This is a genomic window from Marinococcus sp. LNSP9103-4, assembly GCF_056034345.1.
In genome coordinates this window covers 171,642-219,504 of the sequence record NZ_JBQLIA010000003.1, presented here as the reverse complement: position 1 = coordinate 219,504, position 47,863 = coordinate 171,642, and the positions used below count along the sequence as shown (strand labels likewise).

Below are 47,863 nucleotides of genomic sequence, written 5' to 3'. Positions count from 1 at the left end.
TTTTGGAGACGCCAAGGAACTCCATGCGTTTCGGTATGCCCGATGCCGAGGACACTCGTCTGTGCAGGAACAGGCATCTACCTGCCAGAATATGAAAAAAATGGCCCTCGTTCTCGCCAACCAGGCGACATAGAGGGCAACATTTTTGAGGCACCAGCCAAAAAAGAACGTGGATCGAACGATCCACGAACAAACATGACGCTTTTATTTTGTTTCTCAACAATCTGAGAAGCCGGCTGGTTTATCCAGCCGGCTTCCCTTTTATCAATCCGGAATACCTAAGGCGATTTTTGCGTAACGGGACATTTTGTCTTTACTCCAAGGTGGATTCCAAACGATGTCCACGTCCACTTCACTGATTTCTCCGTATTCCTTCAAATCATTCATGGCGAAATTAATATCGTTAACGATTGTGCCTGCAAGTGGACAGCCCATTGCGGTCAGAGTCATTTCGATATTCGCCTGTCTGTCGTCATCGACTGTTACTGTATACACAAGTCCCAGGTTTACGATATCAATACCGAGCTCCGGATCAATTACATTTTCCAGTTCCGCCCAAACTCGTTCTTCCAATTCTCTTTTTTCTTCTGTTTCTGGCATGGAAGCTTCACCTCCTACTTTCTGTATTAACCTTATCAAAAATTGCGTTCCCCTGAAACCAATATGCTTGAATTTCATAGGAAGAATTAATAGCATGAAGCTGTTATAGGCAATCATTAATAGGGTAAGTGTAAAAAGCGTAAGCAAAGTTCTTGAATCTGTTCGTAAAAAAATATAGAATATGAATCGCTATAAGAAAGGAATGAGGAGTGCGTTGATGCTTTTTTGGCTTATTATTACTATAGTTGTTATTGTTCTCGTTATGATACCGGCATTTAAACGCTGGATGCCTGTTTTACGCGTTCCTTGTTCTTCCCTTCCTCAAAGTCAGGAGACCACGGCCCACATTCTGGACGTCCGTGAATACCAGGAATCAGACCGTAACCCGATAAACGGTGCATTCGCCCTTCCGTATCCGTATTTAAAAAGACATTTACAGACCGTACCGAAAAAAGAAGTATTTCTCGTAGCTCCTGATAAGGTTTCACGAAATCTCAGCACCCGGCTGCTGTTGAAAAACGGCTTTACCGTGACCGGCTATGCTGTAGTGCGAAGAGGCGAACAGGGCTATCCGCCAGTGAAACTCCCATGCAGCGGTTCATAATATTTACATAAAGCAGGCAGCCGGATTAGCGGCTGCCTGCTTTATGCTTCAGTCTTTTAAACCTTTTTTTCTTATAATTAAAAAACAGTCCAAGCTGTAGAGCCTGGACCGTTATTTACTGATATTTATCATTCTGTCTTACGAAAAACCGTTTAACGGACCGGTTCCAACAAGCGTTACTACGTCTTCATTAGCCACACCTGCATTGTCAAGTGCTTCCACCGATACGAGGCCGTACATGCTTCCTTTATCGGTTTCGAATGTTAAATGCTTCTTTTCGTTATTTTTTAAAGCATCTGTGAAGAAACGCTGATTATCGACTCCGTAGAGCTTCACTTCCCAATCCTCTCCGTTATCATCACGAACCTCTAATTCACCGTCCGTATAATGGAGCTGTTCCTTGTCATCTGTAAAAACTTCGTCTACTTTTAATTTTTTCATTGTCTAGTCCTCCTTCATCCGATTACGTCTACCTATACGAATGCCCGAATCTTTTCTCCCTAAAACATCATATTTTAAATCTTTTATAGAAATTGATGATCTTCTTCTCCAGAATTTTTCATAATTTTTACAAAACATGTACCCAATTTATTATTTTTATAGTAAACTTTTCTAACAAACTGTTCACGTCTTTATAACATCTTATGTACAGTTACATTATGGAAAGGAGTTGTTACATATGTCAGGTTTTATGAACAGTGTTGAAGAATTACTAACCACCATCAGCGGTATTGTGTGGGGCCCGCCATTTTTAATTCTTATTTTGGGAACAGGTATCTTTTTAACAGTTCGTTTAGGATTTTTGCAATTTTCTACTCTTCCTTATGCCTTAAAGCTTGCCTTTTCCAAGCAGGACAAAAAATCAGAGGGGGATATTTCCCATTTCCAATCGCTCATGACCGCTCTGGCAGCCACGGTCGGAACCGGTAACATCGCCGGTGTTGCTACAGCAGTAGTAATTGGCGGCCCTGGCGCAGTCTTCTGGATGTGGATCAGTGCGCTCTTCGGGATGGCTACAAAATACGGAGAAGCTATTCTGGCTGTTAAGTACCGGGTTCAGGATGAACGGGGCCGCATGGCCGGAGGGCCGATGTATTACATAGAAAAAGGGCTCGGATGGAAATGGTTGGCCGTCCTGTTTGCCGTATTTGCTGCGATTGCTGCATTTGGGATCGGCAACACCGTTCAATCCAACTCCGTTGCCGATGTGCTGGACTCCAACTGGAACGTGCCTACCTGGATCACTGGTGTTGTGCTCAGTATTTTAACCGGGGTTGTTATACTTGGCGGCATCAAATCCATTGGCCGGGTAGTTTCATTTATTGTACCAATTATGGCTGTCTTCTATGTCGTCGGTGGCCTGATTGTTATTTTTGGCAACCTGGATCTCGTTCCAGCCGCGGTCGGTTCAATCGTTTCCGATGCATTTACCGGTCAGGCTGCAGCCGGTGGGGCTGTAGGGGTTGTAATTCAGTACGGGGTGGCCCGCGGGGTTTTCTCCAACGAAGCAGGCCTTGGGTCTGCACCAATTGCAGCCGCCGCAGCCCGTACCGACTATCCGGGCCGGCAGGCTCTTGTCTCCATGACCCAGGTTTTTATTGATACAATCATTATCTGTTCCATTACCGGTATTTCTCTTGTGATGGGCCAAAGCTTTGTAAGTGGTGACTTAGACGGGGCACCGCTGACTGCCGCCACATTTGAACACTTTTTAGGACCGGCTGGAAGCATTATTGTTTCTGTAGGGCTGATTTTCTTCGCCTATTCTACTATTTTGGGCTGGTCCTACTACGGAGAACGCTGTATTTATTACCTTTTCAAAACATATAAAGCTGTTTTTGCCTACCGCGTCATTTTCGTTATCGCTGTATTCTTTGGTGCTGTAGTCCAGTTCGGAATTGTCTGGTCGCTTGCAGACACGATGAACGGCTTGATGGCAGCTCCAAACCTGATCGCTCTTCTGGGGCTTTCCGGAGTCATCACCGCGGAAACGGTTCGCTTCCGCAAACGAATGAAGGAAGAAAAAAATGGCACAGCAACCTGGAACAAGTCATAATACAACTAAAGCATCTCGCGCGCCCGTTTCAGGCTCGCGAGATGCTTTTTATTTTACAGGCACTTCATGCGTTAACGGCAGTCCATGGAGGCCCTGTAAAATATGGTCTGCAGTCATATCCGCCATACGCCGGCGTGTTTTTTCACTGGCACTGCCGATATGCGGGAGTGCCACAACGTTGGACAGGCTGAGAAGCGGATGGTCTGCACTAATAGGTTCGTTCTCAAAGACATCCAGACCGGCGCTGAAAATTTCTCCCTCCCGAAGCGCATTCACCAGTGCCTCCTCATCCACAGTTGTCCCTCTCGAGGTGTTAATAAATACAGCTGTTTTTTTCATTTTACGAAAAGCTTCCGCGTTGATCAGCTTTTCTGTTTCGGGTGTGGCTGGAGCGAGCACGCATATAAAGTCAGCTTCTCCCAAAAGTTCATCCAGCTCAGCGTATAAAGCACCAGTTCGCTCTTCTGCTTCCCGCTTCCGCGAGCGATTATGATAAAGTATGTTCATATCAAAACCACCAGCCCGCTTAGCCACAGCTTCTCCAATACGTCCCATGCCGATAATCCCAAGGGTGGCACCGTAAATATCCTGTCCCGTAAATGCAAACGGCGCCCAGGACCCCCATTCATTTTTCCGGATAGTATCCATGGCTTCCGGCAGCCTCCGAGCTGCGGCCATCAATAAAGCAAAGGTGAGATCCGCGGTTGTTTCTGTCAGTACACCCGGAGTGTGGGCCACTTTAACTTTCTGTTCTTCTGCCGCTTCCAGATCAATGTTATTATATCCCACTGCCATCGTCGCTATTACTTTCAACCGCGGTGCCTGTTCAATAACGTTTCTTGTCACAGGCTCCGATACGGTACAGAATAAACCGTCTGCTTCCGCTGTTCTCCGGACTAATTCCTCTTCCGGCACCGATTCGTTTTTATTCCATACATCCAGCGTAGCTTCCTTTTCAAGCTTTTCCAACAGCCAGTTGGGCATTGGCCTCGTAATAAAAACATGTGGTTTTGTCATTCTCAGCCTCTCCTTTGAAATAATATAGTGTGCCATTCATTCGTCTGTTTGTACCAGGCATCCGTATAATTTTTAACCCAAAATGCTTTTTTCACCCGCTCCACTGACCAGTCCACCAGTCCGGATACTACAACCTGGTGAGGAAGAACCTCTATGGAACCAGCCCGTTCGAGCCAGTGCACCGCAATATCCGCCCCAATATTGATGATGGCTATATCGTATGCTTCGTATGGAAAGACTGGGCCAACTACGTCCTGTTCGTATACCTTAATTCGATTTTCTACTCTGTTTAACGCTGCCTGCTGTTCTATCTCCCGCGTTACCGGCTCCATATCATAGGCATCCACCTGCATGCCTTTTTTTGCAAGAGCAATCGACAGCACCCCGCTTCCCGCGCCAATGTCTGCAGCCCTCAACCCTTCCGTACAGGTGACAATACATTCGAGAGCGTCCCTTGTGGTTTCATGGATGCCTGTCCCAAACGCTCCCTGCGGATCAAGACGTAATTCCCGTTCTCCCTGCTTTTCCTGAAACGGGGGATACACAAGTTCCCATCCGTCTGCCAGTCTGACGTTTTCGTAGGAAGACTCTTTCCACTCCGGTGGCTCCCATTCGTGCAAATCATGTGTGTGTACTTCAAGCATCCGGCTTAACTCTTTTTTAGAAACATTTTCCGTGTAAACATATAGTCTGCTTTTTTCCCCACTGCTGAATTCGTATGTATAACCGTCTTCATCCTTCCTTGTCTCTATGGCTTCATCAATATAAAATGTATAAATATCATGCTCATAGAGCCTCAGGCTCCATGCTTCGTTATTCCCCGACGGGACTTCCAGTGAGTACCACATACCAGCTGCCTCCTTTTCGTAAAAATTATAGCAAAACTACTGTTTATACAACATCTATTTTTCCTGTCTCGTTTCTGTTTGTCTCCCGAGACGATGAAATTGGTATTTCTCCTTTGAAAAGCCTTTCTTTTTTTAAAAATGTTCTTTAATCTAGAGGAAGAGTGCTTACTCTATTACCTTATTGATACTAGTAGGAGGTCGACCTATCGATGGACTATCGCGTAGAAAAAGATACACTTGGAGACATGCACGTACCGAAAGACAAGCATTGGGGCGCGCAGACCCAGCGCAGCCTGGAAAACTTTAAAATCGGCCAGGAAACTATGCCGATCGACGTCGTATATGCGTTCGCCATTTTAAAACGTTCTGCGGCTCTTGCAAACAAACGCCTGGACAAGCTTGAAGCGGAAAAGGCCGACGCTATCGTCGAAGCGTGCGACGAGGTTCTTTCCGGGAAACTCGACGACCATTTTCCGCTCGTGGTCTGGCAGACCGGAAGCGGTACCCAGTCCAATATGAATATGAACGAAGTAGTGGCCCGCCGCGCTTCCCAGCTGCTTGAAGACAAAGGGTCTTCTCTGAGCGTGCATCCAAACGACGATGTCAACCGTTCCCAGAGCTCAAACGATACCTTTCCTACGGCGATGCACGTAGCTGCCGTGCAAAAGGTGGAGGATCAGCTTCTTCCTGCCGTGGAAGCGCTTCGTGCGACCCTGGAGAACAAAATGAATGCATTTGAAAATGTAATTAAAATTGGCCGCACGCATCTTCAGGATGCCACTCCGCTCACGCTCGGCCAGGAGGTCAGCGGCTGGCACCGGATGCTTGAGCGTTCAGCTGAAATGATTACAGAAAGCATTGATCACGTGAAAGACCTTGCAATCGGCGGAACAGCTGTCGGTACAGGCATTAATGCCCACCCAAAATTCGGTGAATATGTAGCCGAAGAAATTAGTGCCTATACCGGCAAATCCTTCCGCTCCGCTCCAAACAAGTTTCACGCCCTTACCAGCCACGATGAAATTTCATATGCGCACGGAGCATTAAAAGCCCTCGCAGCAGACGCCATGAAAATTGCAAACGACGTCCGCTGGCTTGCAAGCGGTCCCCGCTGTGGTATTGGCGAAATTTCCATACCTGCGAATGAACCGGGAAGCTCTATTATGCCTGGAAAGGTAAACCCAACCCAGAGTGAAGCATTGACTATGGTTTCAGCACAGGTAATGGGCAACGATGCTACGATCGGTTTTGCTGCCAGCCAAGGTAATTTTGAACTCAACGTGTTTAAGCCGGTTATTGTTTATAATTTCCTGCAGTCAAGCTACCTACTCGCTGATGCGCTCGTTTCCTTTAATGATAAATGTGCAGTCGGCATTGAAGAAAATCAGGAACGCATTGATGCGCATCTCCGTAATTCTCTGATGCTCGTCACAGCGCTTAACCCTCACATTGGGTACGAAAACGCGGCTAAAATTGCCAAGTCCGCTCATGCTAACGGACAGACACTGAAGGAAGCCGTGCTTGAAAGCGGCATGTTAAATGAAGAAGAGTTTGAATTGATCGTCGATCCAGCGAAAATGGTTTCCCCAAGTGAATAAACAATGATAAACCAATAGCCTCCCAGGCCAATCACAGCCTGGGAGGCTATTATTATTTATCCGTGCGTTTTCCTTCTTCGTAATGATACAACGGCAGCCGGTGACTGATATAGTAGGCAGTGTACACACCAAGCACAGCCATGACTAGCCATATCCACGCATGGAGGCTGAATGAGGCGATACCGCTAAAATATGCCCCAATGTTGGCACCGAACGAGATACTTGCCCCGTATCCCATCAGCCCTCCCCCAATCAGGGCGATTAAAGCAACCCGAAGAGGGATCCTCGAAAACCGGATTTGTCGGTTCATGGCCAGAGTTACTACAGTGCCCAGAATGACACCGAAATTAATAATGCTCATGGAATCCATCAGCACCGATTGATGAAGGGCAACAAACTGATCCTGTTCAAACCAGTATGTCCATTCGCTCACGTTCATTCCAAGAGCCTGCACTATCTTCGATCCCCATAAGGAAAAAGAAGCTGTCAGCTTCCAGGGCTCCCCCTGCACGAGAAAGATGAGAGCATTTAATACTGCAAGAATAACAGCACCCACCCACAGCGGCCAGGAGCCGAAAATAATCCGGCTCCAGCTTGCGGCGGAAGGCAGCGGCGGGAGTGCCGGAGGCCTAGTTCGTTTTTTGTGCACATACGAGCCAAAAGCAATCATTCCGAGAAAAACAATTTGAATCACCCACGCCCATATGTAACCGATTCCCGTATCCACCGCCAGCGAGACTGGATCAAACGAAGGAAGGGAAGTGTTCCAAAAACCAAAATGGGCTGCCCCTGCCACTGCCCCCGTCATAAAGCCGGCCAACGTGCAAATTAAAGCAGTCCTGCCGCCCTCTGCTTCGTAAAATGAAGATGGGGCAAGGCCGCTGCCTATTTCCATGCCAAAACCAAAAATGAACGCTCCTACTATCAATCCAACACTCACAGCGGAAAGCGCCGGTATCGGGACTGTCCCAAACAAAGCCGGACTGATAATAAAAATAGCAACTGAAAAAGTTGATACGAGAATAAGCATCAGCATGTGAGCCCGCAGCATTTCTGTATTGCCTTTTTCGATAATCTGCCGGTAGACTGCCGAAAAACCGAAGCGGGCGTGGAAAAGGGAAAATCCAAGAAAAAAACCAATCCAGAGCAGAATGACATACTGCCAGCCTGATATCTGGTAAGACACGAGGGAAAGCGCAAGAATGACCAATAAGCATACTATCGAAACGATATTTTGTGGATTATTTAAAACAGACGTTTCTGCCGCAGTGTTCATTTTTTTCATTAATTTCTCCTGACTGGACCTGTATTAGAACCCCATTCTTCTTTTCCCTTACCTTAATGATTCACACATCTTATAGAAAAAAACTCCCCGGCAGCGGCCGGAGAGTTCATGATTTACTTATAATAGAATTTAATACAGCTCGCTTAATGCGTCTTTGGTGAACGGCACCAGGTCTTCCGTTCGGCCCTCCTGCATCTTTTTGGCCCATGCCGGATCCGTTAACAGCGGACGCCCAACTGCGACTAGGTCAAATTCATCGTTTTCGAGCCGGTTGACTAATTCCTGAATATCATCGTTTTCTGCTTTATCAAAGCTTGTAAAAACGCCATTCAGCCCTACAGACCCTACCGTCACAGAAGGCTTACCGGTTAAATATTTCGTCCAGCCGGCAAGATTTAATGAAGAACCGTCAAATTCCGGCTCCCAGAAGCGGCGGGTTGAGCAGTGAAAGACGTCTACGCCTGCTTTAGACAGCGGCTCCAGGAACTGGGCCAGTTCGTCTGCCGTGTCTGCAAGCTTTGCTTCAAAGTCAGACATTTTCCACTGCGAAAACCGGAAGAAGATAGGGAAATCTTCACCTACAGCCCGGCGGCATGCTTCGATTACTTCAACGGCAAACCTTGTCCGTTCGACAAAATTCCCGCCGTACTGATCCGTACGCTTATTGGTCTGCTCCCAGAAAAACTGGTCAATCAGATATCCATGGGCGCCGTGGATTTCAATACCATCAAAGCCAATACGCTTCGCCGCTGCTGCAGCGTCTGCATAAGCCTGTACCAGTTCATCAATTTCTTCCACTGTCAGCGGCTTTGATACAGCTTCCCCGCTTAAAGCTAAACCGGAAGGTCCAATCGGCATAGCCTCAGAGTTCGGCTCTGCTCCTACCGGTCGTGTCATGCCTACGTGCCAGAGCTGGGGGATGATTTTTCCTCCTGCTTCATGCACTGCCTCTACCACCCTTTCCCATCCTTCGAGGGCTTTTTCACCGTAAAAGGCCGGTACACCCGGGTCTTCCACGCTCGCAGGGTGATTGATACCGGTTCCTTCTGTCACAATCAGTCCTACGTTATTTTCAGCCCGACGCCGGTAATAGGCTACCACGTCTTCGTTTGGTACGCCTCCCGGCGAAAATCCTCTTGTCATCGGTGCCATTACTGTTCTGTTTGCAAGATGCAGATCTTTTATTTGAAAGGGTTCAAATAAAGGAGCCGCCGCTTGCTGGTTAGATGTTTCCTCTGTCATTATTACGACTTCCTTTCTCCTGCCACAAATTATAAGTAGTATCCAAAAATCAGTATGCACGCATCGTTTTTCCAAACGCAACTTATCCGCTCAAGGACGATACTTTTTTGGTGTTAATTTCCACGAATCCGTTTGCAGTCTCCTGAAAAGTGGTATTCTGTACTAGAATACTTACATAGGCCCAAATACCTTAAGGAGGACATATCATGTCAGATAAAGCGACAAAAATCATTCAGGAATCGCTCGATGCACTGATGCAGGATGAGACCTTTCTGCCCGATTACGAAGGCCAGGCTCGTGAAACGGCCTTTTCCTCTCTTATTTCCATCCTTTCTACCCCCAACCATGTACACAAATCGTTTCTTCGTGTTCCTCTTCAAAACGGCGAAGTAGTACGTTTGGAGGCGTACCGTGTCCAACATAACGACACTATGGGGCCTTACAAAGGCGGTATCCGTTTTCACGAAAGCGTCGATGAAGACGAAGTATCCTCCCTTGCTTCTCTTATGACTATTAAAAATGCCCTCCATGACGTACCATTTGGCGGTGGCAAGGGCGGCATCAGTATTAATCCAAAGGAGTTCAGCAAAAAGGAATTAAACCTCGTTTGCAAAAAATACGTGCAGTACTTCAACGATGTAATTGGGCCGGATAAAGATATCCCCGCTCCCGACGCCGGCTCAGGCGCCAGGGAGATGGACTGGATGATGGCTGAATACAAAAATATTAACCCGGGCATTCCTTACCGTGGAAGCTTCACAGGAAAAAGTGTTAAAAACAGCGGTTCCCTTGGCAGAAGAGAAGCGACCGGAAAAGGAGTTTATTTCACTTTACGATACCTGCTGCATGACTTTCTGAAAAACCGGCGCGACGAATTCCAGACTTCGGAAAATAAATTTTTCAAAACTGCGCTTGAATTTTACGGGCGGCCGCTTTCCATCGCTGTACAGGGCTTCGGAAATGTAGGCTCGGTCACCGCGATGCAGGCATATAACTGCGACTATCTCGATACGAAAGTCGTATCTGTAAGTGACCAGAACGTCACTCTTTACAATGAAGACGGACTCGACGTACCGGCTCTGCTCGATTTTTCCAACGATCATGATGGCGATCTTCCCACCACTGATGAAGAAATCCATGAACTTGGCATTAGCGCTGATGTGCGGGACCGTGACGATGTTCTTTATCTCGAAGTAGATGCTTTATTTTTCGCCGCTCTCGGTGGTGTCATTCATAAAGACAATGTGCAGGACGTTAAAGCCTCTATTCTTATAGAAGGCGCCAACTCTCCTATTACCACCGAAGCCGATGCCATTTTAGCTGAACAGGGTGTCGTCATCATCCCTGACATCCTTGCCAACGCCGGCGGTGTTATCGTATCTTATTCCGAATGGCTGCAGGGACGGGAAACACTGTATTATTCTGAAGAACAGGTTACAAAGATTTTATATGACAAAATGAAAGAAACGATGGACCGCGTGCTGCCGGAATTTTTCGGCGACCCATTTGCTCTTCGCCAGAACTGCTATATTCATTCCATCATGTCACTCTGTACGATGCTTCATATTCGCGGAAAATTATATTAAAACCAGTCTTATATAAACAAAAAGCCCCGGCCTCCAACGCAGTTGGAAAGGCCGGGGCTCTTTTTTCAGTCAGCATTAGCTGCCCAGTTTTTGCACGAATTCTTTAGCTACAGCTTCTGTCGATTGCGGATTTTGGCCGGTAATCAGGAAGCCATCGGATTCCACGTGTTCAGTCCAGTTCGGTGCCGTAACGAATTCGGCTCCAAGCTCACGCAGACGGCTCTCAAGCAGGAACGGCATGTGAGCCGTAAGTCCTGTATCTTCTTCCTCCGCGTCTGTGAAAGCATTTACCCTTTTGCCGGAAACAAGCGGTTCTCCGTTTGAAAGAGTAACGTTCACCAGCGCCGCCGGTCCGTGGCAGACCGAAGCCACGTATTTGTCCGCTTCATAAAATTCACGGATCAGATCCTGGACTTTTTGACTTTCCGGCAGGTCAAACATCGCTCCGTGCCCTCCAGGAATAAAAATGGCATCAAAATCTGAAGCAGAAACAGTATCCACCTTCACTGTTTCTTCAAGGTATTTTTCTGCATCAAGAATTTCCTGGCGCGTTTCCTGCTGCACGCTTCCTTCATCAATCGGCGGCTTACCGCCGTCTACACTTGCGATAGTAACGTTGTAGCCTTTGTTTTGAAATTCAATATATGCTTCCGCAAATTCGGAAAGCCATATGCCTGTTTTTGCTTCATTGTTCACTTTGGAATGACTTGTTACAACCATTAAAACGTTTTTTGCCATGACGATGGTCACCCTTTCCACAATTACTTTCTGATTTAGCACAAAGGAATGTAAAGATGCTTTTCCTCTCTCATCTTTTCAAACATCCTTTAAGCTGTTGCAGAACCTATTCTAACTATATCCGGCAGCCATGCAAAGTAAACTGCTCACGCTCAACCATTCCACTGCAGCAGCTGGGTTCCTGTTAAAAAGATAATCGCGATCCCCATCCAGATGAGAAGCAGAAGGAAAATTTTCCTTCAAACAAAACAAAGCGCACTGCCGAAGCAGCACGCTTTTGGTTTATTCCGAAGGGCGTTCGCGGAGTTCTTCTCCGTTCTTTCCTTCATAGCGGCGCCCCCATCCGGTAATCGCTGCGAGCAGCATGATTAAGACGAGAAACCACCCCTGAAAGACGAAAGGAAATACTGCAGTAGGCTCGACCACCGGCAGCCAGTTGTACTGCTCCTGCATCGTCTGGATCGTAGACCAGCCAAGAAGCACCGGAGCTCCCCACGGGAAAATGTAGCCGAGTGCCGATGTTACCGCATCAAGCAGATTCGCCCGGCGGTAACGGTGAATCCCGTACTTTTCCCCGATATCCCGGACAAACGGAGCCGCTGCAATTTCTGCAGCCGTGTTAATGGTAATGGAACTGTTCAACAGAGCTACAATCCCCCACATTGACAGCTCTGCCCGGCGTACAGAATTTTTAATCCAGCGAACCAGGCCGTTGGTAATCGCCTGCATAGTTCCGCCGAGTCTCATCAAGTAAGCTGCCGCCACAATTAATAATATCAAAATAGCCATATTCACATACCCGGTGATACCATCGATTAACGCCCCTTCGACTACCGCATCTGCTTCAGGGTTAAAACGAATAATATCCGAAAATGAACCCAGACCGGAAATGACGATTAACGGAATGGCAGATACAATTCCCCATGTTAATGAAGTAATTAAATGCTGGCCGGATAATGCCAATATAAGCACGAGCAGAAACGGAAGAAGCATGATCAGACCACCCGGCGAAACGTCTTCCACCACGTTTGCCGAAGAAACGCCGGAGACTGCACCGCCGTCTCCTCCGCCGAAGACTGCAAACAATACTGCACTTGGAATGGCTGCAGCGATCGCGTACTTGAACCGGCTTCTTACTACACCCGGCACATCTGCATTCTGCGTCGTTGCGGAAACGATTGTCGTATCAGAAACCGGCGCAAGATTGTCGCCAAATACTGCACCGGCAAGTATCGCAGCAAACAGCAGTACCGGATCTGCCCCTGTAGCTACGCCGGCTGGAAACATCAGTGTACAAAACGCCACGGTCGTACCGTAGCCGGTGCCGACTGCTGTAGAAAAGACTGCAGCAAGCAGAAATGTTACTGCGGTGAACAGACCGCCTGTCACACCTGTTGCTATCCCTGTCCAGACAAGCCCTTCTACCAAACCGCCTACCTGGAGCACCTGTGCAAACATCCCCGCATAAAACCAGGCCACCATGGCGATGACGCCAATCGGCTGCGCCAGACCGTCAAACAGGCCCTGTGCGTAGTCAGCCCACCGGCTTTTACAAAACAGCATGCCAAGGGTCAGTCCGATGACTGCCCCCAGTACCAGCCCAATCTCAGAGGAAAGCTGAAGAACACTGGTAGTAATCGCCCAGACTACGAAAAACAACAACGGCACTGCAGCTCCAAAAGCCCCAAGCCTGAAATCCAAATTTTCGATAGATTTTGCCCCTACGGCTCTCTCTAACTTTTCTTCTTGTTCTGCCATGTGGAAAACTCCTATGTATAATATTTATTCAGCACGAAAACCATTCTACCACTCCTGTGCCTGTTTGTAATGGACAAACGTACGCCTTGAAAAGAATTTTGCAAATAATAATAAAGCTGCCCGCAAAAATGGCAGCTTTTTAACAGTATTTTATTAAGGCACGTTTATTTTACGACAAGCACAGGGTGACGGATCTGCTCCACAATTTTTCTGCTGACGCTGCCAATAACCATTTTCTGCAACGGATTCAGTCCTCTGCTTCCCACAACAACACAATCAAATTCGTATTCGTTGGCATATTCACTAATAGCCGCTGCCGGATCCCCGTGGAGCACCACTTTTTCTGCTCTTATTCCTTCTGCGCTGAGTCGTTCGACCGCCGGCTGCAGAATTTCTTCTTCATTCTGCTGTTGAATGTATAATTCATGCTCACTCAGCCTGTTCGATTTCGGCTGCGAAGAGGTAGTCGCGTAGACGACCTCCACATAGACTTCGGAAAGCTCCGGCGCAATGCTTTCAATTGCTTTTTCCACCGCACGGGCAGAGTGATCGGAACCGTCTACTGTAATTAACAGTCGTTTAAACATACAAGCATCCCCCTGTTACTTTGCTCTCAATTTCATGCTTTTAATTTACTGTTCCCGATTTTCAGCCAGTTTATACGGCATTTGTCCTGTAATACTGGCTAAATTTATTCACCTCCATGCTTTATTTATTCTTTCACTTTAACATACCATATTTTTACGTATGAATATTGATACTGCTTTTCTCCTATCCATATTTTCATGATATGGTAGAGAAAACACTACAGAGAGGGAGTTTCATGTGGGGTATGTAGAAAACCTAAGGCGGCTCGTTGGAAAAGAAACAGTGATTCTCGTGGGAGCTGTTGTTATTGCAGAAAACGATGAAGGCCGTATTTTGCTGCAGGAAAGAACCAATCCCCCGGGCAGCTGGAGCTTTCCCGGAGGCTTAATGGAGCTCGGGGAGGCTGCCGAAGAAACAGCAGTCCGTGAGACCCTGGAAGAAACAGGTCTCCACGCCCACGGCCTCCGACTGTTTAATGTTTACTCCGGTGAGGGTACGTTTGTGATTGCACCGAACGGTGACCCTTTTTACTGTGTGATTATTGCCTACACCGCTGATCATTTGGAAGGTACTATTCAACCCGATCCCAACGAGTCAGCCTCGGTGGCTTTTTTGGATCCTGCAGCTCTCCCTGAAACAATCGTAGACGGCCAGCAAACGGTTATGAAGGAGTATCTGCGCAGCAGGCATTCAATTGATATGTAAAGAAGCATGCCTTTTCCGGCTGGAAGAGGCGTGCTTTTAAATACTGTGGTACAGGGCTTCTGCAGTATTTATCCCGTTTTGAATGCAGGCGCCGATACCAACCCCGTAATACGAAGCACCAGCCACGTAAACGCCTGGAAACTTTTCTTTCAGCAGCCTTTCAAGCTCTCCGACAGCTGACTGGTGCCCGATGTGATAATTTGGCATCAGCTGTTCCCAGTCTGTTACTTCCAGCCTTACCGGCTCCTGTTCAATATGAAGGCTTTTCTTAAGGTCATTTAGCGCTGTCTGCTTTATCTGCTCTTCTCCTCCCTCCTGCATTCGTTGATACGCAGGCTTGGAGCTTTTGTAAAATAAACGCACCAGCACATTTTCGCCTTTCGAAGTATGAATCCATTTCCGGTTGCTCCATGTGCATGCATTACATTCAAGATCGCTGTTCTCAGAAACGATAAATCCCGTCCCGTCCCGCGGCAGACTGTCCGGCGGCAGGGAAAAACCAGCATACACACTTAAAAGAGACGAACTCTGGAACTCGTTAAATATTTTTGTCATCTCTTCATCCTGCAGTATACGTGCTGCAGTCCGGTGCGGTGCAGCTATAACTATGGCATCTGTCTCCAGGCTTTCTCCGTTGTCGAGCTTCACCTGATACGCTTCATCTTTCTTTTTAATGTGCTCCACCTGCCGTCCAAACAACACCTCTGATTCGGTTAATTTCGAAAGCAGCGCCTCCGGCAGCGAAGACAAACCATTCCGGAAGGAAATGAATTTTTTCCCCACCCCCGCTCCAAACGTTTTTTTGTTTTTCGCAATCCCCCGCATAATACTTCCAAAATCGTTTTTATAATCCACGAGGTACGGAAGGGTCGATGCCATGGTAAGTGAGTAAATATCCCCCGAGTACACGCCGGACAAAACCGGTGCAATTTGATTTTTCACCAGTTCACGACCCAGGAAGGATTCGAGGAACTCCCCCACTGAGCTTTCTTTCGTGAAGTTCTTATTCTTTTTTACGTAATCTCCAAGTGCCTGAACCTTTCCTTTCCAGGAAATAAGCGGACTTTTTAAAAGCGACCCTGGTCCCGATGGAATACCAAAGACTGCATCCTTCGGGAGCGGATAAAGCTGATCTTTTACATACAGGTAAGACACTCCGGTGCTGTTATACACCATTTCTTTTTCGAGTCCCACTTCTTTGACTAACGGAAGCACTGCGCTGTGCCTTGCTACAACAGAATCAGCCCCGGTTTCCATAATAAAATCTTCATGATGGACGGTTCGTATTTTACCGCCTGCTTTTTCTTCTTTTTCCACAAGCGTCAATTCAATATTGCTGCCGCTTTCCAATTTCCATTTCTGCAGGTAATACAGAATGGTAAGCCCTGTAATTCCCCCACCTACTACGGTAATACGTTTCATTCGTCTTCCTCTTTTCTGCATTCTAACGATTTTGTGCTATATCTAAAATTATGCCGCCGTTCTTTATTTGATGCAAATATATAAAATAATTTCATGCATTCGTTTACAAATGTTTACAAAGAGACAGGAACAGGTAATGGTATCAGGCCGAGACCTGCTATTTTTGATAGGAGAAATGATTATGGGAAAATTAAACGGAAAAACATTGGAAAGAAAGCACCGAATAACTCCTCATAACTAAGAGCCGTTTTACGTCCCGGGACATAAAACGGCTCTTACCTTTTCTTATTTAATCTATTTTTTATAAAGCTGTATGTTTTAGCTTTAAGCTTCATCGTACGTATATCGCACCACATATTTATTGGAGCGCAGCTTTCTTATTTCTACGAGCGGTCCTAGTTCGTATCCGTTGTGCCAGTTTTCTTCAAGCTTTGCTTTGAGGCAGCCGGCCTGAAATTTTGAATGAAAGGTTTTTTTCCAGTATATCCAACGCGGTTTGGTTTCCTGCACTAGAATTTCTACTCCTTTATCATATATTTAAGTTTGCTTTTTCTCTACATATTGTACTCCCAATTGTTTTATTTGTTAAGTACAATGAGTTATCCACACAAAAACCCCGCAGCAAAAAACTGCGGGGTTACTTATGATTTCTTTCAGCCAATCAACTCTTCATCTTCGCGGTGTTTAATCTGCCTGCTCGTACGCTCTTCTTCCTTATCACGCATACGGTGAGCAAGACGTGCGGAAGCGCTCGATGCGATGCTTGCGACCAGGTCATCTAAAAACGTGTGCACTTTGTCTTCACTTGTGTCCAATTCGTTAATAATACCATCTTTGGCTTTATCCAAATATCCAAATGTCGTAACGGCTATACTTCCGAACCCAAATACCGAACCAAGCGCCACCGTCTCGTCAATACCAAACAAGCCTTCATCCGTATCAACCAGTGACTGCAGAGGCTCAGACAACTGGTTATTTTCGGCCAGTTTGTCGATTTCCACGCCCACTAAGATAGCATGCTGAATTTCCCTTTTATACAATACAGCATCCACGCTTTCCAGGCAGTCATCCATTGTCAGATTTGGTGCGTATTTTGCCTGCATATTATATACGATATCTGCAATGTCCTGAAGGGAAACTCCGCGCTCCTCGAGCATATCCCTTGCTGCTTTTTCTACTTTTTCACTTGATACTTTTTCTTTAGTCATATTGCTGCCTCCTTTGTCGAGTGCAATCCGGAATACATAAAAGCCCTTAAAATTATGTTACAATAGCTATTGCAACAATAAGGGACTTCACTAATACTATTTCCCTATGAAAGGATTGTGAAACGTCATGGACGGTACCCAGCAGGATGTCACATTTCACAGCGAAATATTGGATCACTCATTTGATTTACGTATCTACACCCCGGATGGATTCACTCCTATGTCTACATATCATTTAATCATCGCCCAGGACGGTAAGGATTACTTCCGGCTCGGCCATTTAGTCCGCTATGCCGAACAGGCGATGGAGGAAGGAGCCCCCGACACGGTAATCGTAGGAGTTCCTTATCCTTCTGTGCGCCAGCGCAGAAACTGGTACCATCCCGATGAAGAGGGCCATAATGATTATCTTCAATTTATGGCCTCAGAACTCCTTCCGTTTATGGAAAAAGAGTATCACACTGAGCCTTCACCTGAAGCGAGGACGCTGCTTGGCGATTCCCTCGGAGGTACAGTTTCTTTAATGGCTTCTCTTCGCTATCCTAACATTTTTCAGCGGGTTGTGATGCATTCACCGCTTGTTAACGAAACGGTATTCAATGCTCTGAAAAACTCAGAGGACTGGCCTTCCTTTACGTTGTACCATACCATTGGAACTGAAGAACAGGAAGTAGACACGACAGCTGGTACGGTCGAAGATTTTCTGAAACCGAACCGTGATTTGTATGAATATCTTTCTGTTAAAGCATCCCATTATTATTACAAAGAGCTCGAAGGCGGTCATTTATGGAAGGTATGGGAGCAGGACGTGCTTCATTCGCTTGCTTACATGTTTGATATCGAACTGGATTGAGAAAGGACTGCGTTTTATGATTGAAGTATATGAAGTAAGTAACAGACAGCAGCTCGAAGATGCCTTCCGGGTCCGTTTTGACGTTTTCGTCGAGGAACAGAATGTGCCCGAGGAAGAAGAAATTGATGAATTTGAAGAAGAAGCTGTCCATTTCGTCGTATATGACGGCGAACGGGCAATTGGAGCATCCCGGCTCCGGTTTGAAGAAGACTATGCTAAAGCGGAACGTGTATGTATTTATTCCTCCTTCCGCGGGACCGGAAGCGGCCGGCTGCTGATGCAGGCCATGGAATATAAAGCACTGGAAATGGAAAAGCCTGTCATGAAGCTCAATGCACAAAAATATGCTTCCGGGTTTTATCAATCCCTCGGGTACGAAGTCACGTCCGGTGAGTTTATGGATGCCGGCATCCCTCATGTAGAAATGAAAAAGTCGCTTAGCTGGTGAGCATCCCTGCTCACCTTTTTTTCGTTTTCGATCGTCGTACTTTCACCCTTTTTTCTCCCCGCTGCTTTCGTATCCATTTAATAAACCGCCAAATTTTTTCATCAGCCCGCAGCTGTTCAATAGTGTTCAGCCTTACGGCCAGCTCTTTGTTACTGTATAAAGCATGTATCTGCCGATGACAGGCTTTACACAGCCAGGCAGTTGCCCCGTGTGTCCCTCCTTCATCCTTTGGCACCAGATGGTGCACTGTGCGTTCGACTTCCTCCCGTCCGCAAAGCTCGCACGTCCCCACCGATTTTCTCTGTTTCAATCACTTCTCCTCCTAGTCCGTAATAAAAAGAGAACTGCCGGAAGGCAGCTCTCTCAGGCAAGCGTATGAATGCGCCGCCCTTTTTTATTTTCTTCTTCTAAAATACGCTCATACCTTTTTTCGAGTGACCGATAGACGTCCTGCTGCTCACTCGAATATCTTTTCGGCTCTACGGGCTGCACCCGCTGAATACGGCGTACTCCCAGCTTCACCGGCGGCTGTTGGCGGTTGGCATAATTAACAGCCGATGCATTAATATATGGAACTACCAGTGCCATGCTCAGACCCTCCTCCACTGTTTACAATGATGGATTGAAGAAAAAATGATCACTAGTATTCTTTACCCTTTTTTCCATATATTAAGCACCGGAAACGGTTATTTAATCATAATAATACCGTCTTCCTCTGCCCGAACCATTTTCCCACTTTCTACACTGACAGTATATTCTTTATCCAGATTGGTGAACACTACGGGTGTAGTTGTAGAAGCTGCTTCCTGACGGATTTTCTCAAGGTCAGCTTTAACTAGTACATCTCCCTGCTTCACCTTATCGTTTTCTGTCACAAAGACTTCGAAGCCTTCACCTTTCATATTAACCGTATCCAGACCGATATGAATGAGAATCTCTGTACCTTCATCGGTCTGCATCCCTACAGCGTGTTTCGTCGGGAACACTGTAGTAATAGTGCCGTCGGCAGGCGCATGAAAGATGCCTTCTTCCGGCACAATTGCAAATCCGTCTCCCATCATTTTTCCGGAAAACACTTCATCCTCCACTTCATCGATACGGATCAGCCGTCCGGAGGCTGGACTTGTAATGGACATGGCCTGGATATCTTCAGCAGAAGCAGTGTTCATTGCAGTAGCAGCCGTTTCTTTTTCTGCTATTGGTTCAGGCGTTTTTCCAGCAATAACGTCCTGCATCTGGGACTTAATCGCATCTGATTTAGGACCAAAAATCGCCTGAACGTTATTGCCGACTTCCATTACGCCGGAAGCACCCAGTGCTTTAAGCTGATCTTTATTCACTTTATCTTTTTCATTGACTGTGATCCGAAGTCTTGTAATGCAGGCGTCCAGGTGCTTTAAGTTTTCCTGGCCGCCAAACGCAGCAATGATTTCTCTTGGCAGTTCATCGTCAGAAGCTGCACCAGACATTCCAGCGGCTCCTTCTGTGGCTGCTTCACGCCCCGGAGTCATCAGGTTGAATTTTTGAATAGCAAACCGGAATCCGAAGTAATAAATTAACGCAAAGCATAGGCCCACCGGAATAACGAGCCACCATTCCGTCCGGTTTGGCACGATGCCGAAGAGCATAAAGTCGATAACGCCTCCGGAGAAGGTCATGCCAATTTTGACATCAAGCAGCTGCATAATCATAAAAGAAAATCCGGCAAAAATCGCGTGAATCGCAAACAAAAGCGGTGCTACAAACAAGAAGCTGAACTCAAGCGGCTCGGTAATACCTGTCAGAAATGAAGTTAATGCCGCTGAACCCATAATACCTGCGACCATCTTTTTATTTTCCGGACGGGCGCAGTGGTAAATTGCGAGAGCCGCAGCCGGCAGACCGAACATCATGAATGGGAATTTCCCTGTCATGAACGTTCCGGCAGTAAAAGGCACTCCGTCTTTCATCTGTTCAAAGAAAATCCGCTGATCTCCATTGACCGTTTCTCCTGCATCGTTCACATAGCTTCCAAATTCGAACCAGAACGGGGAATAGAAAATGTGATGCAGGCCGAATGGTACGAGTGAACGTTCCATTACGCCGAAAATAAATGCGGAAAGCGTTTGGTTTGATTCTGTCACATAGAGCGACAGGGAATTCAATCCGCTCTGAATCGGGGGCCATGCCAGGGTCAAAGCAGCACCGATAACCAGACCGCCCACAGCGGTAGCAATCGGTACAAATCTTTTCCCTGCGAAAAATCCTAAGTAGGTTGGCAGATTAATATTATAAAAGCGCTGGTACATCACTGCTCCTAATATACCGGCAATTATTCCCCCAAACACCCCTGTCTGAAGTGTGGGAATACCAAGCACTGACGCGTAGCCCGGCTCTTCAAGCATATCTGTATTAACACTTAATAGCACGCTCATCGTAACGTTTATAATCATAAACCCGATCAGTGCTGCAAGAGCTGCTACTCCGTCTCCTGCCAGACCGAGCGCTACACCGACTGCAAATAATACCGCTAAATTATCAAATACTACCCCACCGGCTTCCGACATCAGCTCGGCAATTAATTCTGCTGGAGCAGAAGTCAGAAATGGCAGCAATTCGATCATTTGCTCTTCCTGCATGGCGGTACCGATAGCAAGAAGCAGACCGGCCGCTGGAAGAAGGGCAACCGGAAGCATCAGGGCGCGCCCGATACGTTGAAGTACTCCAAATGACTGTTTCCACATATGTATCTCTCCTAATTATTTTTTGGAAGACTCATCATTGACCACAGGTCTCAGTGCATAAAAAAAGCATGAGAGATACACTAATCGCGAGGTCACAAAGAGAAAAGAAGCTGGGTCTTCTCCCTTTGGTTCAAACGCGATCAGCATTCTCTCATGCCTGCTTTACCAGTAACACGGAACACTAGATCAATTATTTCGTTTCGATGAAAGCCTTTGCAGATGAATGGTTAAATAAACGGCTTCGCCTTCTGGTATCGTCGTCTGCAAAGCACGCTGCATCGTTCGTATGAGCTTCCAAGACAAATTATAGCAGAAGGGGTACTCTGCCTGCAACATTTTTTTTAATGGCTCAGACGCCTCTTCGAACTCACCGTTTCTTACCCTTGCGACAGCCTGCTGCAGATGACGGAACAGCCGGCGGTGATCTAAATCTTCCGGTGACAGCTGAATATCGAGAGCCCGCTCCACCATTACTGTCATATCTTTTACAAGCCGCGTATAAGCGTTCACCTGGTCAAGCGGTGTTCTCGTTACTGCCCCGTGCAGGTGCAGGGCAATAAACCCTTTTTCTTCTTCTGGAAGCCGCACCCCTGTCCATTGTTCAATTTCATCAATGATCCATCCGGCCGCACGGTATTCTTTTTCATAAGCAAGCTGGGTTTCTTTTAAAAACGGGTTGCTGATTGTGAGACCTTTTTTTGTTCTCTCAAGTGCAAAGCTGAGGTGATCCGTTAACGCCACATGAATGTGTTCTTCGAACGTTTCCGCCCACTCTGCTTCAAGCACCTGCAGAATTTCTGTAATACAGGCGATAAACGTCTCATCGATGTGCTCGATTAACTGTCGGTACTGCGTCTGTTCATTTTCATTTTTCAATATGAAAAACTTTTCCGGCGCTCCAGCATCAATGAGGTCTCCCGGGCGCTTGGAAAAACCGATGCCCCGCCCGGTAAGAATAACTTCCCCGTAGTCCTCGTGTTCTGCAATCACAACGTTATTGTTTAACCCTTTAATTACTTTCATCTTTCACCACCATGTTCCTGCAGATCTGATTTACATGCCGTATGCGTGATAGCCTCCGTCGACATGGATAACTTCCCCTGTAATTCCACTCGACATTCCGCTCATCAGAAAGGCAGTGGTGTCCCCGACCTCTTTTTGGGTAACTGTACGCCGCAGAGGGGCATGCTCCTCCATCGCCTTGATGGTGTCGTTAAAACCGGAAACACCTTTAGCTGCCAACGTACGAATCGGACCGGCCGAGATTGCATTGACTCTAATGTCGTCTGCACCCAAATCGTTTGCCAAATAACGCGTACTTGCCTCCAGAGAAGCTTTCGCTACGCCCATGACGTTATAATTTTTCACGATCCGCTCTGCCCCAAGGTAGCTCATCGTAACAAAAGAGCCTCCTTCTGACATTAAATCAAACTCTTTTACAGCCTTTGCAACTGCAGTGAAGGAATATGCACTGATTTCCTGGGCCAGTAAAAATCCTTCACGCGTAGCATTTAAGTATTCGCCCTCGAGCTCTTCTCTTTTCGCATAAGCCAGGGAATGAACGACGCCGTGAATGGTTCCCGCTTCTTCTTTAATTTTTGCAAAGCATTCGCGGATCTGCTCGTCGTTGGTGACATCACACTGAACGACGAGTGGTTCTTTCTGATCCAGCGAATCCGCCAATTTTCTGACACTTTTTTCAGTGCGCTGCTGTCCGTATGTAAATACTAAATCAGCTCCTGCCTCTGCCAGGCTTTCCGCTGCTCCCCAGGCTATGCTTCTTTTATTGGCAACACCCATCACGACAAATGTTTTTCCTTCAAGTGATAATTGCATCGTTGTCTCTCCTTTAGATATGATTGTATCAATATCAAATAATTTCTTTACCTTTATATCATTGAACCGCCAGGCTGTCCAACAGCCGTTATATTTTTTCAGAAGGGAGAGGTCTGAGTGAACAGACACTTTGACTTTATCAGCGACATTCACGGCTGTGCGTACGAAATGACCGAAATGCTTTCAGTACTCGGCTATGATCATAATCAAAATTACATGCACCCCGGCGGCCGTCAGCTTGTAATCGTTGGCGACATCACAGACCGCGGGCCAAATTCTATAGATGTCATCCGTATAACAGAGCAAATGGTTAAAAGCGGAAACGCCCTGTATCTGCCTGGAAACCATTGTGACAAACTGTACCGCTGGTTTTTGGGGCGCCCGGTCCAGGTAGGTCACGGGCTTGAAAAAACCATCCAGGAGTGGGAAGCACTTCTCCCGGGTGAGCGGCAGGAGATAAAGCAGAAGTTTATGGACTTGTTTGAGCAGGCACCGCTGTACCAGCTGTTCGACAACGGAAACGCTCTTGCTTCCCATGGCGGCATGCAGGAAAGTCTGATCGGCCGAACGGACCGCAGAACCCGGAATGTAGTTTTGTACGGCCCGACAAAGCTAAACGCCAGGCGCGAACCTGAGCGTATAGACTGGGCTCCCGCTTACCGCGGCAGGCCTTTCATCATTTACGGCCACACCCCTGTATGGAAAGCCCGGCTCGTCGGCCGGACTTTAAATATTGATACAGGCTGTTCATTTGGAAACAAGCTTACCGCCTACCGTTACCCGGAACATGAATTCGTTGAGGTCCCTTCCACTCTGCCGCTGCAGCCGGATCACTTAAATACCTTCAGCCGATGAGCAGCCAGAAAATCATTAATATCTTCAGGGTGCGGAGCCGTAATGTTGATCATTGTTTCCTGTACCGGATGAAAGAAAGTCAGACGGCAGGCGTGCAATGCCTGCCTGTTCAAGTATTCATTTCTATTTCCATACAGCGTATCACCGGCAAGTGGAAAACCGGACGCAGAAGCATGCACCCGGATCTGATGCGTCCGGCCGGTTTCCAGCCCAAACTTTAAGACTGTGTGTTCAGGCAGTATTTCAATCACCTCTGCGGTTGTCACAGCTCTTTTTCCGTCCGGTGCTGCCACCTGTTCCACCAGACTGGTCGTACTCGGGCGGATCGGAATATCTATACGCGTGAATGCCCTCGGCCATCTGCCTTCAACGATCCCGATATACTCTTTCGCTCCGGCATTCATATGTTTTTCCATGCGGGAGTGGGCATATGCATGACGGGCAAAAGGAACGATACCGCTTGTTCCGCGGTCGAGCCTTGAAACAGGATGAATGGCAGACTGTATGCCCTTGTTTCGCAGATAACCAGCCAGTCTCCCTGCCAGTGACTCCTCTCCTGCTGCTCTTCCGGGAATGGTTGGCAGGCCCGCAGGCTTGTTGATTACTATAACGTCTTTATCTTCATAGAGCACTTCCAGCTGCTCCTGGGACTCTTTAAAATGAGCAGGAACGGTTCCTGACGGGATGCTTATCTGCAGCTCATCCCCGGCGCTTAACCGGTCATTTCCCCGGCTTACTTTCCCATTTATATACATGGGGAGTGTATCTACTTTTTTCCATACTCTCCGTGAGACATCTTTGTACTGGCTCAAAAATCTTTTTACCTCCAGGTTTTCTGCCCCGGCAGGCACGCTCCATGTAATTGTCCGCATCCTTTTATTCTCCGATAAACGATTCTTTCACGCGCTTCCAGAAAGGAAACGGACGGAAGCGGGCGAATCGCACTTTTTCTTCTGCCACCCGGTACTGAATGGACTCAATCCCCTGGTCGACAAGAGTGATATGGTCAATAGTAATCTGCATGTCCACATCATTCACCGGGCGCAGAAGACAGGTATGGTGCTGCGGCAGAATTAAAGGCGAGCCGATCGTCCGGTAAACCCGGTTATTAATGCTTGCCATTTCAGATATTTGAATACTTGATAAGGAAGGGTGCAGAATCGCCCCGCCCAGAGATTTGTTATACGCCGTGCTTCCGGAAGGCGTGGAAATACATAGGCCGTCTCCGCGAAACGTTTCAAAATGATCGCCTTTAATATCTACATTGCATACGAGAGACCCTTCGAGCGTTTTTACCATGCATTCATTTAAGGCTAAGTACCGTTCGAACCTCGTATGTTCATTATAGCGGACAATTACTTCAAGCAGCGGGTACTCCACTACCTGGAAGGGCGTTTTTGCAAGATGAATCACCAGCTTTTCCACTTCTTCCGGCTGCCAGTCTGCATAAAAACCGAGGTGACCGGTATGTATACCTACAAAGCATACATCTTCAAGTGATTCATAATAATGATGGAACGCCTGCAGCAGCGTGCCGTCGCCCCCCACAGTGATCACAATATCAGGATGGACTTCGTCATGGATCAGGCCGAATTCATTCAGATAGGAAAGCACTTTGTCCCTGATTTCGTTGGAGGTGTCGTCTCCGCGGGACGTAACGTTGTATCGCATGTTTTCATCGGTGGACGGGATACTCATGTATTTGGACCCTCACTTTCCCTATTTTGCATATAGATACGCTGCGCTTCCCGCACCTCGCCTTTTATTTTAGACATTTCTTCATCGAGCTGAAATGCAGCTTCTGCAGCGCGCTGCAGCCGGTGCTTAATATCCTCCGGAATTTCACCGCTGTACTTGTAGTTTAAAGAATGTTCAATAGTCGCCCAGAAATTCATCGCCATTGTCCGCACCTGAATTTCTGTAAGCACGTCTTTGCGGCCGTCAATCGTATGCACAGGATAGGAAACGACCATGTGAAAAGATCGGTAGCCACTCTCTTTTTTTTCCTTAATGTAATCCCGCTCCTCCAAAACCTCAAAATCCTGTCTTGTCCGCATCAAATCCACAATGGTATCAATGTCACCGACAAATTGGCAGACGATACGAATACCGGCAATGTCCTGCATTTTCGTGTCGATTTCATCGAGCGGAATATCTTTGCGCTGGGCTTTATCAAGAATGCTCGTTACCGGCTTGACCCTCCCGGTAACAAACTCAATCGGAGTGTGCTGTGAAGACATCTGGTACTGCTCTCTTAATCCTTTTAATTTCACCTTTATTTCCTCTACCGCCTGCATGTATGGCGAAAGAAACGTCTGCCAGTTACTCATGGTTTACCACCACTCATTTACATTATTATGAGGTTATACGTTGAATGCTTCTTCAAATGCAGATACCATTTCAGTACCGTAATTCCCGTTTCCAGGCACATTATCCATTAAATATTCAATTTCTTCATGAAAGTTTTCTAAATGCAGGGCACTTCCGCTTTTTACATAGACATGCTTTCCATTATCGTAAGCCTTTTTCAAAAGGGGCCATACTCTTTTTGGAATACGGAGCTGCACAAATTCGTCCTCCATATCCAGTACATAAACAAGCGTGAGAGCATCGGAATCTGCGAGCATCTGTCCGCCGTCGCTTAATTTCTGCCATTCTTTTTCCGGCCATTCTTCCACCGGATACATCATTAATGAGTCATTGTCTTCTTCGTAATGATTCACAGTCAATATATGCTGCATGTCATAATTCCTCCAAAACAGGGCAAGTATACGTTTCTTATCTGTATCTAATTTTATCATAACTTATGTAAACAGACAGAGCGCAAACCATATGATAAGATAATGCATAGCGTTTTTCCAGTAATTCGGTATTAGAAAGGATGATTCTCCGTGGCGAAAGAACAGGAAATTGAAGCGAAGAACCTTTTGACGGAGCAGGAGTTTGCCTCTCTTACAGCTGACTTCGCGATTCAGGAAAATGATTTTTCTTCGCAAAAAAATACATATTTTGATACTGACAGCTTCGACCTTCGTTCCCGCAAATCCGCTTTGCGTATACGCGAGCGGGGCGACTCATACACCCTGACATTGAAAGAGCCGGCTCCGGAAGGACTCACTGAATGGAATCAGACTGTCACAGCACAGGAGGCTCAGGAGGCTATCACAGCCGGAACACTGCCTGCCGGTGACGTCTCCGGACGTCTTCAGGCACTGATTGGTTCCGTGCGCGTTGAAAGTGTAGGCACACTGACCACCTACCGGGCCTCCCAGACCTTTCGTACAGGAGAAATCTTTTTTGACCGGAGTCATTATTTAGGGATCACAGATTATGAGCTCGAAATAGAAGGACCGAGTGAAAAAGAGGTTTATGCCTGGATGAATGAACTGGCAGACAAACATCAATTTCCTCTCCGCAGCACACCGAACAAAATTGAACGACTTTTCCAACGCAGCCGGCAGCAGGATTAAAAACAGTAACATCCGCGCATTGTTCTTCATTTGAAATACTGGTATATTTTTCTTATCTGAATTTTATTAGTGGGGTGAATTTTTTTGACGATTTCTTCCTCTCTTTTCCCATCTTCAACCAATGCAGCTGCCGGAAGCAGCCAGCCGTCCGTTCCTTCGCAGACAGCTTCTGCTGCCGGCCGTTTCGGTTCTTTTTTATACGATTCTTTGAAATCAACCCAGGCTATCATGGCCGAACAGAACAGCAGCGGCTTCAGTCCGGTCTCTTCTTCGTTGTTCTTAAACCCGGTGAGCGCAAGCAGCTATTTCAGTCATTTGGGTGACGAAGCATCCAGTAATCCGGCTGAGTCTGCCGCAAAGGAAGTAAAAAAGGAAACCGCTGCTGCCTCTGAAAATCCTTCTTCATCTAAACAGACTTCAGGTTCGGGCGTTGTGCAGACGATTGAGCGTTTATCGGAAAAATACGGGGTAGACAGTAAACTTGTCCGCGCACTGGTAAAGCAGGAATCCGGCTTTAATCCAAACGCTAAAAGCCATGCGGGCGCTATGGGGCTGATGCAGCTGATGCCGGGCACTGCTTCTATGCTGAAAGTAAAAGACCCGATGGACCCTGAACAAAACCTTGACGGAGGTATTCGCTATTTAAGAGACATGCTCGATAAATACAATGGCAATAAAACGCTTGCCCTTGCCGCTTATAATGCCGGCCCGGGTAATGTTGATAAATATGATGGTATTCCACCGTTTAAAGAAACCCAAAAATACGTACCAAATGTGCTTGCCAACTATCAGGATCTTGTATAGCCTGAAAAAACAATCCCGTCTTCGGGGTTGTTTTTTTGCCCCGGCAGCCATTTGCCATTCAAAATATTTGCGGTTGCCGGGTCTCATTGCTAGAATAAAAACTGAAATATAATAATTGCGTTTGGCGCTATTGCTCTGTCTTTGTAAGCATAAACGTTAAAACGTTGTTCCGGAGGTTTACAATGACAGGTTTTAAATCCAGCTTTGATAAGCTTGGCGAAGAAAAACTTTCTGAACTTATTGATACGTTTTACAGAAAGGTTGGCGATCATCCGGATTTGGCTCCTATTTTTCCGGAGGACCTTACAGAAACCGCCCGTAAACAAAAGCAGTTTATGACACAATTTTTAGGCGGTCCGCCTTTGTATACAGAAGAACACGGCCACCCACGTCTGCGGGCCCGCCATCTCCCGTTTCCAATTACGAAAACACGAGCGAAAGCCTGGCTGTTATGCATGGATGAAGCGATGGAAGAAATCAACCTCGACAATGACGTTAGACAGGAAATGTTTCAGCGGCTTGTGGTGACAGCACAGCACATGATAAATACTACCGAAGAAAATTCATAACGAAAGGAGCGTGAACTGGTCATGGGCAACGAGCATTTTTCTTTTTGTGATGACAGTTCCGGTTCCTGCAGTCTGCCGCAGTCTACCGACACACATTTATCGAAAAAGCCGCTTGAATTATATATTTTTATGGATCCATTGTGTCCGGAGTGCTGGGCATTTGAACCTGTATTAAAAAAGCTGCTCATTGAATACGGCCACTATTTCACGCCAAAGCTTCTGCTCACTTCAAACATTGAATGCTGGAGTGAAGAGACACAAAAGCCAGTGAAAGAAGAGATGAAAAAAGAAATGGCCCTGTTTTATGAGGAAGTGGCCACCCGGACCGGCATGCCGGCAGATGGAAGCGTGTGGCTGAAGCACTCTGCTCCTTCTGCCTACATTCCTGCACTAGCCATGAAAGCAGCGGAAATGCAGGGAAAGCAGCTGGCTTCGGTTTTTTTTCGGAATATCAGAGAGAATTTATTTCTGCACGGCCGGGACATCTCCACGGAACAAACGCTTGTCCAGATCGCGGAAGCGACCGGACTGGACATTGAAGAATTTCAGCGCGATATACATTCTGCCTGTACCCGGAAAGCCCTGAATTGTGATATCAGGACCTCCCGTGAAATGGAGGTCGATCAGGCGCCAACATTCGTTTTCTTTAACGATCATGTTGAGGATGGAGGACTGAAGGTTTCCGGGCTGTATCCCTACCAGGTTTACGAAGAAATCCTCTCCGACATGCTAGGACATGTGCCGGAGCCTTCTCACTCATTAACGCTTGAAAAGTTTCTCTCCCGCTATCCGCGAATTACGACGAAAGAAGTTTCTGTTGTATTCGACTGGAGTGAAAAAGAGGCTGAAAAGCAGCTGAAGCAGCTTCTGCTGATGAGAAAGATGAAGCATGTCCCACTAAAGAATGGGGCCTACTGGGAGTATGTACCTTCCTTTACCTAAAAAAATAAAAATCCGCGGAGATGCTTTACATCTCCGCGGATTTTTTTATTGAAGCAGCAGTTCTTCCAGTTCATTCAAGGTATCTTCAAACGACTTCATGGCCAGTTCAATCGGCTTGGAGGTAGTCATATCGACCCCTGCTTTTTTCAGAACCTCGATTGGATAATCCGAACTGCCGGATTTCAGAAACTGCAGGTAGCGCTCCACTGCAGGCTCCCCTTCCTCTGTGATCTGTTGGGACAAAGCAGCAGCAGCGCTGTAGCCGGTGGCATACTGATATACATAAAAGTTCATATAAAAATGAGGGATTCTTGCCCATTCCAGCGCAATATCATCATCGAGTGTCATATGAGGCCCGAAATACTGTTCATTCAACTCATAATAAAGAGCATTCAGCAGATCCGGAGTCAGTGCTTCCCCTGCTTCTGCCTTTTCATGAATTAACTGTTCAAACTCAGCAAACATCGTCTGGCGGAAAACCGTGCCCCGGAAGCCTTCGAGGTACTGATTCAATAAATACGCTTTTTCTGTTTTGCTTGTCGTTTTTGTCAGTAAATGACGGGTAAGCAGTGCTTCATTGACAGTAGAAGCTACCTCCGCCACGAAGATGGTGTAATCAGCATAAGGGTACGGCTGATTTTGATGAGTCAGATAGCTGTGCATTGAATGCCCGAGTTCATGGGCCAGCGTATACACATTGTTTATACTGTCCTGCCAGTTCATCAAAATGTATGGCATTGTTCCATATGCCCCGGAGGAATAGGCTCCACTCCGTTTCCCAACGTTTTCATAAACGTCCACCCAGCCTTTTTCAAATCCGCCGGCAATCGTTTCTGTATATTCTTTTCCCAGCGGCTGCAGTGCTTCGAGAACGGTTTCTTTTGCTTCCTCGTACGTCATTTTCATATCAATATCTTTAACAAGCGGGGTATACAGGTCATAGTTATGAATCTCATCAAGTTCAAGCACCTGCTTACGCAGCTTTACGTAACGGTGGAGCAGCGGCAGGTAATCATGAACGGTCGAAACAAGCTGGTCATAAACCTTTTCCGGAATATGATTATTGCTTAGCGCAGCTTCTCTGGCTGAACGGTACTTACGAATACTTGCATTAAACGTATTCTTTTTCACCTGTCCGCCAAGCGTGCTTGAAATGGTATTTTTAAACCTGCTGTATGTGCTGTAGACAGCCTTAAAAGCTTCTTCCCGCACACGACGGTTGTCACTTTCCAAAAAGTTAAGCAGACGCCCGTGGGTCACCTGGGCATCATTTCCGTTCTCATCCTTTATGGACGGAAACTCCAGATCAGCATTATTGAGCATTCCAAAAGTGTTGCCCGGCACAGCCATCACTTCAGAAGCCTGGGCGAGCAGTGCTTCTTCTGATTCTGTCAAAACATGCGGACGTTCTTTATTGATCGCATCAAGGGCGTGTTCGTATAACCGGAGCTCCGGCTCTTCCTCATAAAATGCTTTAATCGTTTTTTCAGGAATAGTCAGGATTTCAGGCACGAGAAAAGCCGTTGCCTGTCCGAGCTGGCTGGCCAGTCTTCTTGCACGGTCCTCCATTCCCTGATACAGCGATTCGTTTGTATTCTGATCATAACGCATATGCGCATAAACAAATAAACGGCTGAACCGCTCTGTAATTTTATCCTGCTGCTGCAGGGCTTCATACAGCATATGACCCGAATCTCCGAGGCGCCCTTTATATGACTCGATTGCCGGAATCATACTTTGAATGTGTTTAAATTCTTCTTCCCATTCTTCATTGCTTGAAAAAATATCCTCTAAATTCCATTTATACTGTTCACTGATTTCTTCGCGTTTTGGCAGTTGTTCTACAGCAGATGAACTCAATGGAACGCACCTCCCTTTATCTTTCTCTCCTATTGTATCGAACTATTTCCAGTTGTTCCAATGAATCGTTTTTCTGCTTCAAGCTTTTTGATATAAGCCGTAAATATTCCAGCGATGCTTTGATCCTGCGACCATCCCGTTTCCGCCAATGCTTCAGGCAGCAGATCTTTCTTCAAATACCAGTGCCCGTGATGAAAATAAACCGTCTTCCGAACCTTCAGCCACTGCAAAAAATGCCAGACTGCCTGACGCAGGTAAACCTCTGCACGCAGACCAGAACGTATTAACGGAGCAATCAGTGGATCTTTTTGCACTAAAATTAAAATATTGTTTAATGTATCACTTTTTTGGCGAATAATCCGGTAAAACAGCAGGGTCTGCCACAAGAGCGGCGGTCCGCGGAAAACGTAACAATACGGCGTCGGCCAGCCCAGGTCCGCAGGATGCCTACTAATATGAGAGAGGTGCCGGGTATATATCTCCAGGCTGTCCCAATACTTTTCGCACCCGGAAAATTGATAAGACGAAAAGCGCCAACTATTTTTATGCGCCAGTATTTTATCAATAAAGCTGAATGACAGCTGTGCAGGGGCGAAAAAATAATCCAGCTTTATGTCGGCTACCGGCAATCTTAAGGCATGGGCTACGATACGCTTGGGCGAAGCTTCAAATAATGGCTGCACGATTAAAAGCTCCCGGGAGGATGGCATCAGCACAGGTACTGCATTAAAATATCCGGAGAATATGGAAGACCACACCGCTTCATTCCAAAACCAGCGCCCGGCATTTTTTCGTTGCACTAATTTAGGAGCAAAAAACCAAAGTGGAAGGATTCCTTTTTCTGTATATGTTCGGCTTCTCGTCAAAAGCTGCGGGGAATCAATCGCACTCCTCTGTATCTCGAGTGCTACGTTTCGCCCTCTCCACTGAACGAATACGTCTGCCCTTCTTCCTTCCTCAGGTAACTGCTTCTCAATAACGGGAGAAAGATTTTGTTTTTTAAGCCAACTGGCGAGCAGAGCTTTCCCTTCAGTATGCTCTTCGGATTCTCCACCAAGCAGGCGGCAGTCTGCACGCCGGGAGTGAACAAAATGAGGACGGGTATTTGATTTGTTACGCAGATGCACTTCGTGCCCGCAGTCCGGGCAATAGTAAGGGGGATAAATAGTGGGATCCAGGCTTGAAACCGCCCGGCCGTTCGCAATGAGGGCATTAAACATGAGTATCAGCCTTTCCAGGAGGGGGTGTAATACGGGGATTTTTTATAAAATAAAAAGGCTAGCGTCACACGCCAGCCTTTTAGAGATACACACACTTATGAGAAGTTTTCATTGAAGGTTTGAAGACCATATTCAGATGCAATTGTCGTACCGTACTCACGTATACGGAAAATGGACAGGTCAGATTCATTTCCGTACTCCAGCACATGACTTACCATGTTGTCCTGTTCATCCTCTGTATAACGCTGATCAAATACTAAATAAAGATAATACCGATTTTCAAAGAAGTATACTTCGTTGTGGACATCCGATACATGGAAGGCCTTACTCAAACTGATTAAGTCTTCCATATCCTGGAAGGAAATAACAATTTCCAGGTCTTCCGACTCAAGTGAGCCATTTCTGTCTGATTTGGACGAACGGTATTGTTCATCAAGCATATCCACAATGTTATCGTCCACCGGAGGTTCCTCTTTGTTTTCTGATACCGGAATTTCCAGCTTCACATTTCCATCGGTAACCTGTCCTCTGGTAACTACGATTTCCATGCCCTGATCGAGTGCCTGTACCTGAATCCATAAAGGTCCTTCTATTTCAAAGTTTTCTAAGTCGTGAGCTTCGTTGATCATATCAAAGAATAATTCTTCTCCACGTTCACGGTTATACCAAATCTCATCCCGGTCGAAACCACGGTCTTCGATATCCGTGTACGTAATGTAAAACTTCACTGTCGACTCGTTGATTCTTTCGATTTCCACTATTTTTCTCCCTCCTCAAGCTAGGGTCGGTCTTCTACTTACTATGAAATACTATACCCTAACAATAACATATAGTAATCCTTTTAATCATAGCACTGTACAGGACCCTTTGTGAGTTGTGCTCATCCCAGGATGCAACGTTCGTTGAGGGAGCGGAGCATCAATAATTTAACACTGGTTTGGTTTTATATTTTCAGATAAAATCACACTCATGTCAAGGAAAGAAACTCATTTTAGCAAAACAAAGCGTAATTATAAAAAGAAGAAAAATTCCGACCGGCGCCGAAATTTTTCTTTCTTTTTAGTTTACCATTTTTTGCGCTTCCATCAAGTTAAAAGTACGAACTTTTCTTGGAAGGAAACGACGAATTTCAGCTTCATTGTAGCCCACCTGTAAACGTTTATCATCATAAATGATCGGCCGTCTTAATAGACCGGGATGTTCGCTGATTAATTGGAACAGGCGCTGCAGTGGAAGGTTTTCCATTTCCACGTCTAATTCCTGAAACACCTTCGAACGACGGGAAACGATTTCATCAGTGCCGTCCTCCGTTAGACGCACAATCTCTTTTACTTCATCCACTGTTAATGGCTCCGCAAAAATGTTTCTTTCATTATAAGCAATCTCATGTTCGTCCAACCATGCTTTCGCTTTCCGACAGGATGTACAACTTGGAGATGTAAGCAATGTCACCATGTTAACAAATCTCTCCTTCCCCAACTATGGGAGTAAAATGGGCGAAAACAACGTATAATATTCTCTGCTTTTTAGTCACAAGATTATTATACAATAATTATTCTAATTTGAAAAGAGGTTTTAACTGGTTTGTGAATGATTGTACTTTTGGACTTTAATTCAACAATACTTTATTTATTCCTCTTCATCATGGTTTTGAAACTTTCTGAGCGCACAATTTGTTAACGTTTTGTGACAATTCATTTAAACTGTTCACTTTTTACATTAAATGAACGATTCTCAATTACCTGCTTTGTTTTTCAACAACTCATATAATTGTTTCCGCCCTTATTATGTATACGTTAGAAAATGGCTGGAGGTTCACCCTCCAGCCAAATTTCTTTAATTTTTTTCGTTATTGTACTGCATATAAACAACGTGAGTGGCTAAAAAGTCTTCCACTCCGTGCTTGCCATCGGCGCCGCCAAGTCCGGATTTCCGGAAACCGGCGTGATAGCCCTGCACAGCTTCGAAATTCTCCCGATTAACGTACGTTTCGCCAAAGCGCAGTTCGTTTACCACTCTCATAATTTCGTTCATATCTTCACTGTAAACGGAGGAAGAAAGACCGAATACGGTATCGTTGCCTTTCTCTATTGCTTCATCAAGCGTTTGGAACGTATCGATAGGAATAACCGGACCAAATATTTCTTCCTGCATAATTTCCATCTCATGCCGGGCGTTGCTGATTACTGTTGGTTTGTAAAAATAACCATTATTCTGATCGCCTGGTTCACCACCAGCTACTACCTTCGCTCCGTCTTTTTTAGCATTTTCCACCATCGCATGCACTTCATCGAGGCGGTCTTTGCTTACAAGAGGGCCAACGTCAGCATTTTTGGATGCGCGCGGATCGCCCATTGTTTTTTGTTCAAATGCTTCCTGCAGTCGTTTGGTGAATTCTTCAGCAATACTTTCATGCACATACACCCGCTCTGCGTTCGTACAGGCCTGGCCATTATTGGCAAGTCTGGAGGTTGTAATATGCTTCACCGCAGTATCAATATCTGCGTTCGCTGTTACAATAGCCGGTGCTTTTCCGCCGAGTTCGAGATTAACTTTTGTAATGTTCTGCGCCGCAGCTTCCATAACTTTTGTTCCCGCAGTTACGCTGCCAGTCATTGTTACCATATCTACATCTTCATGCGAAGCCAGAGCGTTTCCTATTTCTGAACCTGTACCTGTAATCAGGTTATAAACCCCTTTTGGTACTTCATCCATTTCATCGATGAGCTTTGTGAATTCAACAGCTGTATTTGGTGTCTGCTGGCTTGGCTTCAGCACAATCGTACAGCCGGTGACAAGAGCTGTTGCTACTTTTCTGGCCAGGATAAACACGGGAAAATTCCATGGCACAATACCGCCTACAACGCCGATAGGTTTTTTGTAAATGAAAATATTCTCATTTTCCCGGTCACTTGGCAGAATTTCTCCTTCTATTCTTCTTGCCCATTCGGACATGTAGCGGAAATAGTCAATGGCAAGATCCACTTCACCGCTCGCCAATCCGTAATCTTTTCCTTGCTCTTCTTGAAGAAGGTCAATAAACCGGTCTCTGTTTTCTTCAATTTTATCTCCGAGAGCACGGACAATTTTTCCGCGTTCGATATTTGGTGTCAGCTCCCACCCTTTTTGAGCAGCAGAGGCGGCAGCAACAGCTTTATCCACGTCCTCTTTTGTCGCTTTTACCGTTCGTGAAATAGTTTCTTCCGTTGCCGGATTTTCAATTTCAATATATTCATCACTAGAAGCGTTTACGTATTCTCCGTTAATGTACAATTGATGTGTTTGCATCAGGAACCCTCCAATTTTTCTTCACAGGTTAGAGTGTTCCACCTTAATTTAACTTTTAAACCTTCCAGCATAAAAAAGCGCAGCCCATCTGAACTGCGCATGCAATGTATTAAGCGGAGTGTCTTGAAGGAGTCGGAACGCCCTTTTCGGGCGATTTTTCTTTATTCAGGCCCTTGAGGTTTTTTTTAAGCATGTCCCGGAGTACTTCTCTTTTCATTTTCCTGCGTTTTTTTGCAACTGCGTTTTTCATAACCTCTTCGCCCTCCTTTCTAAGCGTTCTTCAATTCGTCTTTGTCATCATACGTAAGAACTTCCGTAACGTCCTGATAGGCTTTTCCGTAGATCTCTTCGTCTTTATACGTATGAATGTTTTTATACGTATGCTTCATTTTTTCATAGATAACTTCTTCCGACGCATCGTCCGGCGACCAATATAAAATTTCGAGCGTATTCACTTCATTGGTTGCCAGAGAGATTCTGCTGTAGCCAATGGATTTCGCCTGACGAAAGCCGGCTCTTTCATAAAAACGGAACCGTTTTGTTGTATCACTCTCTTCATAATCGAGAGGCTCCACTTCCAGAATAATCGGTTTATTCTTACTTTTCAGGCTATCAAGTAATTTCTGACCGAGTCCTTCCCCTCTTGCTTCTTTCGATACCAACAAATAATCGATAAAAACAAATTCCTCTGTCTCTACATACATCATAACATGAAGAGGTCCTTCATCTTTATGGTAAATATCACCTTTTTCATCCAGCAGCACTTCCATGTGTTTTTTCGATTTCATTTCTTCAACTGGAAAGTATTGGTTCAATTTTTCGTACCAGTTTAGTTTAGACATAATGACCCCCAAATTTGTGTTACATATATTATAACGCGAAATTCTGTATATAGTAAGTGCCTTCAGTACTTATTTAAGACGCTTAAGCGCGCTTTTTACGGGATATTGACTTCCCGGAGGGTTGTGGTTGCATTTGCTCTTTCTCAGCTTTGCATACAGCAAAAAGGAGCGGTTTTTGACTCCCGCTCCTTTGGTTTTGTTTTTTTACGGCGTATAATCTGTACCTTTGGAATAAGAGTTCTGGGCGTCCCACAGCAGATACTCTTCAATACCATTATCCTGCAGCGCCTGAATCTGCGCCTCCACTTCGGTGCTTCCGTACTGCAGATAATTACCGCTTCCTAAATAGCTTGCTGTAAAGTCCTGAATCCAGGGCCGGGTTATCGGTTGTTCATCAAGATCCGATAAAATCTTCATCTCTGCCTTCGCATAAGCATCGATAACCTCGTACGGCTTTGTATCCGGCTTATCGATATTAAAATAACCGCTTCCCCAATGGCTTGGGTAAATCATGGAGCTGATGACATCTACATTTTCAGAGATTAACCGAAAGTCCTGTCCGATGCCCGGGGCCCGTTCCTGAGTCGCAGAATAGCCGAAGATATCCGCCGATACATTTACATTGTATTTTGTTTGAAGCGTCTCTTCAGAGTAGGCGACAAAATCCGTAACAGCATCTACTCTTTCCTGCACGTTGTCGTCACCGCTGTCATAGTCCCCTGTGGAATAAGTGAGCTGGTCATCTCTCGTTTCAAATCCTTCAGGGAACCGGATATAATCGAACTGGATGTCCTGGAAGCCGAGCCTGGCTGCTTCTTCCGCTATTTGAAGATTGTAATCCCATACTTCTTTCATAAACGGGTTTGTAAACATATGACCGCTTCCATTCGACCATGTATCCCCGTTACTTGTCTGGTAGGAGTATTCCGGATGCTTTTTGGCAAGTACATTATCTTTAAAAGCTGTAATGCGTGCGATTGGGTATATATCGTGTTCTTCCAATTTTTTCATTAGCGCTTCGGGATCCTTGATCATATTTTTTCCTATATCAGGCAGATTTGATCCTTCCGGTACATTGAATGTTAAGTTGCCGTGATCATCTTTAATATCTATTACCATAGCGTTCAATTCCGTCGAATCAATGAGGTCAATTAATTTATCCATTCTGTCGCCTCCGGCCGAGTGACCAGTAACATATATCCCTTTGACTCCTTCCTCTGGATAGCTGAAATTAAGACCGGAATCATATGTAAATCGCGGCATGCTGCCTTCAAGCGTTAATGTATGTCCACCAGTCGTCATTGATGCCAGATCGTTCCCGTTTCCTTCTTCCGCGTTCGCCTCCGCTGCAGTTAATCCCGATGTAGCAGTCAATGCAGCAGTTAAGGCCCAAATACCCAACTTTTTTTTCATATTGTCCCTGCCTTCATTGTTTTTTGTAAAAAATACACTCTAATAGTCACTATTTAATGGAATATTTTTCTTAGTTTAATTATACGTTTAAATACACATATTACCAACCATATTTTTTATTTTCCGCTATTTTTTTATTAATTAATATTTATATTCAAAATGATAATTGAATGTTAGTTAATCTTTCATTTCCCTTGCATTCCAGTCGCATAGTTATTATAATGTTAAAAATATCTTTAAAAATTGCGAGACTTTCACAGGGTCCTCAGCCTTTATTGGCCGGGGCCCCTTTTGCAAAATAATCTATAAAGGAGGAGCACCAATGAGCAGAGTGACGATGATTGATATTTACAAACACCCTATTACTCAAAAATATGTCCGCCGTTCCGGACTTGCCCATGCCATCCGCGTGGCTGATATAGCATTAGAGCTTGCCAGAGAACGAAATGTGGATGTTGATTTAGCAGTAAAAGCCGGTTTTCTGCACGATATGGGCCATTATCTTTTTTACAAAAACGGAAAATGGGACTTCGAAGAATATCAGACGAACGATATTCACGCTATCAAAGGAGCAGAACGGGCGCACAAGCTCTTAATCCGGCTCGGCGAAGAACCTTCGCGGGCAAAGGAAGTCAGTATGGCTGTTTTACTTCATACTGATTCGTATCTCCCGGCTGCCAATATTCAGCGAACGCCGCTGCAGCAGGTAGTTGCCGATGCAGATGAACTCGATGAAGAGCCATCCGGACGCCATCACTACCGGACAATTACTGATGAAGATGCATTCACCCGACTGCATTCCCTCGACGAACGCGTTGAGCAGGCCGTTGCTGAAACTATGCATTCGTAAAACGTAAAGAACCCGCCTTCATGAAGGAAGGCAGGTTCCGTGTCTACATATTTTTTATTTTTTATTGTTTTTCACGTAGTAAAAAAGGCTGCTCATGTCTTTTTCTCCAAAACCTTCGCGATCCGCCTCTTCGAATAAGGATAAAACTTCCTTTCCTGCCTTTGGAATTACTCCTACACGATTACTCATTTCATTAGCCAGGCCAAGATCCTTTAAAAGCAGTTCCAGAGCAAATCCGGGTTCCTCTTTGTTTTCCTGAATGAATTCCGTATAGTGCCGGTCGTAGATTTTGCTCTGCCCCATACTATTTGTGATAACGGAATGAAGCATTTCCAGATCAACTCCTGCTTTTTCCGCCATCGTTAATCCTTCGCTTACCGCTGCAGTATGCATGCCCACCATATACTGATTAATCAACTTCACCTTCGTACCTTTGCCAATACTGCCGGCATACGTAATATTTTTTCCTACCGCTTCAAAAATCGGTCTGGCTTTTTCAAAGGCCTCTTTGCTTCCGCCAACCATCACAGCAAGTGTTCCAGCTTCTGCTCCTGTCGTTCCCCCGCTAACCGGAGCATCCAGATAGTCTACACCCTTTTGCGCTGCCTCTGCTTCAATCTTTTCATGAAGCTCTGCAGACACGGTACTGAAATCAATTACAAGAAGTCCTGGTGAGGCATTTGTAATAACGCCGTTTTCACCGAGCATCATTTCTTCTACATGCTCTGGCTTCGGCAGGCAGGTCATAACGATATCCATCTGTCCAGCTGCCTCTCCCGGTGTAATACCGACAGTACCTCCTGCTTCCTGAAAGCGGTCTTCCTTTTCATTTCCTTTATTAATCCCGTAGACGTCAAATCCTTTATTCAAAATATTCACAGCCATTGGCATGCCCATGTTTCCAAGTCCGATGAAAGCAGCTTTTTTCATAAGTATTATTCTCCCTTCGTCCAGACATGTGATTTCATATCCCACTCATGCATATGATAATCCCGGGCACCAAGCTGTATGTAAGGATCCTGTTCTACAATTTCCCGGACGGCTTCCTCTTCTTCTCCGCGGTACATGATTAAGCCGCCGGTACCATCGACAAACCGTCCATAAGCAATCACATTTCCGTTCAGTTCTTCATCCTCGAGAAATTTCAAGTGCTGCGAGCGGAACTTTTGTGATTTTTCTTCATCCTTCATTGTAAGAAATACGGCAAATATCTTCATTATAGCCCTCCTTTGAATTCTTTCTACTTTATTATAGTCGTTGTTATCCAATATTTACATAGATGAAGGGGTTTTCACACGGCTTCCTTTTGACCTTCGGGGTAAGTTACGATACACTAACCCTGTTCTAAAGCGTTTTATGCTGAAATTATCGTTTGTGAGAGGGGACACCATCGTTGGTCTTTTTATTCTTTCTTTTGGCAGCTGTCGTTACAGTTATCGCAGCCACCAAGCTGTCTTCATACTCTGACATCATTAGTGAAAAATCTTCGCTTGGCGGTATGATGGTCGGCACCCTTTTGTTGGCCGGGGCCACTTCCCTGCCCGAAGTTACCACCAGCTTAACGGCTGTGTTTTTGGATAACCCGGACATTGCAGTGGGCAACGTGCTTGGGAGTAATTTATTTAACATTCTTATCATTGCTGTATTCGATATTTTTTATCGACGCAAGCAGCTGTTCAACCGCGTCTCCCCTGGTCATACATATACTGCCGGGCTGGGAGCCGTGCTTGCTTTTGTCACGGGGGCGGCTTTTCTCCTCCAGCTTTCCTGGAGCGTTTTTGGCGTCGGTGTTGATGCGCTTATCCTTCTGGTATTCTATGCGGTAGGAATTGTCTGGGCAAACCGCCAGAACGAAGGCGTGATTCCTGACGAAGAAGAACAGGACGTGCCAAAGCCCGATCTCTCATTGCGCCAGGCCGGTACGGGATTTATAATCGCTGCTTTATTTACGCTCGCTGCCGGTACTGTTCTAACTACCACCGGTGACAGGATCGCTGTTATCACCGGACTCGGCTCGAGCTTTATCGGAAGTTTTTTAATCGCTGCTTCGACGTCCCTCCCCGAAGCCGTTTCTGTTTTTGTAGCAATGAAGCTGAGAAACTATAATCTGGCCCTGGGGTCCATTTTGGGCAGCAACCTCTTCAATTTGACTCTGCTTGCCCTGAGCGATATTTTCTATAGAGGCGAACCGATCATTTCCGCAGCAAGCCGGACGAATCTGGTGACTTCTCTCGGCATTACGCTGCTCGCAGCCATAGTATTTTACGCTGTTCTCCGGGGCAGTAAACGAAAAACACCGGCCATTTATCTTTGGCCCTCCATCACTCTTGTCGTCGTTTATTTTATTGCTTCCTATTTAACTTTTATTGGTCTCGGGTCAGAGTGGTGATGAAGCTATGACAGATCAGATACGTTTTTGGATGGCCGTTACAGCTTTCTTGTGGGCAGCAGCACTTGTCCTTCAGGTGAGATTGTCAGACTTCCCCTCCTGGCCGGGACTTCTGCTTTTTATCTTACTCGTGCTTGAATGGGCCGCCGTGCTAGTCCTTAAGTATAAAAGCCGGCAGAAATAAGTTTTTGACAACGAAAGGATGTATACTTATGAAAACCGTTTTTTCCGGTGTTCAGCCGAGCGGCACGCCCACCATCGGTAACTATTTAGGGGCGATAAAACACTTTGTGGATTTACAGAAAGACTACCGAAGCTTTTTTTGTATCGTGAACCAGCACGCTATTACAGTGCCTCAAAATAAGCAGGAGCTTCAGCACAACACCCGGAGTCTCGCGGCTTTATACATCGCTGCCGGACTTGATCCGGAAAAAGCAACTATTTTTGTTCAATCGGAGGTTCCTGCTCACGCCCAGCTTGGCTGGATGCTGCAATGCATTGCCTATATTGGGGAGCTTGAGCGCATGACCCAGTTTAAAGACAAGGCAGAGGGCCGCTCCGGTGTTCCCGGTGCTCTTTTGACTTACCCGCCGCTGATGGCTGCGGACATCCTTTTATATGGCACAGATATTGTTCCTGTCGGAGAAGACCAGAAGCAGCACCTTGAACTGACGCGGACGCTCGCGGAGCGGTTTAATCAACAGTACAACGATATATTCAACGTCCCGGAAACAAAAATAGCGGGCAGCGGAGCACGGATTATGTCTCTTCAAAATCCAGAGAAAAAAATGAGCAAATCCGACTCCAATCAAAAGGCTTTTATTTCCATGCTTGATGATGAAAAGACGATCATGAAGAAGATGAAGAGCGCTGTGACTGATTCCGGACGCGAGATCCGCTACGATCCTGAAAGCAAACCTGGAGTAAGCAACCTCCTCACAATTTACGCCATTTCTAAAAACATCAGTATCGAAGAGGCAGAACAAAAGCTCAGCCAAGAAAGCTACGGCTCTCTTAAAGAAGAAACCGGTGCCGCCGTTGCTGATATTCTCGTACCACTTCAGGAGCGCCATTCGGAGCTGATGAACTCTTCAGAACTCGATGACATCCTGGACAAAGGCGCAGAAACAGCCCGTCAGGCTTCCTCAAAAATGCTCGCAAAAGCAGAGCGTGCCATGGGGCTTGAACGAAAAAAACGGTAGGAGCTCCCAAGTCGGGAGCTTTTATTTTTTTCTTCCCGGGTATTAGTATAGGGAAAACACATCCAGCACATGGAGGGTCGCAAGTGACTGTACGAGAAGAAAAGCAAAAACAGCTGCGTGAACTGCTGAAGGAGTCTGAACAGCTGCAGCATTCAATCAATCAGCTTACCCGGGAGCTTGCGAACGAAACCCGGGTTCTGCAGGTGCACTTATACAAAGAACAGAAAGACCAGCTTGAAGATATCACCCGGTATTTTGATGAAGTGAACATGGAGGCCGATCAGACGCGCCCCGAAGCCATTCTCACTATGGCCCTCAATCACTTCCACAACCATTTAATGCATGTGAAAAATAATGACTAAGGAGGCAGCTGCCATGGATGTAATTTTAACGCACCGCCATATGGACTTTGACGCCCTCGCTTCTGCTGTAGCTGCTTCCAGACTTTATCCTGAGGCCCGCCTCGTTTTGCAGGACGACCAGTCCGAGGAAGTCAACGAGTACCTCGCTCTTTTCAAGGATGAATTTCCGTTTGTTTCTTCCCGGCATATCGATTGGGATAATTTGCATACTGTGATTTTAACCGACGTCTCCGAGCCGGATCGGGCCAGGGACGGCCTTACCTTTTCCGCGGCTCCGTACTGGATCATTTATGATCACCATACAAATAAGGTAGCGCCTGATTCCACAGAAGCGGCCATTGATGCCCGAATTGAACCAACAGGCGCCGCTGTCACTATCCTCATTGAAGAATTGATGCAGCGCCAGCTTTCCCTTACTCCGGTCGAAGCTACCCTTTTTGCTCTCGGGCTTTACACTGATACCGGGTCGCTCGTTTATCCGAGTACAACGCTTCGGGATCTGCAGGCTGCTGTATTTTTAATGGAGCAGGGCATGAATTTAGATACCGTCGGCCAATACATGGAGGAGTCGCTTTCTCCGGATCAGCAGTATGCTCTGCGAGCCTACCTTGGGGCAGCAGAGGTCATTGAGCGCGAAGGGCTTCAGCTGTTGATTACAAAATTTGATTCCGGCGACAAGCATATCGGCGGCTTGAACACCGTTACCTCCAATTTAATAGAAACGACCGGTGCGAGCGCTGTCATTACTTTAACCAGAGCACAGGGCAAAATATTTGTTATCGGGCGCTCGGCCACCGACCGCATTCACCTCCCGGACATTTTAGCCCCGTTCGGCGGAGGCGGGCATTCCCGGGCCGGGTCGGCCACTATCAAGGATCAACTGCTCGACGACGTTTACGACCAGATCAAATCACAGCTTCAATCTGCAGTCGGCCGCTCCATTACGGCTGAAGAGCTGATGAGCCGGCCGGTAAAAACACTGAAGCCGGAAACGACAATCAGGGAAGCGGAAGATATGGTTCTCCGTTACGGCCACAGCGGCTTTCCGGTAGTAAACGACCAGTATGAATTAGTCGGCATTATTTCCCGGCGCGACATTGATAAAGCCATGCACCATCAGCTCGGGCACGCCCCTGTCAAAGGCTACATGAGCTCCAACCTTCATACCGCCTCCCCCTATCACCGGTTTGAAGAACTGCAGCAGCAGATGGTCCACCATAACGTTGGCCGGCTTCCCATTATTGATCACCGCGGTGCATTAATCGGTCTCGTCTCGCGCAGCGATATCATTGCCCGGCTTCGTGAAGATTCCACTGCATCAGAAACCGTCAATATGGAAGAAAGCATGCGCACGACTTTGCCGGATTCCATCCAGCAGTGGCTTCGGGCTGTCGGAGAAGAAGGCGCCCGCCAGCATTTGCGCACATATCTGATTGGTGGAGTCGTTCGCGATATTATTTTGCAAAAGGAAAATGAGGATATCGACATTGCCGTTGAAGGTGACGGCATAGCCTTTGCTTCAGACATTGCCTCCAAATGGAACGGAGAACTCCACAAGCACGAAGCATTTGGCACTGCTACGATCATCTGGCCGGACGGATTAAAAATGGATATCGCAAGCTCCCGGACCGAATTTTATGAAAAACCCGGATCCCTGCCAGACGTGGAGAGCTCTACATTGAAAGAAGACCTGTTCCGAAGGGATTTTACGATCAATGCCATGGCCCTTGCCCTTCATCCCGAAGAGTTTGGGGATCTCATCGACCACTTTTCAGGACTTGAGGATTTAAAACGGGGAGCCATCCGGGTGCTGCACAATTTGAGCTTTGTGGAGGATCCGACCCGTATTCTCCGTGCCGTCCGCTTTGAATACCGTTTTGGATTTGCGATGGATCATGAAACAGAAGCGTTTATTGCGCAGGCGGTTAACGCGATTCATGCCCTGTCTACAGATAGAATACTCGCTGAATTTCAGCGTCTGACTGCAGAAATGCCTCCTGCCCAGTTGTTTTATCGTCTCCAGAAGCTTGACGTTTTATCGGCATTTCTCCCTGGTGCTGTATGGGACGATACAGCCGAGCAACTGCTGCCTTATATTACCGGGTTACAATCATCTTTGTTTATGACCCTGCTGCCATTATTTCTGCAGGAAAGCGGCCGGGTGCTTTCTGCCGAGCGGGTCGCCGTGCGGAAGCAGGATAAACAGCTCGTGCGGCACGTGCACCACCTGCTCGATGAAAGCTGGGACGTCTCTATCGAAAGACCCGGTGATTTTCACCGCACTGCTGCCCATGTGTCTCCTCTTTCTGTTGAAATTGCTGCTTACTGCCTTGAGTACAGCGCCAGGCAGCCGGGAAAAGCGGCTTTGCTCAGACAATACCAGGACAAATGGCAGGACCTGCCACCGTGGGTTTCCGGCGCTGAACTTCAACGTCTCGGCCTCCGCCCCGGGCCGCTCTATAAATTCATTATAAGCGAAACCGAAAAAGGCATTATTAACGAAGAAATCACTTCATCCCGAGAAGCACTGGATTATGCTGAATCCCTTATTCACAGCTATCAGTCCTAAATGCAAAAAAGTCTGGGCGCGTTGGCCCAGACTTTTTTTATGACTGCCATTTTTTAAATGCCAGGGTAGCGTTATGTCCGCCAAATCCAAAGGTATTGCTTAAAACGGCTTGAATATCACCTTTCCGGGCTTCGTTTGGAACATAATCGAGATCACATTCCGGATCCGGCTCGTGCAGGTTAATAGTCGGCGGCACTACATTATCCTTTAAAGAAAGAATACTGAATATAGCTTCAATACCTCCGGTTGCTCCGAGCAGGTGACCAGTCATCGATTTTGTTGAACTCATCCATACACTGTCCGCATGATCCTGAAATACCTTTCGTACAGCTGTCGTTTCAAATTTATCATTGTATTGCGTGCTGGTACCGTGGGCGTTAATGTACTGAATGTCTTCTGCTGTAAGCCCTGCGTCGTCCATAGCCATCTGCATGGAGCGCTGAGCGCCTTCGCCGTCCGGTGCCGGAGCTGTCAGATGATACGCATCTCCGGTAGAACCGTATCCGACGATTTCAGCATAAATTTCCGCGCCCCTCGCTTCGGCGGACTCCAGGCTTTCAAGCATCAGTATGCCCGCTCCCTCGCCCATTACAAATCCGTCCCGGTTTTTATCAAACGGACGGGACGCCGTATTTGGGTCTTCATTCATCGTAATTGCCTTGGCCGAGCTAAAGCCTGCAATCGCCATTTTTGTAATCGGAGCTTCTGTGCCTCCTGTAATCATGGCATCGGCATCGCCGCGCTGAATCACTTTATATGCGTCTCCAATCGAGTTAGAGCCTGTGGCACAGGCCGTAACCGTACAGGAATTCACTCCTTTGGCCCCTGTATAAATGGACACCTGGCCGGAAGCCATGTCCGGGATCATCATCGGTACAAAGAACGGGCTCACACGTTTATAGCCGCGCTCCATGAAGTTTTGAAACTGGTTTTCATACGTTTCCATACCGCCAATGCCAGAGCCTATCCAAACGCCGGTCCGTGCTGCATTTTCCTCTGTAATTGTATACCCTGCGTCCTCAAGCGCCTGCATGGAAGCTACAATAGCAAACTGGGTGAAACGGTCCATTTTCCGCAGTTCTTTTTTTTCCAAATAGGCCGACGGATCGAAATCCGTAACTTCTCCCCCGATTTTCATCGGAAGCTCGGAGACATCCACCCTTTCGATAGCACTAATGCCGGAGACGCCGTCCACAGCATTTTTCCACGAGGATTCCACTGTCTGGCCCAGCGGGTTGACTGTCCCCATTCCTGTTACAACCACTCGCCTGTTTTCATTCATGCTACTCTCTCCTTTGTTATCTTCCGCATTCTCATGTATATACTCCCTGCCTATGTACGAACCAGGCTGGACGTTTTCATTAGTCTGGGAATAATTTTATACGAGTCACGCACGGTTGTCTACTTTCTGCACGCTGTTTTATTCATATAATCTTTATTCCTCTACGAACGAACGGTGGTATGTCCATTCGGCGATCAGCGCTCCCGTGATAGCTGTAAGAATGGCCGTCGTCTGGCTTCCCTGAAAAAAATAAATGATACCTAAATACACAGCGATCAATACGCAAATAAAAATAATCACCCCTGCTGCAGCACGTTTCACTGTCATGTCATCCCTCCCGCTGCTTACCGGCTTCCCGGCAATTATACAAGCAGAAACACGCTAATCCAAGTGATTATCCTCCTTTCTTCACATAAAAGAAACCGTCCCTGTATTATTAGGAACGGTTTCACAGTCTAGCTGATGACCGAAGCAAGTATAGCCTTTTGTACGTGCAGTCTGTTTTCCGCTTCATCATAAACAGCTGAATGGGGACCATCAATGACTGAAGCCGCCACCTCTTCTTCCCGGTGGGCCGGGAGGCAGTGCAAAAAGATGTAGTCTTTCGCAGCTTTCGCCGTAAGCTCTTCAGAAATCATAAAGCCTTTAAAAGCCGCGAGGCGTTTCGCCTGCTCCTCTTCATAGCCCATGCTCGTCCACACGTCTGTATAAATAACGTCCGCCCCTTTTGCCGCTTCTTCAGGGTCTGTCGTGCGGGTAACGGATGCTCCAGACTCCTCCGCTGCCTGCTCAATCTGTTTCCAGACGCCCGGCTCCGGACCGTACCCTTCC

The 47,863-nt window shown here is 46.5% G+C and carries 50 protein-coding genes (1 of these 50 running past the window's edge); 17 read left to right on the top strand and 33 right to left on the bottom strand.

What is annotated here, in order from left to right; all coding sequences use genetic code 11:
- Positions 1–264: 264 nt before the first annotated feature.
- On the bottom strand, positions 265–600 hold the full coding sequence (locus ACTRXG_RS03830) for a metal-sulfur cluster assembly factor (protein WP_022794038.1): 336 nt from the start codon (positions 598–600) through the stop codon (positions 265–267).
- 217 nt (positions 601–817) lie between these two features.
- Here ACTRXG_RS03830 and ACTRXG_RS03825 point away from each other — a divergent pair, with 217 nt between their 5' ends.
- Positions 818–1,204, top strand: coding sequence for a sulfurtransferase (locus ACTRXG_RS03825; protein ID WP_474262071.1), 387 nt, complete (start codon positions 818–820; stop codon positions 1,202–1,204).
- A 138-nt stretch (positions 1,205–1,342) separates the two neighbouring features.
- Here the strand turns inward: ACTRXG_RS03825 and ACTRXG_RS03820 are convergent, their stop codons facing one another.
- Positions 1,343–1,645: a hypothetical protein gene (locus ACTRXG_RS03820; protein ID WP_322527282.1), complete on the bottom strand. Its 303-nt coding sequence runs from the start codon at positions 1,643–1,645 to the stop codon at positions 1,343–1,345.
- Between the two features lie 250 nt (positions 1,646–1,895).
- Between ACTRXG_RS03820 and ACTRXG_RS03815 the strand changes: the two genes are divergently transcribed.
- A complete protein-coding gene (locus tag ACTRXG_RS03815; protein WP_474262077.1) occupies positions 1,896–3,260 on the top strand; it encodes an alanine/glycine:cation symporter family protein in 1,365 nt (454 codons plus the stop codon).
- A gap of 48 nt (positions 3,261–3,308) precedes the next feature.
- Here the strand turns inward: ACTRXG_RS03815 and ACTRXG_RS03810 are convergent, their stop codons facing one another.
- Both ACTRXG_RS03810 and ACTRXG_RS03805 read right to left on the bottom strand, forming a co-directional pair.
- Complete coding sequence (locus tag ACTRXG_RS03810) at positions 3,309–4,277, bottom strand: 2-hydroxyacid dehydrogenase (protein ID WP_474284068.1); 969 nt, start codon at positions 4,275–4,277, stop codon at positions 3,309–3,311.
- 2 nt (positions 4,278–4,279) lie between these two features.
- Positions 4,280–5,125, bottom strand: a complete 846-nt coding sequence (locus ACTRXG_RS03805; protein ID WP_474280050.1) for a 50S ribosomal protein L11 methyltransferase — start codon at positions 5,123–5,125, stop codon at positions 4,280–4,282.
- Between the two features lie 209 nt (positions 5,126–5,334).
- Here ACTRXG_RS03805 and fumC point away from each other — a divergent pair, with 209 nt between their 5' ends.
- Positions 5,335–6,723, top strand: a complete 1,389-nt coding sequence (gene fumC / locus ACTRXG_RS03800) for a class II fumarate hydratase (RefSeq protein WP_474262068.1) — start codon at positions 5,335–5,337, stop codon at positions 6,721–6,723.
- 52 nt (positions 6,724–6,775) lie between these two features.
- Here the strand turns inward: fumC and ACTRXG_RS03795 are convergent, their stop codons facing one another.
- Complete coding sequence (locus ACTRXG_RS03795; protein ID WP_474284067.1) at positions 6,776–8,008, bottom strand: YeeE/YedE family protein; 1,233 nt, start codon at positions 8,006–8,008, stop codon at positions 6,776–6,778.
- Positions 8,009–8,137: 129 nt separating this feature from the next.
- Positions 8,138–9,250, bottom strand: coding sequence for an NADH:flavin oxidoreductase (locus ACTRXG_RS03790; RefSeq protein WP_474284066.1), 1,113 nt, complete (start codon positions 9,248–9,250; stop codon positions 8,138–8,140).
- A 206-nt stretch (positions 9,251–9,456) separates the two neighbouring features.
- Here ACTRXG_RS03790 and ACTRXG_RS03785 point away from each other — a divergent pair, with 206 nt between their 5' ends.
- Positions 9,457–10,836, top strand: a complete 1,380-nt coding sequence (locus tag ACTRXG_RS03785; protein ID WP_474262065.1) for a Glu/Leu/Phe/Val family dehydrogenase — start codon at positions 9,457–9,459, stop codon at positions 10,834–10,836.
- A 75-nt stretch (positions 10,837–10,911) separates the two neighbouring features.
- Here the strand turns inward: ACTRXG_RS03785 and ACTRXG_RS03780 are convergent, their stop codons facing one another.
- From ACTRXG_RS03780 to ACTRXG_RS03770, 3 genes are all read right to left on the bottom strand, one after another.
- A complete protein-coding gene (locus ACTRXG_RS03780; protein ID WP_474284065.1) occupies positions 10,912–11,574 on the bottom strand; it encodes a type 1 glutamine amidotransferase domain-containing protein in 663 nt (220 codons plus the stop codon).
- 282 nt (positions 11,575–11,856) lie between these two features.
- Positions 11,857–13,332, bottom strand: a complete 1,476-nt coding sequence (locus tag ACTRXG_RS03775) for a Na+/H+ antiporter NhaC family protein (protein WP_474262063.1) — start codon at positions 13,330–13,332, stop codon at positions 11,857–11,859.
- A 164-nt stretch (positions 13,333–13,496) separates the two neighbouring features.
- Positions 13,497–13,919, bottom strand: a complete 423-nt coding sequence (locus ACTRXG_RS03770; protein WP_474284064.1) for a universal stress protein — start codon at positions 13,917–13,919, stop codon at positions 13,497–13,499.
- A gap of 238 nt (positions 13,920–14,157) precedes the next feature.
- On the opposite strand from ACTRXG_RS03770, the gene ACTRXG_RS03765 reads away from it, so the two are divergent.
- Positions 14,158–14,625, top strand: coding sequence for an NUDIX hydrolase (locus ACTRXG_RS03765; RefSeq protein WP_474262061.1), 468 nt, complete (start codon positions 14,158–14,160; stop codon positions 14,623–14,625).
- 36 nt (positions 14,626–14,661) lie between these two features.
- Here ACTRXG_RS03765 and hemG read toward each other — a convergent pair whose 3' ends face one another.
- The 3 genes from hemG to ACTRXG_RS03750 form a co-directional block, all read right to left on the bottom strand.
- The gene (gene hemG / locus ACTRXG_RS03760; RefSeq protein WP_474262060.1) at positions 14,662–16,047 is read right to left on the bottom strand and encodes a protoporphyrinogen oxidase; all 1,386 of its coding nucleotides are present in this window, start codon (positions 16,045–16,047) and stop codon (positions 14,662–14,664) included.
- A gap of 324 nt (positions 16,048–16,371) precedes the next feature.
- Positions 16,372–16,557 (bottom strand): hypothetical protein, encoded by a 186-nt coding sequence (locus ACTRXG_RS03755; RefSeq protein ID WP_022795241.1) that lies wholly within the window; start codon positions 16,555–16,557, stop codon positions 16,372–16,374.
- 143 nt (positions 16,558–16,700) lie between these two features.
- A complete protein-coding gene (locus ACTRXG_RS03750; RefSeq protein ID WP_022795240.1) occupies positions 16,701–17,255 on the bottom strand; it encodes a phosphatidylglycerophosphatase A family protein in 555 nt (184 codons plus the stop codon).
- A gap of 127 nt (positions 17,256–17,382) precedes the next feature.
- Here ACTRXG_RS03750 and ACTRXG_RS03745 point away from each other — a divergent pair, with 127 nt between their 5' ends.
- Both ACTRXG_RS03745 and ACTRXG_RS03740 read left to right on the top strand, forming a co-directional pair.
- Entirely contained in the window at positions 17,383–18,108 is a 726-nt protein-coding gene (locus ACTRXG_RS03745; RefSeq protein WP_474262059.1) for an alpha/beta hydrolase, read from the top strand.
- 19 nt (positions 18,109–18,127) lie between these two features.
- Entirely contained in the window at positions 18,128–18,556 is a 429-nt protein-coding gene (locus tag ACTRXG_RS03740) for a GNAT family N-acetyltransferase (protein WP_474262076.1), read from the top strand.
- A gap of 10 nt (positions 18,557–18,566) precedes the next feature.
- Here the strand turns inward: ACTRXG_RS03740 and ACTRXG_RS03735 are convergent, their stop codons facing one another.
- The 5 genes from ACTRXG_RS03735 to fabI all read right to left on the bottom strand — a co-directional run bounded on the left by ACTRXG_RS03735 (position 18,567) and on the right by fabI (position 23,115).
- Positions 18,567–18,866, bottom strand: a complete 300-nt coding sequence (locus tag ACTRXG_RS03735; protein WP_474262058.1) for an HNH endonuclease — start codon at positions 18,864–18,866, stop codon at positions 18,567–18,569.
- 53 nt (positions 18,867–18,919) lie between these two features.
- The gene (locus ACTRXG_RS03730) at positions 18,920–19,144 is read right to left on the bottom strand and encodes a hypothetical protein (protein ID WP_474284063.1); all 225 of its coding nucleotides are present in this window, start codon (positions 19,142–19,144) and stop codon (positions 18,920–18,922) included.
- Between the two features lie 98 nt (positions 19,145–19,242).
- Positions 19,243–21,279, bottom strand: coding sequence for a glucose-specific PTS transporter subunit IIBC (ptsG, locus tag ACTRXG_RS03725; RefSeq protein ID WP_474284062.1), 2,037 nt, complete (start codon positions 21,277–21,279; stop codon positions 19,243–19,245).
- A gap of 186 nt (positions 21,280–21,465) precedes the next feature.
- Positions 21,466–22,302, bottom strand: coding sequence for a glucose PTS transporter transcription antiterminator GlcT (gene glcT, locus ACTRXG_RS03720; RefSeq protein ID WP_474262055.1), 837 nt, complete (start codon positions 22,300–22,302; stop codon positions 21,466–21,468).
- Positions 22,303–22,332: 30 nt separating this feature from the next.
- Complete coding sequence (fabI, locus tag ACTRXG_RS03715; RefSeq protein ID WP_474262053.1) at positions 22,333–23,115, bottom strand: enoyl-ACP reductase FabI; 783 nt, start codon at positions 23,113–23,115, stop codon at positions 22,333–22,335.
- A 117-nt stretch (positions 23,116–23,232) separates the two neighbouring features.
- On the opposite strand from fabI, the gene prpE reads away from it, so the two are divergent.
- Positions 23,233–23,970, top strand: coding sequence for a bis(5'-nucleosyl)-tetraphosphatase PrpE (prpE, locus tag ACTRXG_RS03710; protein WP_474262052.1), 738 nt, complete (start codon positions 23,233–23,235; stop codon positions 23,968–23,970).
- On the opposite strand, the gene ACTRXG_RS03705 is transcribed toward prpE, so the two are convergent.
- The 4 genes from ACTRXG_RS03705 to ACTRXG_RS03690 are packed head-to-tail and all read right to left on the bottom strand — an operon-like array spanning position 23,946 to position 26,711.
- A complete protein-coding gene (locus ACTRXG_RS03705; protein WP_474262051.1) occupies positions 23,946–24,842 on the bottom strand; it encodes an RluA family pseudouridine synthase in 897 nt (298 codons plus the stop codon). The genes prpE and ACTRXG_RS03705 overlap by 25 nt on opposite strands.
- A gap of 4 nt (positions 24,843–24,846) precedes the next feature.
- The gene (locus ACTRXG_RS03700) at positions 24,847–25,641 is read right to left on the bottom strand and encodes an NAD kinase (protein ID WP_474262075.1); all 795 of its coding nucleotides are present in this window, start codon (positions 25,639–25,641) and stop codon (positions 24,847–24,849) included.
- A 23-nt stretch (positions 25,642–25,664) separates the two neighbouring features.
- Positions 25,665–26,300 carry a GTP diphosphokinase gene (gene yjbM / locus ACTRXG_RS03695; protein WP_474262050.1) on the bottom strand — a complete coding sequence of 212 codons (636 nt, stop codon included), beginning with the start codon at positions 26,298–26,300 and terminating at the stop codon, positions 25,665–25,667.
- Positions 26,301–26,333: 33 nt separating this feature from the next.
- Entirely contained in the window at positions 26,334–26,711 is a 378-nt protein-coding gene (locus ACTRXG_RS03690) for a UPF0738 family protein (protein WP_474262049.1), read from the bottom strand.
- 150 nt (positions 26,712–26,861) lie between these two features.
- On the opposite strand from ACTRXG_RS03690, the gene ACTRXG_RS03685 reads away from it, so the two are divergent.
- The 4 genes from ACTRXG_RS03685 to ACTRXG_RS03670 all read left to right on the top strand — a co-directional run bounded on the left by ACTRXG_RS03685 (position 26,862) and on the right by ACTRXG_RS03670 (position 29,755).
- Positions 26,862–27,440 carry a CYTH domain-containing protein gene (locus ACTRXG_RS03685; RefSeq protein WP_474262048.1) on the top strand — a complete coding sequence of 193 codons (579 nt, stop codon included), beginning with the start codon at positions 26,862–26,864 and terminating at the stop codon, positions 27,438–27,440.
- A gap of 84 nt (positions 27,441–27,524) precedes the next feature.
- Positions 27,525–28,244: a lytic transglycosylase domain-containing protein gene (locus ACTRXG_RS03680; RefSeq protein ID WP_474262047.1), complete on the top strand. Its 720-nt coding sequence runs from the start codon at positions 27,525–27,527 to the stop codon at positions 28,242–28,244.
- Between the two features lie 182 nt (positions 28,245–28,426).
- Positions 28,427–28,813 (top strand): globin domain-containing protein, encoded by a 387-nt coding sequence (locus tag ACTRXG_RS03675; protein WP_474284061.1) that lies wholly within the window; start codon positions 28,427–28,429, stop codon positions 28,811–28,813.
- 21 nt (positions 28,814–28,834) lie between these two features.
- Positions 28,835–29,755 (top strand): ClpXP adapter SpxH family protein, encoded by a 921-nt coding sequence (locus tag ACTRXG_RS03670; protein WP_474262045.1) that lies wholly within the window; start codon positions 28,835–28,837, stop codon positions 29,753–29,755.
- A 45-nt stretch (positions 29,756–29,800) separates the two neighbouring features.
- Here the strand turns inward: ACTRXG_RS03670 and pepF are convergent, their stop codons facing one another.
- The 7 genes from pepF to ACTRXG_RS03635 form a co-directional block, all read right to left on the bottom strand.
- Positions 29,801–31,615, bottom strand: a complete 1,815-nt coding sequence (gene pepF / locus ACTRXG_RS03665; RefSeq protein WP_474262044.1) for an oligoendopeptidase F — start codon at positions 31,613–31,615, stop codon at positions 29,801–29,803.
- A 29-nt stretch (positions 31,616–31,644) separates the two neighbouring features.
- Positions 31,645–32,835, bottom strand: a complete 1,191-nt coding sequence (locus ACTRXG_RS03660) for a competence protein CoiA (protein ID WP_474284060.1) — start codon at positions 32,833–32,835, stop codon at positions 31,645–31,647.
- 95 nt (positions 32,836–32,930) lie between these two features.
- Complete coding sequence (gene mecA, locus ACTRXG_RS03655) at positions 32,931–33,593, bottom strand: adaptor protein MecA (protein WP_322526415.1); 663 nt, start codon at positions 33,591–33,593, stop codon at positions 32,931–32,933.
- 301 nt (positions 33,594–33,894) lie between these two features.
- Positions 33,895–34,290, bottom strand: a complete 396-nt coding sequence (gene spxA, locus ACTRXG_RS03650) for a transcriptional regulator SpxA (RefSeq protein ID WP_022795164.1) — start codon at positions 34,288–34,290, stop codon at positions 33,895–33,897.
- 381 nt (positions 34,291–34,671) lie between these two features.
- Positions 34,672–36,123, bottom strand: a complete 1,452-nt coding sequence (gene aldA / locus ACTRXG_RS03645) for an aldehyde dehydrogenase (protein WP_474262042.1) — start codon at positions 36,121–36,123, stop codon at positions 34,672–34,674.
- Positions 36,124–36,392: 269 nt separating this feature from the next.
- Positions 36,393–36,965, bottom strand: coding sequence for a GNAT family N-acetyltransferase (locus ACTRXG_RS03640; RefSeq protein WP_091614512.1), 573 nt, complete (start codon positions 36,963–36,965; stop codon positions 36,393–36,395).
- A gap of 204 nt (positions 36,966–37,169) precedes the next feature.
- Positions 37,170–38,378, bottom strand: coding sequence for a putative glycoside hydrolase (locus ACTRXG_RS03635; protein ID WP_474284059.1), 1,209 nt, complete (start codon positions 38,376–38,378; stop codon positions 37,170–37,172).
- A gap of 322 nt (positions 38,379–38,700) precedes the next feature.
- On the opposite strand from ACTRXG_RS03635, the gene ACTRXG_RS03630 reads away from it, so the two are divergent.
- Positions 38,701–39,228: an HD domain-containing protein gene (locus ACTRXG_RS03630; protein ID WP_474262040.1), complete on the top strand. Its 528-nt coding sequence runs from the start codon at positions 38,701–38,703 to the stop codon at positions 39,226–39,228.
- Positions 39,229–39,282: 54 nt separating this feature from the next.
- On the opposite strand, the gene ACTRXG_RS03625 is transcribed toward ACTRXG_RS03630, so the two are convergent.
- Both ACTRXG_RS03625 and ACTRXG_RS03620 read right to left on the bottom strand, forming a co-directional pair.
- Positions 39,283–40,158, bottom strand: a complete 876-nt coding sequence (locus ACTRXG_RS03625; RefSeq protein WP_474279188.1) for an NAD(P)-dependent oxidoreductase — start codon at positions 40,156–40,158, stop codon at positions 39,283–39,285.
- Positions 40,159–40,163: 5 nt separating this feature from the next.
- Positions 40,164–40,445 (bottom strand): YciI family protein, encoded by a 282-nt coding sequence (locus ACTRXG_RS03620; RefSeq protein WP_474262038.1) that lies wholly within the window; start codon positions 40,443–40,445, stop codon positions 40,164–40,166.
- A gap of 176 nt (positions 40,446–40,621) precedes the next feature.
- Here ACTRXG_RS03620 and ACTRXG_RS03615 point away from each other — a divergent pair, with 176 nt between their 5' ends.
- From ACTRXG_RS03615 to ACTRXG_RS03600, 4 genes are all read left to right on the top strand, one after another.
- Positions 40,622–41,617: a sodium:calcium antiporter gene (locus ACTRXG_RS03615; protein WP_474280014.1), complete on the top strand. Its 996-nt coding sequence runs from the start codon at positions 40,622–40,624 to the stop codon at positions 41,615–41,617.
- Positions 41,618–41,829: 212 nt separating this feature from the next.
- Positions 41,830–42,819: a tryptophan--tRNA ligase gene (trpS, locus tag ACTRXG_RS03610; protein ID WP_474284057.1), complete on the top strand. Its 990-nt coding sequence runs from the start codon at positions 41,830–41,832 to the stop codon at positions 42,817–42,819.
- A gap of 83 nt (positions 42,820–42,902) precedes the next feature.
- Positions 42,903–43,181: a hypothetical protein gene (locus tag ACTRXG_RS03605; RefSeq protein ID WP_474284056.1), complete on the top strand. Its 279-nt coding sequence runs from the start codon at positions 42,903–42,905 to the stop codon at positions 43,179–43,181.
- Positions 43,182–43,194: 13 nt separating this feature from the next.
- The gene (locus ACTRXG_RS03600) at positions 43,195–45,750 is read left to right on the top strand and encodes a CBS domain-containing protein (protein ID WP_474284055.1); all 2,556 of its coding nucleotides are present in this window, start codon (positions 43,195–43,197) and stop codon (positions 45,748–45,750) included.
- Between the two features lie 37 nt (positions 45,751–45,787).
- Here the strand turns inward: ACTRXG_RS03600 and fabF are convergent, their stop codons facing one another.
- From fabF to argF, 3 genes are all read right to left on the bottom strand, one after another.
- Positions 45,788–47,032 carry a beta-ketoacyl-ACP synthase II gene (gene fabF, locus ACTRXG_RS03595; RefSeq protein WP_474262032.1) on the bottom strand — a complete coding sequence of 415 codons (1,245 nt, stop codon included), beginning with the start codon at positions 47,030–47,032 and terminating at the stop codon, positions 45,788–45,790.
- A 153-nt stretch (positions 47,033–47,185) separates the two neighbouring features.
- Positions 47,186–47,359, bottom strand: a complete 174-nt coding sequence (locus ACTRXG_RS03590; RefSeq protein ID WP_462865434.1) for a hypothetical protein — start codon at positions 47,357–47,359, stop codon at positions 47,186–47,188.
- Between the two features lie 128 nt (positions 47,360–47,487).
- Positions 47,488–47,863, bottom strand: partial view of an ornithine carbamoyltransferase gene (gene argF / locus ACTRXG_RS03585; protein ID WP_474262030.1) — the final stretch only. The gene runs 575 nt beyond the window's last position; the window shows 376 of its 951 coding nt (coding positions 576–951); its start codon lies beyond the right edge, outside the window; it ends in the stop codon at positions 47,488–47,490.

Coding starts and splice junctions, on each gene's coding strand:
- fumC (WP_474262068.1), top strand. CDS start 5,335: ATGGACTATCGCGTAGAAAAAGATACACTTGGAGACATGCACGTACCG.
- ACTRXG_RS03590 (WP_462865434.1), bottom strand. CDS start 47,359: ATGACAGTGAAACGTGCTGCAGCAGGGGTGATTATTTTTATTTGCGTA.
- ACTRXG_RS03620 (WP_474262038.1), bottom strand. CDS start 40,445: ATGAAGATATTTGCCGTATTTCTTACAATGAAGGATGAAGAAAAATCA.
- ACTRXG_RS03625 (WP_474279188.1), bottom strand. CDS start 40,158: ATGAAAAAAGCTGCTTTCATCGGACTTGGAAACATGGGCATGCCAATG.
- ACTRXG_RS03770 (WP_474284064.1), bottom strand. CDS start 13,919: ATGTTTAAACGACTGTTAATTACAGTAGACGGTTCCGATCACTCTGCC.
- aldA (WP_474262042.1), bottom strand. CDS start 36,123: ATGCAAACACATCAATTGTACATTAACGGAGAATACGTAAACGCTTCT.
- ACTRXG_RS03640 (WP_091614512.1), bottom strand. CDS start 36,965: ATGTCTAAACTAAACTGGTACGAAAAATTGAACCAATACTTTCCAGTT.
- ptsG (WP_474284062.1), bottom strand. CDS start 21,279: ATGTGGAAACAGTCATTTGGAGTACTTCAACGTATCGGGCGCGCCCTG.
- ACTRXG_RS03675 (WP_474284061.1), top strand. CDS start 28,427: ATGACAGGTTTTAAATCCAGCTTTGATAAGCTTGGCGAAGAAAAACTT.
- spxA (WP_022795164.1), bottom strand. CDS start 34,290: ATGGTGACATTGCTTACATCTCCAAGTTGTACATCCTGTCGGAAAGCG.
- ACTRXG_RS03730 (WP_474284063.1), bottom strand. CDS start 19,144: ATGGCACTGGTAGTTCCATATATTAATGCATCGGCTGTTAATTATGCC.
- ACTRXG_RS03810 (WP_474284068.1), bottom strand. CDS start 4,277: ATGACAAAACCACATGTTTTTATTACGAGGCCAATGCCCAACTGGCTG.
- hemG (WP_474262060.1), bottom strand. CDS start 16,047: ATGAAACGTATTACCGTAGTAGGTGGGGGAATTACAGGGCTTACCATT.
- ACTRXG_RS03785 (WP_474262065.1), top strand. CDS start 9,457: ATGTCAGATAAAGCGACAAAAATCATTCAGGAATCGCTCGATGCACTG.
- yjbM (WP_474262050.1), bottom strand. CDS start 26,300: ATGAGTAACTGGCAGACGTTTCTTTCGCCATACATGCAGGCGGTAGAG.
- ACTRXG_RS03815 (WP_474262077.1), top strand. CDS start 1,896: ATGAACAGTGTTGAAGAATTACTAACCACCATCAGCGGTATTGTGTGG.
- ACTRXG_RS03700 (WP_474262075.1), bottom strand. CDS start 25,641: ATGCGATACAACGTTACGTCCCGCGGAGACGACACCTCCAACGAAATC.
- ACTRXG_RS03780 (WP_474284065.1), bottom strand. CDS start 11,574: ATGGCAAAAAACGTTTTAATGGTTGTAACAAGTCATTCCAAAGTGAAC.
- ACTRXG_RS03825 (WP_474262071.1), top strand. CDS start 818: ATGCTTTTTTGGCTTATTATTACTATAGTTGTTATTGTTCTCGTTATG.
- ACTRXG_RS03600 (WP_474284055.1), top strand. CDS start 43,195: ATGGATGTAATTTTAACGCACCGCCATATGGACTTTGACGCCCTCGCT.
- ACTRXG_RS03790 (WP_474284066.1), bottom strand. CDS start 9,250: ATGACAGAGGAAACATCTAACCAGCAAGCGGCGGCTCCTTTATTTGAA.
- fabF (WP_474262032.1), bottom strand. CDS start 47,032: ATGAATGAAAACAGGCGAGTGGTTGTAACAGGAATGGGGACAGTCAAC.
- ACTRXG_RS03690 (WP_474262049.1), bottom strand. CDS start 26,711: ATGCAGCATATATTGACTGTGAATCATTACGAAGAAGACAATGACTCA.
- ACTRXG_RS03660 (WP_474284060.1), bottom strand. CDS start 32,835: ATGTTTAATGCCCTCATTGCGAACGGCCGGGCGGTTTCAAGCCTGGAT.
- ACTRXG_RS03775 (WP_474262063.1), bottom strand. CDS start 13,332: ATGGCAGAACAAGAAGAAAAGTTAGAGAGAGCCGTAGGGGCAAAATCT.
- ACTRXG_RS03745 (WP_474262059.1), top strand. CDS start 17,383: ATGGACGGTACCCAGCAGGATGTCACATTTCACAGCGAAATATTGGAT.
- ACTRXG_RS03750 (WP_022795240.1), bottom strand. CDS start 17,255: ATGACTAAAGAAAAAGTATCAAGTGAAAAAGTAGAAAAAGCAGCAAGG.
- trpS (WP_474284057.1), top strand. CDS start 41,830: ATGAAAACCGTTTTTTCCGGTGTTCAGCCGAGCGGCACGCCCACCATC.
- ACTRXG_RS03630 (WP_474262040.1), top strand. CDS start 38,701: ATGAGCAGAGTGACGATGATTGATATTTACAAACACCCTATTACTCAA.
- ACTRXG_RS03795 (WP_474284067.1), bottom strand. CDS start 8,008: ATGAAAAAAATGAACACTGCGGCAGAAACGTCTGTTTTAAATAATCCA.
- ACTRXG_RS03805 (WP_474280050.1), bottom strand. CDS start 5,125: ATGTGGTACTCACTGGAAGTCCCGTCGGGGAATAACGAAGCATGGAGC.
- fabI (WP_474262053.1), bottom strand. CDS start 23,115: ATGCAATTATCACTTGAAGGAAAAACATTTGTCGTGATGGGTGTTGCC.
- ACTRXG_RS03820 (WP_322527282.1), bottom strand. CDS start 1,645: ATGAAAAAATTAAAAGTAGACGAAGTTTTTACAGATGACAAGGAACAG.
- glcT (WP_474262055.1), bottom strand. CDS start 22,302: ATGAAAGTAATTAAAGGGTTAAACAATAACGTTGTGATTGCAGAACAC.
- ACTRXG_RS03670 (WP_474262045.1), top strand. CDS start 28,835: ATGGGCAACGAGCATTTTTCTTTTTGTGATGACAGTTCCGGTTCCTGC.
- ACTRXG_RS03830 (WP_022794038.1), bottom strand. CDS start 600: ATGCCAGAAACAGAAGAAAAAAGAGAATTGGAAGAACGAGTTTGGGCG.
- ACTRXG_RS03705 (WP_474262051.1), bottom strand. CDS start 24,842: ATGCGGACAATTACATGGAGCGTGCCTGCCGGGGCAGAAAACCTGGAG.
- ACTRXG_RS03635 (WP_474284059.1), bottom strand. CDS start 38,378: ATGAAAAAAAAGTTGGGTATTTGGGCCTTAACTGCTGCATTGACTGCT.